Consider the following 55,518-nt stretch of genomic DNA (forward strand, 5'->3'; position numbering starts at 1 on the left):
TGCTGTGGGACTACAACTCCGACGTCCACAACATCCTGGTGCTGCCCAACCACGGCGAGAAAGTGATTGTGGTGGTCTGCGTCAATGCGGTGTACCGCAGCCTGGACGAGGGGCTGACCTGGACCGGCATCATCGGTCGCGAAGCCTTCGGCCTGTACTACATCCGCGCCATGAACGCGCCGTTGGGCACGCAGAACGAGCTGTACCTGAGTATTTCCGATGGCACCCCCGGCACCACCAGCAAGATCCTGGTGTCCCGTGATGCCGCACTCACTTGGAACGTGCTGCCGCTGCCACAGCAGCCCAACTCCTGTGTCTGGGCGATTGCCTTCAACCCGGCCAACCCACGACAGATCGTGGCGGGCACCAAGTACGGGCATTTGTTCACCTCCGACAATGGCGGTGACGGCTGGCAGAAGCATTGGCGGGAATTCAGCGAGATCGCTGATGTGCTCTGGACGCCTGCGGTTGCGCAGATCAAGTCCGGGCATCAATCCATCGTCAAAAAGCACTGAGGGATAACGCCATGAAGATCGAGATCCTGCGGACTCACTTATCGCTGTGGGTCAGTGACCCTGACGTGTCGGCACGCTGGTACGCCGACATCCTGGGCATGCACGAAAGTGCCCGGGGCGAGAGCTGGGTCATGATGGCATTTGGCGGCAAGCACCACGACATCGCCCTGATTCGCGCCGACCCCGGCGCCCATCAAGGCGGGTTGGGCCTGCAGCACTACGGCCTGGAAATCGCCGGGGACATGACCACCCTGCGCCAGCTCTACGGCATGTTGCTGGGCAAGGGCGTCGAGGTGGTGAAGATCACCGATCACGAGATCGGCCATGGCGTGTATTTCAACGACCCCGACGGCAATCGCATGGAGTTCTTCCTCGAGACCGAACACGACGATGCGCGCGGCAAGGCCCGGTTCAAGGCCGCCGGCGCGCCGAGCCGACATTTCAACCTGGATCCACTCGACCCACTTTGAGGCAACCCTGATGAAAACCGCGAATTTTGCTACGTATCACATCCGCAAATGGTACAGCTTTGTCGAAGAAACCCTGGCCAACGAAACCGGCCAGCTGGCCGATGGCGAGCCCCTGTTCAAGTACGCGATCGCCGCCGTGATCGCCAACCCCTATGCCGGTCGCTACAGCGAGTCGCTCGCCGAACTGGTCGACCCATCGCCGTTGCTGGGCGAAGAGTTTGGCCGGCGCATACAGGCACTGGCCGGTGCCCATGAGATTGTCAGCTATGGTAAGGCGATCCTGGTGGGCAGCGCGGGCGAATACGAGCACGGTAACGCGTTCCTGACCAACCCGGCCGCCGATCCGATTCGCGTCGCGCTGGGCGGTGGCAAGTCGTGGGTGCCTTCCACCGGCAAGCGCGGCGGCCCGGGTTCGACCATCGACGTACCCCTGGCGCACAAGGATGCGCTCTACGTACGTTCCCACTACGACAGCATGTCGCTGATGTTCGGCGACGGCCCCGCGCCGGACGAAGTCATCGTGATCTGGGCCTTCGCCACGCGCGGGCGCCTGCACGCACGGCTGGGTGGCCTGCGTGCCGAAGACATCCAGGGCGTTGACGGGCTGCACTGATGACACGCGTGCGGGCCTTGGCAACGCCGGTTTAAAACCACAACAAGAAAGCGGTGAACAGCGATGAAGCAGGAGAAGACCCAGGTTGTGATTGTCGGGGGCGGGCCCAATGGGATCACGGCCGCGCACTATATGGGGATGTACGGTATCGACTGCGTCGTCCTTGAGCTTGCCGACTGCATACTGCCTTACCCACGCGCGGTGGGCATGGATGATGAAGCGCTGCGCGTGTTGCAGGCCATCGGCATCGCCGAATTGGCAGTACGTGACATGATCTGCGATGTGCCGCTGCGTTATTACAACGCGCGGGGCGTGTGTTTTGCCGAGGTCAAGCCAAGTGCCGCGCAGTACGGCTGGCCGATGCGCAACATCTTCATGCAGCAGTTGCTCGAAGGCACGCTGCGCGAAACCCTGGGGCAGCGCAGCACTGTGGTGTTGCGCCAGGGCCATGAAATGCTGGAGCTGGAACAGGATGGGGAGGGCGTGACCTTGCAGGTCCGCGATGCCCAGGGCGAGGTCTATCAGCTGCGCGCCGATTACGTGATCGGCGCCGATGGCGGGCGCTCCACCGTACGCAAAAAGCTGGGCGTCGAACTGCTGGGGCTGACCCATGCGCGCAAATGGGTGGTGGTCGATACCGCCAATGACACCCTGGATGCGCCTTACACCGCCCTGCACGCCGACCCGCAGCGGCCCTTCGTGTGCATCTACCTGCCGTACCAGCAGCGGCGCTGGGAATTCATGCTGATGGAGGGCGAGGACGAGGCGAAGATGTGTGACGAGAACACCATTCGCGACCTGATCCGTGGGCATATCGGCGACGCCGTGGACGCGCTGAATATCATCCGCATCCGCGCCTACACCCACCATTCGCGTGTGGCGGCGCGGTTTGTCCAGGGGCGTGTGGCACTGGTCGGCGATGCCGCGCATATATCGCCACCCTGGGCCGGGCAGGGCCTTAATTCCGGGTTGCGCGACGTGGCCAACGTGGCCTGGAAACTGGCCGCGATCATCCAGGGGCGTGCGGCCCATGGGATCCTCGCCAGCTACGACCAGGAACGTCGCGGGCACGCCACCGAACTGGTGGCCCTGGCCGACAATATGGGCACGGTACTGGGGCTGACCAACCCGTTGATGGCCGGCGTGCGCGACTGGTTGTTCCAGGCGGTGAACAGCGTCGATAACCTGCGTTCGCACCTGCTGGAGTTCAAGTTCAAACCCAAGGCCACCGTCACCAAAGGACTGGTCTATCACGAACGTGCCGAACTGCGTGAAGACGACCTGGTGGGCCAGCTGTTTGTGCAGCCGTTTATCGAAGACGCCCAGGGCCAGCGTCGGCGCCTGGATGACGTGCTGGGCAATTCCTATGCGGTGCTGGGTTACCGGGTCAATCCCCGTGAGCCACTGAGCGAAGACATGGCAAGGTTCTGGGCGCGCTGGGACACGCGCTTTATCCAGGTCAATCGCTCGCGCAGCGGCCTGGGCCGCCACCAGCCCTTGACGGCCACGGACGCCATCAGCGTGGAGGATGTGGATAACCGCCTCGGCGAATGGTTCTCCAGGGTGCGTGACTGCGTCGTCGTGGTGCGTCCTGACCGGTTTGTCGCCGCCATTACCACGCCTGAGCGACTTGACGCGGTATTACGCAAGTTAGCGGGGCAGCTGTCATGAGCATCGATACGGGCGTATTGAATCAGTTAGACCAGGCCACGCGTGCGGTGCAAGCGATTGCGCCACTGGCCCCCGAAGCGTTGGACCTGCGCGGCGGCTACGCCCTGCAACGCCAGGCTCTGGATGCGCGCCTGGCGGCGGGCGAACAGTTCAGCGGTTGGAAGATCGCCTTCGCCGGCAGCGCCGCGCAACGGCGCTTCGGCATTGACGAACCGGTGTATGGCGGCCTGACCGACGCGATGTGCGTGCAGCCGAACACGGCGGTGGCGCTGTCGCGGTTGATCCAGCCCAAGCTGGAGATCGAAGTGGCGATTGTGCTGGGACGCAGCCTCGCGCCCGGTGACTACAGCGATGAACAGATCCTGGACGCGATTGCCGAAGTGGCGCCGGCGTTCGAGATTGCCGACTGCCGTTGGCAGGGCTGGGCGTTCGGGGTCGGAGCCTTTCTTGCCGACAATGCGGCGGCGGGGCTGTATTGCCTGGGGCCACGAAGCGCGTTCGATGCCGTCGCGCACACCCACGTCGCCTATCGCCTGGAATGTGCCGGCGCGCTGTGCGGCGAAGGCGATACCGAGGGCCGGGAGGACTCGCCGCTGACCAACCTGTGCTGGCTGGTTCGCCGTCTGCTGGCCGACGGTCAGCCGGTGGAGGCCGGGCAGGTGGTGCTGTCCGGTGCGTTGTTGGCGCCCATGGATATCCAGCCCGCCACCTACCGCCTACAGATGTTTGGCACGGAACTGGCTTTGCTTTTCACCGCGGACACCACCCCCGTGTAAGCGACAGCTGCCGTCATGGATGACTTGAGTCCCCTTCAGGCCGATGACAACAACGGGGCCCCCGAGGAACGACCACCATGCTTGCCGAAGTTCGAACCTTCAATGACCCTCAACTGCACGCCGGTTCCATCCAGGGCTGGCAGCAGGTGTATGACCAACTGGGGCGTGGCTGCCTGACCAGCGAGCTGCGCCAACTGTCGGCCGAGCGCTTTCAGATCTTCCAGGAAGTATTGGACAAACGCGTGGTGCAGCGCGGCCATGCGCCCAAGGGACGGCTGTGCGCGGCCATGTCATTGGGCGGCGAGCCTGTCGTGCAGGGCCAGCAGGTGGGCACCCACAGTGTGGTGCTGTTGCGCGCTTGCGAGGAGTTTGTGCTGCATGCGCCGGAAGGCACGCACTTCTTCGCTTTCAACGTCGACACGGTGCGTTTCGCCAAACTCGCCGCCTTCGAGTTGTCCAGCGACCAGCTCAAGCGCTTGAGCACCCGCTCCCAGCTGTGCGTGGATGACGCGTTACTGCTGCGGATACGCCAGCGCATCTACCCGCTGTTTCGTCACCTTTTGCAACAACCCGAGGCCATCAGTGCAACCGCCGAGAACATGCTCGAAGACGAGTTGCTCAATGCCTTTCTCGACCTGTTCAGCAATGCCACCGATGAGGTGCGCTGCCGTCGCGGCAACTTCGCCGTGAGTGCGTACCTGGTCAAGCGTTGCCAGGAGTTGATCGATGCCAGCGGCGATACCCCGCTGAGCATCCTCGACCTGTGCGAACACCTGCGGGTCAGCCGGCGCACCCTGCAGAACAGTTTCCAGGCGGTGACCGGCATGCGCCCGGTCGAGTACCTGCGCAACCTGCGCCTGAATGCGGTGCGTCGACGCCTGATCGCAACGCCGGCCTGCAGCCAGAACGTCGGTGATGTGGCGGTGGCGATGGGCTTTTTCCACCTGAGCCACTTTGCCGCCCATTACCGCGAGTTGTTTGGCGAGTCGCCTTCGCACACCCAGCGGGCGATCGGCTGAATAGACGATGGGTCAGGCTGGCGTGTCATCCAGTCCCGGGTCCACGCGTTTGCCGATGTCCTTGAGCCGGGCCAATTGGTCGACCACGCTGGGGGCTTCATCCAGGCAACTGACGAACGTCCACAGGTACGTCATCACCGCATAGATATGGCCGGCCTTCACCGCGGGCGCCAGCGCCAACTGGCTGATGGCGACCACGAACAGCAGGGCCGCAAGGATGCCGATGGTGAGGAAGGCAACCGCCTCACGGTCCGACAGCCCGATACGCAGCCGCGACAGCACCTGATAGTGGCGGCGCAGCGTGGGGGCGCCGACCTTTTCCACCAGGCTGATTTCCTTTTCCAGGCGGTTGTTCAGCCGCTCATGCAAGCGCTGGTTGCGCCGTGCAAAGCCAGGCACCACCACCAGGCACAGGCCCAGCGCCACCAGGCACGCCAGGCCGACCCAGGGTTCGATCACCAGCAACATGGCCGCCGCGCCGATGATCGAGACCAGCGCCGTCGCAATGGTGGGCACGTGTTTTTCGAAGAAATCGACGAACTCCCGTGCCAGCACCACCCGCGCGGCGGACGTTGAGGTGCTGTGGCGTTGCAGGCGCTGGTTAAGAATCACCGGCACGGCAAGATCGGCGTAGATACGCGTAAAGGTGCGGGTGTCCAGGGCCCGTCGGGCGGCGCCCACCACCCAGAACCCGAGGACCACGGCGGCGTAGAGCAGGGCATTGCCGGTGTCGCCACGGATAATCGCGTCGACGGCAAACCCCGCAAACAACGGGTAGGCCAGCAGCAGCGCGTTTTCCAGCGCCACCAGCGACAGGGTGCCGGACAACTTGCCGGGGTAGGCCTTGGCGATCGCCTTGAGTGTCTGGCTGGCGGATTGTTGACCGATTTTGCGGCTCTGCTCGATCAGTAGTGGAGGTGTGACGGAGGGCATGGGCCACCTGGTTTACGCAAAGTAGGGGGGCGGGAACTCAGGGTCCCGGTATAAAGACCGCGGGTGATGTCGAGCAGATAGCGCGTTTCCTCGGTCATCAGTAACAAGTCGATCTGCACTTCTTCGATCACGATTTCCAGGGTGATCAGCAGGCAAATCGCCGGCGCGGTAAATAACCAGTGGTAATAGGACTGGCTGAACAGCGATGCGACAACCCCCAGGACCCACAGTGACAACACCAGGCGTGGCGCCTGTTTCTGCAGGGGAATCCAGAAGCGCTGCAACCGCTTGAGCTTGGCGCTATAGAGCCGTACCGAGTCTTCAAGCAGTGCCACGTCAATCACGTTTCGATCACGATAGTTGAAAGGCATACAGGCAATTCCAGGCTGACTACACGAGGCGGGTGTGTGGCCTGGTCAAGGCGCGCGCAGGCAGCGCGCGGTTCAACCAGGCCAGGTTGACTTCGTTGACTTGCACCCATTCGCCGTTCTGTGGAATCCCTTCGCAGCTCTTGAAAGCAATGCAGCGTCCTTGTGCGTCGAGCAAGGCAAAGTGGCGGTACCGATTGACCCTGAAAATACAGAGGCGCATGCCTTCACCTGGGGGCGGTTGGGGTTAGATGGCGACCAACTGGTCGGGCCAGCTCAGCTCGAACAAGGTGCCGCCGTTGTCGAGGTTCCGGCAGGTCGCGCGACCTCCATGGGACAGGGCAATCGCGCGTACGACGGCGAGCCCCAGGCCGCTGCCGCCCTGGGCGCGGGAGCGCGAGCTTTCGCCGCGCTGGAACGGCTCAAAGATGTGCGTTGCAAACGCTTCTGCGATCCCCGGTCCTTCGTCCGCGACACTCAAGGTATTCAGGCCATCCTGGTTGCCCAGGCGCACCGTGACGTTGCCGGGGGTTGCATGGCGTTTCAGGTTGTCGAGCATGGCCAGCAAGGCTTGGCGAATCCGCGCCGGATCACACTGCACAGGCCGTTCGAGCAGGTCCAGGTGCAGCACGAACCCGTAGGCCTGCAGGCCCGGTTCGAACAGGCAGGCGTCGGCCTTGATCTCCTCGGCCAGGTTGGCACTCTGGATCTGCACTTCGAGGTAGCCGTTGTCCGCCAGGCCTACGACCCGCAGGTCCTCGATCAGGCGCGTCAGGCCTTCCACCTGGCTCAGCAGACTGTAGAACTGCGCCTGGTCCGGGGTGAACACGCCTTCCGCCAACCCTTGCAGGCGGCCGCGCAGGATGGTCAGCGGGGTGCGCAGTTCATGTGCAATCGCGGCGTTCCAGAACGACTGCTCTTGCGCCATGCGTTTCAAGCGTTGGGCCATGCTGTTGAAGTCATCCACCAGCAAGGTGGCCTCTGCCAGTGAGCGGTCGGACGCCGTCGCCCGGGCATCGAGGTCACCATCGGCGAGGCGGCGAAGGCTGGCCGCGACCGAGTTCAAGGGCATCAGAATGCGCCGGGACAGTTTGATCGCCACCACGGCGCCCACCGCCAGGCTGATGCAGGTGATCAGCGCCATCCAGGCCCACTCCATGCCGGTGGGCAGCCATTCGTCCACGTCCAGATCCGACGGCGGCCAGAACGTCCAGAGCAACGCGTAAAACACGTAGGAGCCGACCACGGCCAGGGCGATCACGCAGAGCACCACGGCGGACATCGACACGATGATCTGCCGGCTCAAACTGTTGGCGGTCTTCATGGCTGGCTCCCGAACCGGTAGCCGACCCCACGGATGCTGGCTGGTACGCCCTGGAGGCCGAGGTCTTCGATTTTGCGCCGCAACTTGCTGATATGGCTGTCGACGGTGCGCTCCAGGCTGTCGCTCTCGGGGGAACACAGGGCCAGCAACTCGGCGCGACTGAATACGCGCTTGGGGGCCTTGGCCAGTTGCGCCAACAATCTGAATTCGGTCACCGTCAGGTTGAGCCTGCGCGTGTGTGCACCGACCTGCACGCTGACTTCATGGCTGTCGATGTCGATTTCAAAGGCATTCACCCGCAGCACGCGCTGGCGGGCGCCGTAGCCATGATCGAGGGAGCGACGCAGCACCGCCTGGGTCCTGGCGACGACCTCGGCGGGGTTGAACGGCTTGACGATGTAGTCGTCGGCACCGATGCGCAGGCCCATGAGTTTGTCCATGTCCTGGTCCTGGGCGGTCAGCATGATCACCGGTGTGGTGCCCCGGTGGCGGATCTCGGCCAGGACCATCCAGCCATCCAGCTGCGGCATCAGCACGTCCAGCAGCACCAGGTCGGGCTTGAGCGATTGATGCAGTTCAAGGGCGCGGCGCCCATCCAGGGCATGGGCGGTCTGGAAGCCGCTGCGCTTGAGATAGGCCGCGAGGATGTCGGCGATTTCCGGCTCGTCTTCGGCGATCAGTACCAACGCCTGGCGTGGGGCCGCGAGGTCCGTCGGTGTCGATACAGGGTGTGATTCAGTCATGGTCGGCTCGGTCGTGCTGTTCGGTCATCGCAGTATGGCGAATTACCTTGGGGCGACGAAGATCACTGTGCACCACGAGCATGCGCTTTCATGGGAGGTTTTATGGAGAAACGATGGAGACGCGGGCTTATTGGCAAACAGCGTGATCAGGCGTAGCTGATCCTGTCGTTGTAGGCGTTTTGCGTCATGGTGCGCTGGTAGTCGCAGGGGGTGGTGCTGACCAGTTTCTTGAAGTCGCGCAGGAAGTGGGATTGGTCGGAAAACCCCAGGTCGAGGGCCAACTGCGAAAACGATACATCGTGCTGGGTATTGAGGGTGTCCAGGGCCGCCTGGCAGCGGATGATCCGGCAAAACGCCTTGGGTGACATGCCGGTGTCCTGGTTGAACTGGCGGTGCAGGGTCCGGCTGGTGTAGCCGCTGAGGTCTTCGAGTTGCTGGATGCGGATATCACCGCGATGGTGCAGCGCCTGCTGGATGATCATGGCGGTGAGTCGCGACGTCTTGCCCATCAGGCGCGGGGTCAGGTAGTCGTTGAACAGCCGCATCTGGTCGCCCAGCAACGGGGCCTGGACGATGCTTTCGAAGAGGCGTTGGGCGAACTCGGAGACTTCCAGCAGATCGAGCTCCCGCTCGGTCAATTCTTCGGCCAGTACATTGACGAAACCGGGGATCACACCCGGCGAAAAGCGCACGCCGAAATAGTGGTGGTGCTGGTGCAGTTCGACCGCCTGGGCCACCAGCGGGGTGCCGCAGATGCGCGCAGTCGGTCGCGTCGCATCACAGTCGAACAGGATATCCACGCAGCCATCCGGCACGGCCAGCAGGTTGGACGATTGCGCCACATCGAAGGCATAGAAATGCGAGATCGCCGGGTGCGCGGACGGCATCACTGAATAGCGTGAAGAGTTGAGCACGAACCAGGGTTGTTCGTTCGCGGTGTGGAGCCGGGGAGTCGGCACACTCGGTTTGATCATGGTTGTTCCTTGGGCAGGCAGCGCCAGGGGAAAATCAACGCATTAATCGCGCCAACTATCGTCATGCACGACTGAACGGTATGTCCGAAATTTACAATACCGCCGCCATCCCCCGCCCGATACTCGATCTCGACAGCGTGGAGCTGCGCCTACCGCAGCGATATCACCTTCAGCCCGAGAATAACTATGTCTGCAACTACAAAAATCGATTTTATCTACCTCTCCGAGCAGGACATGATCCGCGCGGGTGTGACCGACATGCTGGCCTGCGTGAACACCATGGAGGAAATGTTCGGCCTGCTGTATGCCGGTGACTACCGCATGGCCGGCCCGAACAATGATTCCCATGGCGCGATGGTGATTTTCCCGCAGGATTCGCCGTTCCCGAACATGCCCAAGCCCACGGCGGATCGGCGCATGATGGCCATGCCGGCCTACCTGGGCGGCAGCTTCTGCACCGCCGGGGTGAAATGGTACGGCTCCAATATCGCCAACCGCGAAAAAGGCCTGCCGCGTTCGATCCTGATGTTCACCCTGAACGACCCCGACACCGGCGCGCCGTTGGCCCATATGTCGGCCAACCTGCTGTCGGCGTACCGCACCGGTGCGATCCCCGGCGTGGGCGCACGCCACCTGGCGCGCAAGGACTCGAAAGTCGTCGGCCTGCTTGGCCCGGGCGTGATGGGCAAGACCACCCTGGCGGCCTTCATCGCGGTGTGCCCGCATATCGACACCCTGAAGATCAAGGGCCGTGGCCAGCAGAGCCTCGACAACTTTATCGCGTGGGTCGAACAGACGTATCCGCAGATCACCACGATAGACGTGGTCGACACCCTCGAAGCGGTGGTCCGCGACTCGGACCTTGTTACTTATTGTAGCTCCGGTGCCACGGGCGACCCCTCGATCTACCCAATTGTGCGGCGTGAGTGGGTCAAGCCAGGCGCTTTCCTCGCGATGCCGGCGTCTTGCTCCCTCGACGCGGGAATGGAGCAGCCCGACGTACGCAAGGTGCTCGACAACACCGGTCTGTACCAGGCCTGGTTCGAGGAATTGCCCAAGCCTGCGCATCACAACGTGCCGGTCATTGGCGTGCGCTTCATGGACATGATTGCCGAAGGCAAGATGCAGCTCGATGACGTCGAAGACATCGGCAAGATCATCGCCGGGGCCGCGCCTGGCCGCAGGAACGATGAGGAAATCATCATCATGTCGGTGGGCGGCATGCCCGTCGAAGACGTGGCCTGGGGCACGGTGGTGTACCGCAACGCCGTCAAGCACGGCATCGGCGTGACCTTGAACCTGTGGGAAACCCCGGAGCTGCGCTGAGCCGTAGCTTCATTCACTTTGACGAGGCATTCGACATGACAAAAATCACCAAGCTCAAGACCGGCTCACCGTTCGAAGACCAGGCCAGCTATTCGCGCCTGGTGTGCGTGGACAACTGGATCTACGTGTCCAACACCGCCGGCCGCAACCCCCAGACCAAGCTGATCCCGGAGGATGTCCTGGAACAGGCGCACCAGGTGTTCGCCAACATCGAATCGGCCCTCAAGGCTGTCGATTCGAGCCTGGCCGACGTGGTGTGTTCGCGGGTGTTCATCCAGGACCCCAAGGACGTGCCGGCGGTGATGGACCTGATCGGCGAGAAGTTTCGCGGCGTCGACCCGGCCAGCACCGTGACCTGCCCGCCACTGGGCTCGACGGTCTACAAGGTAGAGCTGGAAGTGACGGCGTATCGCAACGCGTCGAAGGCGCAGGTCGACCTCATTCGCCTGTCGCAATAATCGTCACGCGGCCATGCACAGGCCTGGCCGCCCTTATTCGTTTACCGAGTCCTGACCATGGCACCGACAATAGCGCCCGTGACAACCTCCACCGTGTTTCCCAGCGCGACCGCCGTCGTCATCATTGGCGGCGGGATCATCGGCCTCACGGCTGCGCTGACCTTGGCTGAGCGCAATATCGCCGTGGTGGTCCTGGAAAAAGGCCGGATCGCCGCCGAACAGTCATCCCGCAACCTGGGCTGGGTGCGCAAGACCAGCCGCCACGCGGCCGACATCCCGCTGGCCCTGGCCGCCGACCGCTTGTGGGCGCAGATGCCTGAGCGGGTAGGGGCGGATGTGGGGTATCGCCAGGAAGGCATCATGTTTGTCGGGCGCACCCCGGCGCAAATGGCAATGCACGAGGGCTGGCTCAAGTCGGTGGAGCATTTGTCGCTGGATTCACGCCTGCTCAGCAAGCGTGAGATCGACGCGCTGGTGCCAGGCGGCACGGGTGACTGGGCCGGTGGCATCTTTACCCCTTCCGATGCGCGTGCCGAACCGACGCTGGCCAGCAGCGCGATTGCCAGGGCCGCCATGGACAGGGGCGTGGTGATCATCGAGCAGTGCGCGGTGCGTACGCTGCAGATGTCCGGCGGCGCGGTCAGCGGTGTGGTCACGGAAAAGGGCGAAATCCGTTGTGATCATGTGCTGCTGGCGGGGGGCATGTGGTCGAGGCGCTTTCTGGGCAACCTCGGTGTGGCGTTGCCGACCCTGCCCCTGACCTGCTCGGTGCTGCGTACCCACCCCATGGAGGGGCCGACGCAGATCGCGGTCGGCGCGCCGGACTTTTCGTTTCGCAAGCACCAGGACGGCGGTTTCATCATTACCCAACGGGGCAAGTTGGATGCGTTCCTGACCCTCGACCATCTGCTGCTCGCCAAGCAATACATGCCGCAGTTCCGTGCGCAACGCAGTGTGCTGAACGTGTCGCTGGGCAAGCCGTTCATCAATGACCTGGCCCTGGCGCGGCGTTGGCGCGCCGACAGCGTCAGCCCGTTCGAGCGCGTCAGGGTGCAGGATCCGGCGGCCAACCCGCGCCTCAATAACGACGCGATGAACAACCTGATGGCCGCCTGGCCGGTGTTTGAACAGGCACGGATCGCCCAGGCCTGGGCCGGCACTATCGACGTGACACCCGATTCCAACCCGGTCATCGGCCCGGTCGCGCAGATTCCGGGGCTGACCGTGGCCACCGGTTTCTCGGGGCACGGCTTCGGTACATCGCCGGCGGCCGGTCATCTCGCCGCGGACCTGGTCAGTGGGCATGCGCCGATCATTGACCCAAGCCCTTATCGCTTCGACCGTTTCTAAAGGAGCAAGCCCATGCCTGCAGACAGCTGTTTCTTCACCAACCGTTCGGGCCTGCGCCTGCACTATTTGCGCTGGGGCGCATCGAGTGGCGTGCCCCTGGTGCTGTTGCACGGCCTGCGCGCCTATGCCCAGACCTGGGAGTCGCTGGTGCAATCCCTGGGGGAGGGCTACTGCATCTATGCCCTCGACCAGCGTGGTCGTGGGTTGAGCGACTGGGCCGAGCCCTCCACGTATCACACCCAATCCTATGTCGAGGACCTTGAGGATCTGATCGCCCATGTCGGCCTGCAGCGCTTCGTCCTGCTCGGGCATTCATTGGGCGGCGCCAACGCCCTCGAGTATGCGCGGCAACATCCGGGACGCTTGCTGGGGTTGCTGATCGAGGACATCGGCCCCGGCTCTTCAACCCAGGGCGATGGCGCCGCGCGTATCCGTCGCGAGATGGGCCAGACGCCGTTGCAGTTCGACAATTGGGACGCGGCCCGCACGTTCTGGAGGGCTTCGCGCCCGGGGTTGTCGGAGCAGGGCCTGGCGTCGAGGCTGGCGCATTCGATGCAGGAACGCGACGGTGTGATTGGCTGGCGCCATGATCAGCAGGGGATTGCCCAGGCCCGCCTGAGTATCGAGCCGACGGACCTGTGGCCAGCGGTGCGCGCGCTGGATTGCCCCAGCCTGTTCATTCGTGGTGGTCGCTCGGACTTCCTGCCGCCGGCGACGCTGCAGGCGATGAGGGCCAGCAACCCCCATGTGCGGACGGTGGAGGTCGCCGACGCGAGCCACTATGTGCACGACGATCAGGGCGCGGTGTTCAACGCGCTGATCGCAGGCTTTCTGGCGAACCTTGACCCGCCGAGGCAATGAGCGGCGGCCGCCCGCCAATGTCGATATCAGGCACCGGCGTGCCGCTATGAGGCTATTTTTGCGGCACGCAGGCCGCGTACTGTGACCCGTCATTAAGAAATGATGATCGCCTGACCTTCCAGTCAGTACGTCTTAACGTCGATCACAGAGAATAAAAAACAACGATGAATAGCCTGATTTCCAAGGATTCCAACGGCCAGCTGGCGCAGGGCTTCAAGCCGCGTCATGTCACCATGCTCTCCATTGCAGGCATTATCGGCGCGGGGCTGTTTGTCGGCTCCGGGCACGCCATCGCGGCGGCGGGGCCGGCCGTGATGCTGGCGTATCTGTTTTCCGGCCTGTTGGTGGTGCTGGTCATGCGCATGCTGGGGGAGATGGCGGTGGCCAACCCCGACACCGGCTCATTCTCGACCTACGCCGACCAGGCCATCGGCCGCTGGGCCGGGTTTACGATCGGCTGGTTGTACTGGTGGTTCTGGGTGCTGGTGATTCCCATCGAAGCCCTGGCCGCCGGGCATATCCTCAACCAGTGGTTGCCGCAGATCGACGCTTGGCTGTTCGCCTTGTTGTCGATCTTTTTGTTGGTGGTCACCAATTTGTTCAGCGTCTCCAAGTACGGTGAATTCGAGTTCTGGTTTGCCATGGCCAAGGTGGTGGCGATCATCGGCTTTATCGGCCTGGGAGGCGCGGTGCTGATGGGCTGGATTCCCGAGCGGGAGGCCAGCGGCCTGAGTCGCCTGATGGAAGAACACGGTGGTTTCGCGCCTAACGGCCTGTCGGCGGTGGTCGGGGCGTTCATCACCATCATGTTCAGCTTTATCGGCACGGAAGCCGTCACCATCGCGGCTGCCGAGTCCAATAACCCGGCGCAGAATATCGCCCGGGCTACGCGCTCGGTGATGTGGCGCATCGGCGTGTTCTACGTGTTGTCGATCTTCGTGGTGATTTCCGTGGTGCCGTGGAATGACCCGCTGTTGGCGTCGGTAGGCTCTTATCAGCGCGCCCTGGAACTGATGAACATTCCCCACGCCAAGTTACTGGTGGACGTGGTGGTGTTGATTGCCGTGGCGAGCTGCATGAACTCGTCCATCTACATTGCTTCACGCATGCTGTATTCCCTGGGCAAGCGTGGGGATGCGCCCACGCTGATGAAAAAGACCTCCGCCGCGAGTGTGCCGAGGGCCGCCGTGATCGCCAGCACGATCCTCGGGGCTGGCGTGACCTTGCTCAGTTACTTCATGCCGGCCGGATTGTTCCAGTTTCTGCTGGCCAGCTCGGGTGCCATCGCCTTGCTGGTGTACCTGGTGATCGCCGTGTCGCAACTGCGCATGCGCAAGGTCCTGCAGCGCCGCAATGTCACCCTGACGTTCAAGATGTGGCTGTTTCCCTGGCTGACCTGGGTGGTCATCGTGTTCATCTGTTGCGCATTGGCGGTGATGCTGCTGACGCCCGAGCACCGCTTCGAGGTGTCGTCGACCATCGGCCTGGCCTTGCTGATTTCCCTGGTCGGCGTGATCACGGCGCGGCAGCCCGACCGCACCCAAAAACCGATCCCCCTGGCTTCGCGCCCATGAACCCCCGGCCGGTCACCTGTTTGGTATTCGTGCTGCTGGATCAGTTCACCCTGATCTCGTTGGCGTCGGCGGTAGAGCCGCTGCGCATGGCCAACCAACTGGCAGGCCAGGAGCTGTATCGTTGGCAGACCGCCAGTGTCGACGGTCATCCTGTGTGGGCCAGCGACGGCATGCCCATCACGCCGGACTGTTCCATAGCCGCTGCGCCCTCTGCGGATATCGTCGTGGTGTGCGGCGGCACGGGTATTCAACACACCCTGAGCGATGAATTGATGAAGTGGCTGCGGACCCAGGCGCGTTATTCCAGGCGCCTGGGTGGTATTTGTACCGGCAGTTGGGTATTGGCCCGGGCGGGGCTGCTCGACGGGTTTGAATGCAGCGTGCATTGGGAGTGGCTGGCGGCCATGCAGGAAGCTTTTCCACGGGTGAGCCTCAGCGCCAGCGTGTTCACCCTCGACCGCGATCGCCTGACCAGCTCGGGCGGCACCGCGCCCATGGACATGATGCTGCACCTGATCGGGCGTGAGCATGGGCATGAGTTGTCGGCGGCCATCTCGGACATGTTCGTGTACGAGCGCATGCGCAACGAGCAGGATCATCAGCGCGTGCCGCTCAAGCATATGCTCGGCACCCAGCAACCGAAGCTGCAGGAAATCGTCGCACTGATGGAAGCCAACCTGGAAGAACCGATCGACCTGGATGAATTGGCCGAGTACGTGGCCCTGTCACGCCGGCAGCTTGAACGCATGTTCCAGAAGTACCTGCACTGTTCGCCCTCGCGTTACTACCTGCGGTTGCGGCTGATCCGCGCGCGTCAGTTGCTCAAGCAAACCCCCATTTCCATCGTGGAGCTGGCCTTGCTCTGCGGGTTTGTGTCCACGCCGCACTTCTCCAAATGCTACCGCGAGTACTTTGGCGTGCCGCCCAGTGACGAGCGCCTGGTGACGGCAGGCGAGCGAGCCGTCATGTTGAAGCCGATGATTCGCGCCGTACCGGTGCCGATGCCAATGAGTGCCCTGGAGCAGGCGCGGGGGGAGTCGACCTTTGCCAGTGTCCGGCTCAAGGCCAGGCGCTGAGAGTACGGTGAGTGGCGCTGATCAGCGACGCTTGCGTTTCAAATTTCAGGCCCCCCTCACGCCGGGTTCAAACCCGCATGAACGCCTTGATTCGCTCGCCGCACTGATCGGCACGAATCATCCCAGGCGCCGCATCCAGTGCAACCAGGCCGTCTTCCATGAAGATCACCCGGTCGGAAATGGACAGGGCGAAGTCCATCTCGTGGGTCACGATCAGCATGGTCATGCCTTCTTTGGCCAGGTCGCCGATGACCTTGAGCACGTCGCCCACCAGTTCCGGGTCAAGGGCTGACGTCGGCTCATCAAACAGCATGATATGTGGATCCATGGCCAGTGCGCGGGCGATTGCCACGCGTTGTTGCTGCCCCCCAGACAACTGATGCGGATACTTGTGCGCGTGAGCCAGCAGTCCGACCTTGTCCAGCAGGGCGTAGGCGCGCTGCTCGCTGATGAGCTTGTCGCGGCCGTGATAGCGCGGCGCGAGGGTGACGTTGTCGAGAATGGTGCGATGGGGAAACAGGTTGAAGCCCTGGAACACCATGCCGATGTGCTGTACCCCACGGCGTACTTGTTGGGTGTTGGTGTTGTCACCGGCGTGGATATAGCTTTCGCCGAACAGAATGATCTCGCCTTGGTCGATGCTTTCCAGGGCGTTGACGGTGCGAATCAGCGAGGTTTTCCCCGAGCCGGACGGGCCGATGATGGAAACCACCTGACCCACATTTACATCAAGGTTGATGCCTTTGAGCACAGCGTGCTGGCCGTAGCGCTTGTGAATGTCGACCAGTTGCAGGGCGGGTGCCGAGCCAGGCCCGGAGGCTTTCCGAGCGCTTGCCGAAGGAGGGGCGGGTTGTGATGCGCGTAGGCGCCCCATGCTGGTGTCATCCAGCGTCCGGGGTGTGCGGTTGTTGAGTTCCAGGTGGTGCTCCAGCCAATGAAACAGCCAGCCGAGCACGGTCACGATCAGCACGTAATACACCGCCACAGCCGACAGGGTTTCCATCACCAGGAAGTTTTGCGCGTAAAGGCGCTGGCCCACGGTCAACAGTTCGGTCAAGGAAATCACCGAGACCAGTGAGGTCAGTTTCACCACGGTGATGTATTCGTTGATCAGCGTCGGCAGGGAAATGCGGAACGCCTGGGGGATCACGATCAGGCGCTGCAAACCGATCAGGCCGATGCCCAGCGCGCGGCCGGCCTCTTTTTGACCTTTGGCCACGGATATCAAGCCACCACGGTGGATTTCCGCCATATAGGCCGCTTCGGTGACCACCAGGGCCAACAGGCCGGAATAGAACGGGTTGGACAGGACGCCACGGGTGACCGGGAACATCTGCGGCAGGTTATAGACGAACACCACGAGTACCAGCAGCGGCACGCTGCGAAAGAACCAGATATAAATCGACGCCGGCACGCTGATCCAACGCGCGGCCGAAAGCTTGGCCGAAGCCAGCAGGAAGCCCAGCAGCATGCCGATGAACCAGGCCAGCGTGCTGAGTTCCACCACCGTAATGCAGGCTTTCCAGAAGTCCGAGAGCGAAAACAGAGAAAAAAAGTAAGGCCATTCAAATTGCATGTGTCTCTCCAACTGCTGGCGTCGACACAGGCTTTACCTGGGCCGGGCAGTCAAGCGAAAGCCGCCGACTGTGGGAGCGGCTGCGCTCCCACAGGGCTGCACCGGGTCAGTTAGTCGGTTCTTCGAGGTTGTATTTCTTCAACAGGGCGGTGTATTCACCGGAGGCCTTGCTCGCCTCAAAGGCCTTGAGCAGTGCCTGATAGAGCGCGTCGTTGCCTTTCTTGACGTAAATCCCCAGCGTCTGCTGATAGATCGAGTGCTCGGTGCTCACCACGACGCGGCCCTTGGTGCGTTCTGCGATCATGCCGGCGGCGCCGTCGATCTCCACCTGAGCCTGCACATTGCCGGAGAGCAGCGCCTGGGTTACCTCCGGTGCGGACGGGAACTCGCTGACCATAATCGCGCCCTTGTTATTCGGGGTGCAGTAGTCGGTCGAGAGCGTGTTGAACTGCGTCACCCACGTGGTGCCTTTTTCCAGGCCGACTTTCAGGCCGCAGAGGTCTTCCGGTACCTTCGGTTTCAGCGGGCTGTCCTTCAGCACCATGATCGCTGCGCCGGTCTTGGCGTACGGGATGGTTTGCGCTTGCGTCTGCCGCTGGGGCGTGATGTACATGCCGGAGATGATCGCGTCGTAGTGGCCGGCGTTCAGGCTGAGGATCAGGTTGGAAAACTTGGTGTCGACGAAGTCGGCCTTGAGGTCCAGGTGCTTGGCGAGCAGGTGCGCCAGCTCGGGGTCGGAACCGACGACGTTTTTATGTTCGTCGTATGACTCGAAGGGCGGATAGGTGATTTCCATGCCGACCTTGAGTACGCCGGGTGTCACCGTCGTTGCTGCATGGGCGCCGGCCGCACCAAGGAGTGCGACGGCCAGCAGGGTCAAGCGGACAGCATGATTGATTGGATTGCGCATCATCGATGACTCCACGTCGGTAAAGTAGGGCTGGGCGGGTGGTTAAACAGGGCGGTGTGACCAGGCTGAGGGTTGCATCAGGACGCGTCCTGCGCCTGGCTCTTCAAGTGACCGAAGCTCGATGGCTTGCGTGCTTTCTCGTACAGCTTGAGTTCGCCCCGTTCGACTTTGCGGCGCAGGTACTGATAGGTCTGCAACGCTTGGCCGAACATGTGCTCACCGATGGTGATTTCCTCGTAATCCTTAGCGCCTTCAAGAAACTGTGGCAGTGGCTTGATCTGCGTATGGAAGTCGCACGCGTAGAAGAGTGGGAAGGCATAGCGCTCTTCGCTGACGGTTCGCACTCGGTGAGCCGTAGCGACGAACGTACCCGCGGTCATGACCTCCAGCATGTCGCCGATGTTGACCACAAAGGCACCGTTTACGGGCGGCGCATCAATCCATTGCCCTTGATCGTTCATCACCTCGAGGCCTGGCTTGTCGGCAAGCAAAATGGTGAAGCACTCGTAGTCGGTATGCGCACCAATGCCGGGTGCGTCTTGGGCGGCCAGGTCAAAGGGGTAGTGAATCAGGCGCAGTTTCGACGGTGGGCGGGTAACCATTGCCTCGAAATAGTCCTCTTCAAGGCCCAATGCGAGCGCAAAGCCCTTGAACAGGCGACGACCCAGCGCAAACACCGCAGCGTAGTACGCTTCGACGGCGGGACGGAAACCCGGCAGGTCCGGCCATTCATTGGCCCCGATCAAGGGGGTTCCGGCCCTGACCAGCGGGTCGTCTTCGCCCACTTCAAAACCGATATCGAACGCCTCCTTGTGGTCCGGTTTGCCTTTGGCATAGACCTCTTCGCCTTCAGGCACAAAACCCTTGTGGCTGCGGGAGGTGCCGATGTAATGCTGCATCTTGTACTCAAGAGATTGCGCAAACAGGTCCTTCGCCGCGTGACGCAAGCCGTCGATCAGCGACGACTCGATGCCGTGGTTCTTGATGTACAGAAAACCCACTGCGCGGGCGGCGTTACCGAGTTCTTCGGCCACTGCCTGGCGCTGTGCGATGTCGTCGCTGTACAGCCCGGCGATGTCCACCAGCGGAATGCGATTGAAGTTGGGGGCCTTTGGCGTTTGGTCAGGCATGAAATAACGCTCCTTATCGGGTTGAGGCACCGCTGAAACGCCGGAAATGCTCGCGCTCGGTATTTGCCATCCACACGTTCAGCGACCACAGGTCGGCCACCGGCACATTGGTGAAGGGCAGGTGATGCAGGTAGCCGTCGGCACCGAACTCCGGTGTCAGCGTGCTGACCTGATAGCCGCGACTTTCCTGGGATCGCCAGATGGCCTCCCAATGCTGCTGATGGAAGGCCAGCGCTTGGGTGTACTCGGGAGCGGCGGGGTGGGGAACCTGGGGCCCCTGGTCATAACCGACCCGGGCTTGAATGTGGTGAACGCGCTCGACGAAAGCGCTGAGGTCATCTTCCGGATCGTTGAGCAGACGCTCGCAGGTGACGACCCAATGACTGATGTCGCTGGTGAAGCGCAGGTCCGGCAGTTGACGAATCAGCTCGAGGGTGACCCAAGGGTTGAACAACGAGCGCGCACGATGGGTTTCAAAGGCGCACACCTGGCCGTGCTTGCGCGCGACGTCCATCGCGCGGCCAAAGAAGTCGACTTGCTGTGCCAGTGGCCAGCGGTCGTTGCCAGCCAGCAGGTTGATGAAGCGCGGCGACAACTCAGCCGCCCAAGCGAGTTTTTTATCGAGGTCCAGAAGGTGTTCGTCGACGCTCGCCGATTGTTGCGGCAGAACATCGTAGGCGCTGAAGACGGTACTGATATAGCTGACATGGTTGGCGCGTAGAAAGGCTGCGAACTCGGCGCGTTCGCTGGCGGTCATGGGCAGGCGGGCTTCCATGCCATCGAACCCGGCCTCAAGCAACTCTTCGAGCGCTTGTGCCTTGCTCGCGGTGTAGCCCCACAACGTCCGGAATACTTCCAACTTCATCGATCTGCTCCAAAGGTGCCTTCGCATGATTGACACAGCGGCGTTTCGGCGTGGACCGAAACGCACAAAAAACGGCAGTGACAATCAGAAAAGGCAATCTTCGGGCCGCATCTCTGTGGAAAGGCTCCTTTGTTGCCGCCAATAGTAGGGAGAGGCGCTTGGCGGAAAGAATAGGGAAGTGCAAATAGATAGTTCAGAGACTTCTAAACTATTGAGGGGCGACGGGTAACGCGCGGGTGACGGCGAATCTGAAGGCGACGGTAAAGCCGCCTCCTGCTTTATGGCTACTGGGCGTTCAGCCCGTCGAGAAACTCTGTGTGTTGCAACGTCCTGGAAAACATCGGCAGCGTGAAGCGTTCTGCGGCCTGTTGTTGTTCGTCGGTGAAGGTCGCTGTGCAATCGATCAGGGTCACCACGTTATAGCCCTTCTCATAACCCGATCGAACCGTGCCTTCGACACAGCAATTGGTCAGGAAGCCCGCCACCACCAGGGTCTGGATGCCGTTGTTGCGCAGCACCAGGTCCAGGCCTGTGGTAGCAAAACCGTCCAGCCCGCGCTTGCCCTCCACGAGGATGTCGCCGGCTTCCCGGGTAATCGCCTCGCTGATGTCGACGCCCCAACCGTTCATGTACGGGTTGAATCGAGCCAGACCGTGACACTCAGTCCGCGTTGTTGCGCGGTATCGGTAAACGACAATTGGACGCGTGCCCCGGTACGCTCGGTGATCGCCTTGACGATGGACAAACCGAGCCCCGAGCCCGCCTCATCGGTTCCCAGGCCGCGATAGAACGGATCGAATACCCGTGCCTGTTCCTCGAGGGGGATTCCAGGCCCTGAGTCCTGGATCAGCAGTTTGACCGCACCGGGCGCCGACGCCACCGACAGATCGACGCGGCCGCCCGCTGGGGTATAGCGGATCGCGTTATCCACCAGGTTCTTGACCAGGGTAAACAGGTCCATCCGGTTGAAGGTGAGGTGCACATCCTGGGTGCTTTCGACGCCAATATCGAGCTGTTTGCATTCAGCCAATGGCAACAGGTCTTCCAGGACCTGTCGGTAGATTTCATGCACTGACACCACGCTTTGATCCCGGGCTGCCTCCGATTGCGCCGCGGCCAGGCTCAGCAGTTGGTCGATCAATTGGCGTCCGCGCTCGATACCCCGTGAAAGAGGCAGCAAGCGCTCGCGGGTCTGGGATGACATGTGCGTGGCGGCCAGTCGTTCGGCCTGCAGGGACAGGGCGGTCATGGGCGAGCGCAATTCATGGGCCGCGTCGGCAACGAAACGGCGTTGGTTGTCCATGGACCGGGCAACCCGTGCCAGCAAGCGATTGATGGCCACCACAAACGGGCGGATTTCGGTGGGCAGATGCTGTTCATGTATCGGGTGCAGTTCCTGTTCGGCGCGCTGATCTATTTCCGCCGACAGGCTGGCGATGGGGCGAAACAGCTTGCGCACCAGGTCGCCGACGACCAGCAACAGCACGGGAAACAGCATCAGGAACGGCAGCAGGCTGCGCCAGGCGCTTTCTCGTGCATCGTTGTCGCGGGCGTCGGACTCCTGGGCCACCGCAATACGCTCGCCGTTGGCGGTGGTCCTGACCAGTACACGGAAAGCCTCGCCCGCCACCTCGACCGTGGACAACCCTTCGGCCAAGTTGGCCGGGAATGGCAGTGGAATGACCTCATCGGTGAGACCCGAGGGATCGATACCGTCGCCAAGGTGTTGAATGATCAACCGGGACTCTTCGTCGTCGCCGTCGATGGTGGTGCCTTGCGGGTACTGCAGGGTCATGTGCTGGCGATCAAACAGGATCGCCACCTGGCGCAGGGTGTCGTCCTGCTGTTCGTGGGCTTCTTCGAAGGCTGAGACGAATGCAAACCCGCTGGCAATCAAGGCGACCAGCAAAATGGCCAGCGACAGGGCCACCGAAAGCCGCAGTTGTACCGATTCACTCAAGCGTTTCTTGACACCATCCATCCCATGCCCCTGACGTTCTTGATCACATGACTGCCCAACTTGCGCCGCAAGGCGTGAATCAGGAACTCGATGGCGTTGCTTTCAACTTCATTGCCCCAACCATACAGGCGCTCTTCCAGTTCGCAGCGCGAGAGGATCGCACCGGGACGGATCAACAGGGCTTGCAGCAGCGCGAACTCGCGGCTGGATAGCGCTATATCGCTGAGTTCGACGGTTGTCGCTTGCTTGGACAGCAAGTCCAGCGAGACCACGCCATTACTGAGCACGGGTAATGCATTGCCGCCCTTGCGGCGCAGCACGGCACGCATGCGCGCGAGCAATTCCGCCATGTTGAACGGCTTGAGCAGGAAGTCGTCGGCGCCGCCATCCAGGCCGCGCAGGCGATCATCCAGGCTGTCTCGGGCGGTAATGATCAGCAAGGGCACCGGGTTGTTACGCTCGCGGATGGTCGCCAGCACGTCGAGGCCGTCCTTGCCGGGCAGGCCAAGGTCCAGCAGCACCAGGTCATAGTGATGGGTGTCGAGTGCGGCCAGGCCGCTGAGGCCGTTCTTGACCCAGTCCGCGGCATAGCTGGCGTCGCTGAGTGCGCGCTGGATAGCATCGCCAATCATCGAATCGTCTTCGACCAACAGTATCCGCATGTCCCTCTCCGCAAAAAAACAGGCGCGGCAGGGCTGACTGTCGCGCCTGTATTGAAGCACCTGCGCGGGTATTTGTCCGCACCGGACGGTATCAGCCTTTCATCGCGTCGAATGCCTTGAGCAGGTCGTCCATAGCAGCCTTGCAATCAGCCTGTTTCGGGCTGCTGTCACGCAGTGCCGACAGGGCACGGTCGATGGCTTTGTCCAGTACATGCCAGTCACTGGCCGCGCGCGGCTTGATGCCGGCTTCGGCCGAGTCCCAGGTGGACTCCAGGTCTTTGATCCGGGCTTTCGCGCCAGGCAGGTCGTTTTTGTCGACCAGGCCGGCCACTTCGACGGCGATGCTGCGGAACTCGGACAGGTCGCCCAGTTTCGAGGCGGCCTTGCCCTGGCTGTTGGTCGAACCTGGCGTGACGGGGGCCTGGGGTTTATCGGCAGGTTTCGAGCAGCCGGCAGCGATACCCAACAACAGGATCGAAGCGGCGATTGCGGCGCGGCGAATAAGGTTTTGAACAGGGCGCATGATGAGGTCCTTGAGGGTAATTGAGTTATGGGCGCAGGGTTCTGCGGTTGCCGACGCCGATTTGTGCGACGGCCACCAACAGGACAATCACGCAGAGGAAGATCGCGCTGGTCCAGCTGGCGCCCATGCCCAGGCCGCCGTAGGTCTTGGCCTGGGTCAGCAAGTCGCCGAGGGAGGCACCGAAGGGGCGAGTCAGGATGTAAGTGATCCAGAAGGTCAGGACCACATTGGCACCCAGGCGCCAGGCGAGCAGGGTTGCGCCGATCATCAGCGCAAAAATCACCGCGCCCAGGGTGAAGCCCAGGCCCAGCGCTTCGGTGGCCAGGTGGCCGGCGGCGGTGCCGAGCGCGAAGGTGCACAACACGGTGGCCCAGTAGAACACCTCGCGCCGTGGGGTCACGATGGCCCGGATCGACAGGCTGCGTTCGGTGCGGTACCAGACCAGGAAGTTGAGGGCGAGCAGGACCGAGAAGATCACCGTGCTGGTATACAGGCTGATGTCGAGTTTATCGGTGAGGATGTCGGTGATCTGCGTCCCGACAATGCTCACCAGCACCACGGTCAGCCAGTAGATCCAGGGGGTGTAGGCTTTGGTGCGCAGCTGGAAAAACAGCGCAATGGCCAACAGGGCGGCCATGCCGATGCTGGTCCAGCCGGCACCCAGGCCCGCATCGACGGCGAGATAGTCCGCGCCGGTTTCGCCCACGGTGGTGGACAGGATCTTGATCACCCAGAATGACAGGGTCACCTCGGGTACTTTGTTCAGCCAGCGGGCTGCTGTGGCATTCATCGGGTTTACCTCTCCTGTGCGCGGTGGTGGCGCAGGGGAGAAGGTACGGCACGAAACTTAGCCGGGACTGAGGGCCGGCGACCTATGCGGAAAATACATGCGCCACGCCGATTGTCGTCAGCTGCACCGTGCTGCCGGTCAAGGGCGCCTGCAGGCCCGAACTGCGTACCAGGATCGCGCGCCCCGGTGCGCCATCGTCAGGCTGCAGCGCCACGGTCAGGGTGCAGGTGTTCCCGCCAAAATCACGCTCGGTCACCACGCCCTGGCAGCCGGCGCCTGACCCCGTGCTGACCTGCAACTGCTCGGGGCGCAGCATGATCTGTGCAACGGGACAATTGTCCAGGCTGTTGACCGCGATACGGCCCAGTTCGCAATGGGCCCATCCGGCTTCGAGCCTGGCAGGCAGGATCACTGCATCGCCCAGGAACAAGGCGGTCTGTTGGTCGCCGGGGGACTGGTACAGGTCCATCGGATGGCCGGACTGCACCAGGCGTCCCTGACGCATCACGGCCAGTTGATCGGCAAACGACAGCGCCTCACTCTGGTCGTGCGTCACCAGAATCGTGGTAATACCGGCGTCGCTCAGCAGCCGTGCGACCATCTTGCGCATCGCCGCACGCAGGCCGGTGTCCAGCGCCGAAAAGGGTTCGTCCAGCAGCATCAGGCGTGGTTGTTGCGCCAGTGCACGGGCCAGGGCCACCCGTTGTTGCTGCCCGCCGGACAGTTCGTGGGGCCAGCGCCGCGCCATGCTGGCGTCAAGGGCCACGCTGTCCATCAGTTCGGCGATGCGTGATTCGCGTTGCGGGCCCTTGGCGGCCAGGCCAAAGGCGATATTGTCGGCCACGCTCATATGCGGGAACAGCGCACCGTCCTGCGGCACATAACCGATCTGGCGTTGATGGGCCGGGACGGCGTGCGTGGCGTCGACCAGCAGTTGGCCATTGAGCGCAAGGCTGCCGCTATCGGGAAACTCGAATCCGGCGATCATCCGCAGCAGCGTGGTCTTGCCTGAACCTGACGGCCCGACGATCACCGTTCGGCTGCCGGTGGGCACCGACAGGTTGACGTCGGCCAAGGCGCGCTGGCTGCCGAAGGACTTACAGATTGCATTGAGTTCGAGGGCGTTCATCGGCCAGCCGTGCGTTTGGATTGGTGATAGAGGAGGCCGGTCAACGGCAGGGACAACAGGATCATGATCAGCGCGTAGGGGGCTGCGGCGGCGTAGTCAATTTCACTGGTCATTGCCCAGAAGCCGGTGGCCAGGGTGCGGGTGCCGTTGGGGGCCAGCAGCAATGTGGCGGTCAGCTCATTGGTGATCGCCAGGAACACCAGTGCGGCACCGGCCGCTGCACCTGGTGCGGCCAGGCGCAGGGTGATCAGCCAGAGTGCACGGGCGGGCGAGCGGCCGAGGCTGCGTGCCATGTGTTCCAGCTCCACCGGCGCCTGGGCGATCCCGGCCCGCAAGCTCACCAGCGCCCTGGGCAAAAACATCAGCAGGTAGGCGAGCAGCACGGTGATCGTGGTCTGGTAGATCGGTCGCGCGAAGTGAATGGTCACGGTCACCAGTGCCAGGGCGACGACGATGCCGGGCAAAGAGCTGGTGATGTAGTTGCAGCTCTCCAGGATGCGCTGCAAGCGCCCTGGCGCACGTATCGACAGCCAGGCAATCGGCACCGCCGCGCAGGTGGTCAGCAGCGCTCCGGCAGCGCCGAGCAACAGGGTTTGCTCGAGGGCCGGCAGCAGTTCATTCATCTGCCACACGGCCACGCCGCCGGCGACCAACCATTTGCCCAGGGTAATCAGCGGCACACCCAGGGCCAGCGCGCAGGTGAACGCTTGCAGACCAAGGGCGGCGATGCGGATGGGAGTGCCCAGGCGCAGGGTGCGCTGGTCCCGGGCACTGCCCGAGCCGACCCGTGCATAACGCGCGGCACCGCGGGCCGCCGATTCGATCGTCAGCATCGCCAGGCAGCACAGTGCCAATACCGCCGCCAGCATGTTGGCGGCCGGGCCATTGAAGGTCGACTTGAACTGGTCGAAGATCGCCGTGGTGAAGGTGTCGAAGCGGATCATCGCGTACAGGCCGTATTCGGCCAGCAGGTGCAGGCCCACCAGCAGCGCGCCGCCGCAGATCGCCAGGCGCAACTGCGGCACCACCACCCTGAAGAACACCGCCCAGGGTTTGAGCCCCAGGGATTCGGCTACGTCTTCGATAGCAGGATCGAGTCGCCGCAACGTGGCCGCCACCGGGAGGTACAGAAACGGAAAGTAGGCGATGACCGAGACCAGCACGCCCGCCGGCAAGCCATGGATCGACGGCACCAGGCTGACCCAGGCATAGCTGTGCACAAAGGCCGGCACCGCGAGGGGAGCCACTGCCAGCAATGACCACAGACGGCGTCCCGGCAGGTCGGTGCGTTCGGTCAACCAGGCCAGCGCGACGCCCAGCGCCACGCACAAGGGCAGGGTGATGACCACCAGCAATACGGTGTTGACCAGCAACTCGGCAACCCGAGGCCGGAACACCAAGGCCTCGATCTGTGCCCAGCCGATTTGCCAGGACACACCGATCACGAAGGCGATGGGCAACAGGGCCAGCAGCGAAACCAGCACCGATAAACCGGTGACCCATGCGCCGCCACGCCTGAAAAAAAGCGCGTGGCTGCGCTGTGAAGGTCGCGCGGGTATCGACCGGGCGGCAGCCGCCTCCAGGGTTTCAGGCAACAATCAGAGGAGTCCGGCCTGGGTCATCAATGCGACGGCTTTTTTGCTGTCGAGTTTGGACGCATCAACCTTGGGAGCATCGAGCTGCGTCAGCGGTACCAGTTTGGGGTTCGACTCGGCGTTCCGGCCCACGGCGTACTCGAACGAATTGCCGCTCTTGAGAATCGCCTGGCCGTCCGGGCCGGTGATCCACGCCAGGAAAGCCTGGGCCTGCTCCTTGTGTGTGCTGGAGGCCAGCACGCCGGCACCGGAGATGCTGACGAACGCGCCCGGGTCCTGGTGCTTGAAGTAGTGCAGCGCGGTGTTCTTGCTGTTTTCGCCGGTCTTGGACTGATCGACGAAGCTGTAGTAGTGGTAGATCACGCCACTGTCGACCTGGCCGGCATTGACGGCCTTGAGTACCGCACTGTTGCCGCGGTAAATGCTCGCGTTGGCTTTCATTGCCTTGAGCCAGTCGAGGGTGGCGGCCTCGCCCTTGAGTTCGAGCACGGCAGCGACGATCGCCTGGAAGTCGGCCCCGGCCGGGGAGGCGGCCCAGCGGCCTTTCCAGTGGGGAGAGGCAAGGTCCATCAGGGATTTGGGCAGGTCGGCTTCCTTGAGCGCGCCCGGGTTATACACAAACACCGTCGAGCGCGCAGCGATACCCACCCATTTGCCGTGGGCCGGACGATAGGCTGCACCGACCTGTTCCAGGGTGGTCGGCGCCACGGGGGCAAACAGCCCGGCGTTATCGACCAGCACCATCGCCGGTGAGTTTTCGGTGAGGAACACATCGGCCGGGGAGGCAGCACCTTCCTGCACAATCTGGTTGCCCATCTCGGTGTCATCGCCATTGCGGATGGTCACCGGAATCCCGGTTTCCTGGGTAAACCCTTCGACCCACGCCTTGGTCAGGCTCTCGTGCTGGGCGTTGTACACCACGATGCCAACGCTGTCGCTCGCGGCATAGACGTGCCCGGCGGCGAGCAGCGCGCCGACCAGCAGGGCTTTTTCAAGGAACGACGGAAAACCGATAGTCATGAGAGGGCAAGCTCCTGATGGTGAGGGTGTGCTTGAGGAATATAGCTGGAGATTCCTGACCAATAGGAATCATTTGCATGCTGAGGCGCGGCGAATGTAGAGCCGGGAATGAAAAAAAAACGTGAAAAAAAGGTGAGTTTTACCGAGCGCGCCCCACGGTGTTTGCAGGCATGTGTCATTCACCCGAAATGGCGCGCTACGGCAATTACTAAGTTCTGAAGCGAAGCACCAGGTCGTTCAGGTTTACAGCCAACCGTGACAGCTCATTACTTGCCGTCAGCGTCTGGCGAGTGCCTTCGCTGCTTTGAACGGCAAGGTCGCGGATGCTTATCAGGCTGCGATCCACATCACGCGCTACGTGAGCCTGTTCCTCGGAGGCGGTTGCGATCTGGATATTGCGATCGTTGATTTCGAGTACGGAATCTATGATCTGGCGCAGCGACTGGCCGGCTTGCTCCGCCGTATCTCGCGTGCTGTAGACCTCAGACGTGCTCATCTGCATCGATTCGACGGCGGCTGAGGAGCCTGTTTGAATCGTCGAGATCATCTGTTCAATTTCCTGGGTAGAGGTTTGGGTGCGGTGCGCCAGTGCCCTGACTTCGTCGGCGACCACTGCAAAACCGCGGCCTTGTTCTCCTGCGCGGGCTGCTTCAATTGCAGCGTTCAACGCCAGCAGATTGGTTTGCTCGGCAATCGCCCGGATAACGCCGAGTACCTTGCTGATGTCTTGCGCCTGGCCTGCTAGCGCTTTTACCTGCTCCGAGGAAACTTCGACTAACCCCGTCAGGCCGCGCATGGCCGTGAGCGTTTCAGTGACCCTTTTATTGCCAAGATCGGCTGCCAGGCTGGACTGCATTGCGGCTTCCGAGGTGGAGTTGGCATTGCGGGCAACCTCTTCGACAGCAGCGCTCATCTCGGTGACGGCCGTGGCAGCCTGCTCTATCTCGCTGTTCTGCTGTTGCAAGGTGCGATCAGCACTTTCCGTGATCGAAATCATTTCGACGGCAGCGCTGCTGAGTTGAGCTGAGGCGCCTGATATTTCCAGTATCGTGCTCCGGAGGTTCTTCTGCATGATATTGAGCGCATGCATCAAGCGGGATGCTTCATCCGAACCGGTGACTTCCAGGTCATGGGTAAGGTCGCCGGCCGCGATATCTTCCGCCAGTTTCAGGGACGAACTGATGGGGTTCACAATACTGTTGGTGAACAACGTGGCCAGCAGGGTAGTGAGCGCAAAAGCCACCACCAGCACAGCTATCAGTACCCTGACGCTATGGGTATAAACCTCTGCTGCATCCTGCCCCGACAAAACCGCCTGGCGTGCATTTTGCTCACGTAGAAGTGTGAGCTGCTCTTGATAGGCACTGGCCCGCTGTGCCTGCTCGGTGTTGGCGAACGTGATCGCTTGTTCATGGTCAGGCTGATCGAGGGCGAGTACTTTTTTCAGGCCCTCAATGTAGGCATCCATTGTTTGGCTGGCCTTCTCAAACTGCAGTTGATCCTGTTCGCCGGAGATCAGGTTGTCACGATAAAACGCGCTCTTCGCTTCAAGCGTTCGCATGGCCTCTTCGACCTTTGACAGCGACGCATCATGCACGTCTTTGGAGGTACTCGAGAGCATGCGGATACTCTCAAGGCGCGCATGCAGAAGGGCGATCTGAATATCGTCAATCACCTGGATGCTCGGCAGGGAGTTTCGCTCGATGTTCTGCTCCGCCGTGCGCAAATGACCGATTTGTAAATAGGAGAAGCCTGCCAAACTGATCAGCAAGAGGGTGATCAGACCGAAGCAGACGAACGCTCTGCGCGCGATATTCAAGGATCTTAGTTTCATATAGGCCTCCGAAGGCCGAGGTGTCAGGGGAGGGGGCAGCCCCTGCGTCAGTTTTTGTTGATCACGAACAAGGGCTGCCTTTGCAGGCGGCACATTGGCGCTGACTGTCATCCTGGCGGCGATGCGTACAGTGAGGAATTCAAAAAAATGAATCGAGGTGATAGTTGCGATAAATTATTGCGCGCTAATCGTTAGTCTATTAAATATTTCCGTGGGCGCCTGATCCTTTGTCAAAGCGGCCGGAAATTCGTGCGAAGGAAACAAGGGCCTGCATGAGGTTAATCAGGCAAGCCCTTGATAGGTGGATGTTCAGGGTGGCGCTATGGGTCAAAACTCGGTTATGACGGTTACCCCTGCCGTCTCGAAGCGGTCCATGTTCGTCAACGCGTCGATGGACTGTTCCAGGCTGATGGTTTTGCCCACGAGTTTTTCAGGCGCCAGCTTGCCTGAGGTGATCATCTCGATCATGGCGCCATAGCGATGCGCCTGCATGCCGTGGCTACCGTAGATCTCAAGTTCATGGGCGATAACCTTGCCCATGGGGATGGCCGGCGTGGCGTGATCAGCGAGCATCAGCCCGACCTGGACGTGCTTGCCGCGACGGCGCAGGTTGTTGATGGAGTTGAAACAGGTGGTTGGGTGGCCCAAGGCGTCCAGCGAGACGTGGGCACCGCCCTGGGTGATTTCCAGCACGGCTTCGGTGACGTCCGCGACGCACTGGGCATTGATGGTGGCGACAGCGCCGAGGGCGCGTGCCATATCGAGTTTTTCCTGGGAAATATCGATGGCGATCACGTTCGCGCCAATGGTCTGGGCGATCATCACCGCAGACAGGCCGACACCTCCGCAGCCGTGAACCGCGACCCACTGACCGGCGCTGACGTTGCCTTGGTCGACGACTGCACGGAACGAGGTGGCGAAGCGACAACCCAGGCTTGCAGCGGTTGCGAAGTCCATGCTCTCGGGCAGCGCGACCAGGTTCAGATCGGCCTGGTGGATGCCGACGTACTCGGCAAAAGAGCCCCAATGAGTGAAGCCCGGCTGAAACTGCGTGTGGCACACCTGCTGATTGCCGCTGTTGCACTGCGCACAAGCACCACAGCCACCCACGAACGGCACGGTCACCCGGTCACCGACCTTCCACCGCGTGACGTCGTGGCCCACCTCGGCCACGATGCCGGCCAGCTCATGACCCGGTACATGGGGCAGTTCAATGTCGGGGTCATGGCCTTTCCAGCCATGCCAGTCGCTGCGGCACACTCCGGTGCCAAGCACCTGGATCACCACGCCATGGCGTTCCGGAGATGGATCGGCCACGTTCATCAGGCGCGGCGGTTTGGAAAAGGCTTCGTAGACGACTGCTTTCATTCAAATTACCTAGGCTTGGAGGGGCGATTCAGGCATTGCCATTATGAATGAGCGCCTTGAAATTACCCTTCAAGTTGCCATTGACCGAACGCAAGAATTGAAATTAGCCTTCATTTTTAAGTATGAATTTGAGGGGTTATTTCATGATTGAACAACTCGATAAAACGGACATTGCAATATCGGAGCGTTTGCAGCGGGACGGCAAGCTGTCGAATGTCAAGCTGGCCGAGCAGCTGTCCCTCAGCGAAGCGTCCTGTTGGCGCAAGCAAAGACGCCTGGAAGAATGCGGGGTTATCGAGGGATACCAGGCCGTTCTCAATCGAAAGAAACTCGGGCTGGGCCTGAAGGCGTTTGTCCAGATCTCCTGCACGGATCACAGCGAAGAAGCCACGGCAACGTTTGAAAAGATTATCCAGGCGGCCCCGCAGGTATTGAGTTGCCATAACACAACGGGGGAGGCGGACTTTCTCCTTGAGGTGGTTGCACGGGACCTGGACAGCTATAGCCGCTTTGTCGAAACAGTGCTGAGGAAGCTCCCTGGGGTTTCAAGTATTCGCTCGAACCTCTCCCTGCGAGAGATGAAGACCACTCATCGACTGCCCGTCAGCGAGCTCTTGAGCATCTGAAGGCTGTCGGGCACGTCGAGAGCCAGTGTTCGTCCGGACAATCGAGCATTTCGGCACTGTTATCGAGCATTTCGGCACAGTCTCCCGGTTTTGTTCAACCTAGACTCGAGCTTCACTTCAAGACTCAGCCGGAGCCGCAATGAACATCAGATCAATCCTGCCTGCACTCTCCATGGCCGTCACACTCAGTGGCTACGCTGCGGATTTCTCACTGACCAGCCGGGATATTGCTGACAACCGCCCGTTGACCCGTCGCGAAGTGTTCCAGGGCTTCGGTTGCGAAGGTGGCAACACGTCTCCTGAGCTTTCGTGGAAAAACGCCCCGGCAGGGACCAAAAGCTACGCGATCACCGTTTACGATCCCGATGCCCCCACCGGCAGCGGTTGGTGGCATTGGACGGTGGTCAACCTGCCAGCCTCCACCCATAGTTTGCCAAGCGGCGTGGGGGCGAACCTGCCTGCGGGTGCTGTGCAAGGGCGAACCGATTATGGCCAGCCGGGGTTCGGTGGCGCTTGCCCTCCTGTCGGCGATAAACCCCATCGCTATCAATTCACCGTGTGGGCCTTGAAAGCCGATAAGCTACCGCTCGACAACCAGGCCAGCGGAGCCTTGGTCGGTTACATGCTCAACGCCAACGTCCTGGCCAAAGCGACCATTACTTCCACTTACGGACGTTAAGAACCATGCGCCCTTGTGACGGCATACAGCACCGGGAAAATATTATCGATGCCTGTGTCATTCGGGCGCGACATGCCCTTACCTTGCCCAGGGTGCCGGTGTTCGTGACCACCTTGTGTCGAGTGCGGCAGGGGGAAAAACTGTTGCAATGGGATGACCGGGAAATGCGCGCAGGGCCTCGGCATCTGATTCTGATGCCGGCCGGGCGCGAGCTGGGTATCTCAAACTTCCCCGGCCCTCAGGGTCACTACATCGCCGATGCGGTGACCTTTCCCGTCTCGACATTGCGTCAATTCAGCAGCCGATATAGCCAGCAGATCAAGAGTGGTCGCGGGGCACTGAAGAGCGATCTATGCGTTCCCCTGGACAGGCACACCACCCAGGCATGGGAGCAGTTGCTGGTCGCCATCCATGCAAACGCCCCGCAGGCACTCTGCACACATTATGGGGAAGCGGTGCTGCTGAGCCTATGCCTTGGCGGCCAGGCCGGACCTTTGCTGATGGGGCGCAACGATCCCTTGTGCGAGCGGGTGCAGCAACTGGTAATGGCCAGCCCGGAGAGAGACTGGACGGTTGCGAGCATCGCACAGCACATGAACCTGGGGGAGTCGACCTTGCGTCGCCAACTGGCGAACGAGGGGAATAGTTTCAGGAACATTCTGGAGGGCGTTCGACTGTCGACAGCATTACAACGGCTGCAGACAACGTCTCGCCCGATCGGTGAAATTGCCAGCGCCTGCGGCTACGCCTCCGCCTCCCGTTTTGCCGTGCGCTTTCGCTCACACTATGGCCTGTCACCCCGTGAATTGCGGGCTGCGATTTGAACCGTTGCGGCAGGGCTTCCCCCAGTCTGCCGGCCGGCAGTGCGAGCCAGGTGTTGACGTTTATCGGTGGGTACCGGACCAGACTGTCTGGCGATAGTGCTACTGTCTACGCAGTCCCCCCGGAGCCTGCTGGATGCCCCATCAAACTTCAGTTCACCCCATCGCAACGCCTCCAGCCGCGCCAGGCGCTGAAAAACCGCGCGCTCACCCACCTATGTGGCATGGCAATCCGGACTTACCCACCTTCGGCAGCACTGGGGCGGCCATATTGGGTTTCTGTTTTGTGCTGCTTATGTTCCTGCCGGTCATAGGGGTGATGGTGCTGATCCTTTTCGGCCTCGAAGCGATGCAAGGCGCATCGTCCAGCGATGGGGCGAGTCTCACCACGTCGCCTCTCATCCTGTTCATGCTTGGTTTTGTTGTGCTCATGGGGCTGGTTTTCGCGTGGATGTTCTCTGCGTCCAGAGTGCTGGCCTTCACCTTTGACGAGAACCGGCAACTGCTTACTCTCACCGTCACCCGTCGCGGCCGTAAACCCGCCGAAGTGCAGGTGCCCTTCAGCGATATCATTTGTATCAGCCCTTACTTGCTCGCCAGTTATGACCGCCATGGCCATTTCAGCGTCGTGTGTCAGGGGCCGAGGGGCAAGGAGTTCGAATATCGATTGGCTGAGGGGACTTCTCTGGAAGACATGGAATTTCATGCCGCATGGCTGCGCGCAATAATAGGCGAACGGATGCATGAACCAATGAATCTGGACAAATGAACGAAGCACCTCCGAGCACTATCACCTTTCAATCGCATCGATAATTGCGCCGCCGTCAGCGCCATCCAGTAAATACCCACGGCGCCGAATGGATCGAAACATGCACCGGCAGTGCCACCTTGTGCCAGTTTGGGCGCGTCCATTCGTCTGTTGCCCGGCACTCTGGGGGGCATGGCGTTTCTCAACCTTAAGCACGGATATCCCGAGCCCAAGAACGGAGAGCCAGCATGGAAATCAATGAGAATGCCCCGGGCAACATTTCACAGCAGGCTGTAACGCGCGGCACGGACAACGAGACAGGGCACGACCCGAAGCGTGATGAGGATAAGATCCCGCTGCCGCCGGACGACGATGCACCCCTTGAGGAGGATATGTCTGATGTGGACGCTGCCGATTCAGTGGCGAGCGAACACCCTGACAACTGAGGTGTTTCAGATCAACGAACCCGGCCAGGGTGTCGCAGATGGCTGGGAATCCGAAGGCGGCTGTAAAGCCGCCTTCTGGGCGATGGCTACCGGGCGTTCAGCCCGTCGAGAAACTCGGTGTGTTGCAACGTCCTGGAAAACATCGGCAGCGTGAAGCGTTCGGCTGCCTGTTGTTGTTCGTCGGTAAAGGTCGCGGTGCAATCGATCAGGGTCACCACGTTGTAGCCCTTCTCATAACCTGATCGTACCGTGCCTTCGACACAGCAATTGGTCAGGAAGCCCGCCACCACCAGAGTCTGGATACCATTGTTGCGCAGCACCAGGTCCAGGCCCGTGGTGGCGAAACCGTCCAGCCCGCGCTTGCCCTCCACGAGAATGTCGCCGGCTTCCCGGGTAATCGCCTCGCTGATGTCGGCACCCCAGCTGCCGGCGCGGAAAGCGCTGCCATCGGCAACGCCCTTGAGAATCCCGTAGTCGCGGGTGGTCAGCTCCGGGTAGCCCTCGGCGAACTGGATCGGCAGGTGGATGATCTTCACGCCGAGCGTGCGCGCCTGTTCAACCGTGGTGGCGGTGTTCGCGAGCATATTGGACGTGTGCATGACGTCCTTGACGGCGTCATGGAACACGCCGCCTTGGGTGGTGAAGTCGTTCTGGTATTCGATCAGCACCAGGGCGGTGGTGTGTGGGTTCATGTCGGGTCTCCGATAAGTGGGTCGAGCAACAAGCGTAGAACAGCAGGCAGGGTTGGGTGGGGCGGCAGTCAAACACAAAACTATGGCTAAGAGCGCCGCATCCGTTTACAGACCGCAAGCAAAGCGGGCACTTTGATACTATGCTCATTGCCAATGCGAGCCATCTACGGGTTTCAATGTTCGGCCGCCAAGGGCTCCGACCCTGGCAAAGTCATTGACGTTGGCGACAGCCGGTGGGTGGTCTTCAGGCGTTTTCAACGGCTCACGCAACAACCCGCACGTGGCATACAGGGAAACGTTCAATGCCTGCCCCACACCTCACCTGCTTGAAAATCTCCAATGTGGGGGCCAACGGCTCCAACCAGAACACGCCGTCGATCCAGGCTGTAAGCCGGAGCGGGTGGATAACTGTTGGTAAATGCCAAGCACGATGGAGAACAGCATGAACACCCAGTCGATCCACACGATCTTGAGGCGCTTCGCCGGCTGCGTGGCGGGGCTGGCGATGGTTGCCGCCAATCCGGCCCAGGCTGCCGCCGAGGGCATCGCCAGCGGCCCTACCGCGAGCTACAGCATTGCCTTCAGCAATTCCTACGCAGGCAGCGATTTTCGCAAGGTGATGGTGCGCAACTGGCAGGAAATTGCGCTCCAGGCGCAAAAGGAGGGCTTGATCCGTGAGGCTCCCGTCGTCAGCGCCAATAACTCGGCTTCGGAACAGGCGGCCCATATCCAGGACATGATCGTCAAGGGCGTCGATGCCATCGTGATCCTCGCTGCCTCCGACACGGCGCTCAACGGGGTGATCCGCGATGCCTGCAACGCCGGCATCGTGGTGGTCGTCATGGCCAGCCTGATCACCGAGCCCTGTGTCTATACCGTGGATTACAACTGGTCCGCCATGGGCCGTGTGGAAATGGACTACATCGCCGAGCGCCTGAAGGGCAACGGGACATTACTGGAGATCCGCGGCATCGCTGGCGATGCCACGGATAAAAACATCAGCGATGGCATTCGCAAGGCCGCCAGCGACTATCCGGGCCTGAAATTCGTCAAGACCGTTTACGGGAACTGGACGGCTTCTGTCGCCCGCAGGGAAGTGACGTTGGCGCTGCCGTCGCTGCCCACCATTGATGCCGTGGCTACCCAGGGTGGCGACGGATATGGTGCGGCCATGGCGTTCAAGGCGGCGGGACGCCCTTTGCCGATCATTGTGATGGGGAACCGTCAGGACGAACTTGCCCTGTGGAAACAGGAACGCGATGCCAATGGCTACGAGACCGTCTCTGTCTCTGCCTCCCCGAGCGTCTCCCAGATGGGGTTCTGGGTGGCCCAGCAGATACTGGCGGGCAAGCAGGTGCCGAAGTTCGTCGAAGTGCCGCTGGTACGTATTGATGCCAAAGACCTGGACGCCTGGCTTGCCACTATGCCGGTGGGCGGTGCCGCCAATCCGTTCTACGGCCAGGCTTCCGTTGCGGCGATGATCGATGCGGCCATCAACCATACGGCGCCGCCGGCGCCTTTGCCGGAGGTGACGAAACAGTAGCGGCGGGCTAGGAGGCGAGGCCCCATGTTGACATTCAAATCAGCCACGGCCAGGCCCATTGCCGTCAGGATCGGCCTGGCGGTTGCCGCACTGGTGTTGCTGATGCTGGCGGTATCGCTCGTGAACCTCTACGGCCTGCGAGGCATGGTACGTGCGGTGGATTCCGCCAGCCATTCCGCGGAAATTCTGGCCTCGGTCAACGGGGCTACCGGGCGGGTGGAAAACTTCATTGCCACCCGCGACCAGGGCAGCGTGTCCCAGGCCGAGGGCTTGGTCGCGACCGCTATCAACGGCCTTAACGCCATCCCGGCGGCAGAGGCGCAATCGCTCAAGGGCAGCCTGGAGAGGCTCGCTGCGGCGATCGCGTCCTTGCGGGCGGCGACCCTGACCATGGATGGCGAAACCGAGAATATGACCGCCCATTACGCCCGGATGCGAGAGGCGACGGCCCTCGTTGAACTGGGTATCGCCGCTGGGCTGAAGGGCCTGGACTCCCGCGCCGCCGACCACCAGGCGCGGGTGAGCAACGCCCAGAGCGCCCATCGCATCCTGGATATCCTGCGCAACGGCGAACGCATCATTACCGCCAATGTGGCCCAGGTGCTGGTGAGCGGTGATGGTGCCGCCGCCACTGCGGCGCGCAACGCCTGTGCGGCGCTGCCGCCTGTGGTCGAGCAATTGCGTGAGTTGATGGGGGCGCCGCAACAGGTGGAGACCCTGGAGCAGTTGGCGACGGCGGTGGCTGCAGCCAGCCTGGCGCTCGAGCAGCTTGGCGAGGCTCCCAGGCTCCGGGGCGGCGAGGCTTTGCGGCATCTGGGAGCTGTTGGAGGCGTGGCAGAGCGCCTTGAAGTCATGTTGGCTGAAGTGGACGAGCACATTGCCCATGACGCCAGTGACATTCAGGCCGCCATCGGTTTGCTGCAAAACGCCGCCGCGTTGTCCAAGCGTTTCGCCGAACGTGTTGCCACCCTGGAAGCGCAGACCTTGTCGTTTCGCCTGGTGCCGTCGGCCGAGGTCGCCAGCTCTGTAGGCGTCATCCTCGATGAACTCTCCCGTCTCGCCCGGGTTCTGCCATCGTCTGTGGGGCAGCAGGCCAGCGCTACGCCCCTGACGGTCAGCGATCAGATTGCTGGCTACCGGGCGGCATTTGCCGGGTTCCATCAGGCGAGCAACGCCTTGGGCGACGCGCGCGACCAGGTTCGTATCGAGGCACGCAGCGCTGGCCTGTTGGTTGCGCGCTTCGCAGGCGAAGCGCGTTCAGACGCCTTGGTCCACAAGGATCGCGGCATGCTGGCGACAATAGTCGCTGGCGCCGTCGCCATCCTGCTGGCCGGAGCCATTGCCTGGAGCACCTCGCGGTTTGTCGCGCAGCCCATCGTCGCCCTGGCTTCGGCCATGCGCCGGCTCGCTGCCGGTGACTTGAGCGCCGAAATCGCCAGTGCTGGACGCGGCGATGAGATTGGGATCATGACTCGCGCCGTCCGGGTGTTCCAGGAGAATGCCTTGCGCATCCGGGTGCTGGAGGCCGAGGCCGAAGCCGAAAGACAGCAGGTGCAGGCCTCTCTGGAGAGAATGGTCGCCGAGCGGACCGACACGCTGCACCGGCAGACCGAGGTGCTGGAGGCGCAGGCGGTTGCACTTATTCAGGCGCGCAACCAGGCCGAGACGGCCAACCAGGCAAAGAGTGATTTCGTCGCCACGGTCAGCCACGAACTGCGCACCCCTTTGACCCTTATTCTCGCCCCGTTGGAGCAGCTCTCGGTGGCGATCACGCCGCCGGCGGACTGGCGCGTGCAAATCGAGCGCGCACAACGAAACGCACTGCGCCTGATGAACCGCGTGAACGATATCCTTGACTTCTCCAAGGCCGAAGCAGGCAAGTTTGAGCTGTGTCCGGCGCCCGTTGATTTGAACAAGGCGGTGGGTGTGCTGGCCGAGGACGCCGCCATGGTGGCCAAGGGCAAAGGCTGCACCTTGACCTGCAGCATCGATCCTGCCCTCGGCACCGTGTTCCTGGACCCCCGACACTTCGAGAAGATTCTGCTCAACCTGGTGAGTAATGCCATCAAGTTCACCCCTGCTGGCGGTACGGTGCATCTGGCAGTCACTGCGCTTGATGACGAGCGATTTGAGCTCGCGGTGCAAGACTCGGGCATTGGCATCGCGCCTGACAAATTACCCCTGCTGTTCCAGCGTTTTTCCCAGATCGACAATTCCGCCACGCGGCATTACAGCGGTACAGGCATCGGCCTGGCCCTGGTCAAGGATCTGGTCGAACTGATGGGGGGCGAAGTCAGTGTCAACAGTGAGCCTGGAAAGGGCTCGTGCTTCCTTGTTCGATTTCCTCGGGGAACCGAGCAAGACACGGTGCCGACCGAAGCCGGTCATCTGCATGAGGGATCGTCACCCACCGCAATGATCACAACCGAGCAGCGCCACTTGCTGTTCGACGACGGCCGCCGTGGCAGTAGCAACGACCAGGCGTCCATGGCCGATGCAGACAACGAACGGCACCCGGAACGCACCTCGCAGTCCAGGGTCCTGGTGGTCGATGACAGCCCGGAAATGCTTGGCTACCTCAGCGAGCTTTTGCGCGACGACTACAGCGTCGTCACCGCCGCTGATGGAGAACAGGCCTGGGCCATGCTGCAGCGTCAACCGATCAATGTCGTTCTCTCGGATGTGATGATGCCGGAGCTTGACGGCTTTGGCCTGACCGCCAGAATCAAGGCGAGCGCCGGTTTTGCCCATCTGCCCGTCATCCTGTTGACCGCCCGCGGCGGCAGCGAAGCTTGCATCTCCGGGCTGGAGAGTGGCGCCGATGACTATATCGCCAAACCTTTCTCGCCATTGGAGCTCAAGGCTCGCGTACGCGCGGCGCTACGCATGAGCCAGGTGCAATCCGAGCTGAATGCGAAATCCCGTCAGGCGGGCATGGCCGAGATCGCCACGACGGTGCTGCACAATGTCGGCAACGTTCTCAACAGCGTGAACGTTTCGGCCGAGTTGGTCAGCAGCCAGATGCGCACCTCCAAGGCCCAGGGCCTGGGCAAGGTGGCGCAGATGATGAACGAACACATCCATGAGCTGAGCGATTTCTTCACCCAGGACCAGCGGGGAAAGATGCTGCCCGACTACCTGCTCAAGCTGGCGCAGGCGGTGGCGGCAGAACAGCAGGGCATCATCGAAGAGCTCGAGCAACTCACCAAAGGCATTGACCACATCAAGACCATTGTCGCTGCCCAGCAGTCCTATGCCGTTGCCGTCAGTGTCGTCGAGACAATACCGGTCTCGGAATTAATCGATGATGCCTGGCGCATGAGTGCCGGCTCACGGATGAATCAGGAGGTGACGGTGGTCAAGGACATTGCCGACTTGCCCCTGCTGTCGCTGGACCGGCACCGGGTGCTGCTGATTCTGGTAAACCTGATCAGAAACGCCAGGCAGGCGTTGGACGGCGTGGTCGATCGCAGCCCGTGCATCACGTTCAGCGCCTCCCTCATCGCTGACGGGGCAGTCTTGCGTATCACGGTGGCCGACAATGGCAACGGGATTACGCCAGAGCACCTGACGCGTATCTTTTCCCATGGCTTCACGACTCGCAAAGACGGTCACGGTTTCGGCCTGCACAGCTGCGCGCTCGCCGCGCAGGAAATGGGTGGCAGCTTGACCGTGCACAGCGACGGGGAAGGGCAGGGCGCAACCTTCATTCTCGAGACCCCTCTTGATGCGCCGCAGAGTAAGCGATGAGCATCGAACAAGCGCCCTATGGGCTGGGCCGTGGATAAAGTTCTATCAGGTTCGATTTTCAAGTCAGCTGTGCGCTCCCACTCAGTTCGAATCTCGCGGGCCGGTCTTATCAGCAACCATCATTTTTCCGTACTGGTCGTTTTCGCATCATTTGACGCCTCTTTTTGAAAGCGCAGCAGGGTATCGTGATACGTTTTTCTTCGACGATGGTCCGTGTCATAGCCGCCGTTAGCGGCGACAGTGCCGGCTTGAATATGGTCCAGGTAACTGAACAATCTTCGTGCTGACAGAAAGCTGATCGCATAACCCAGCTTGACCATCTTGTCTTGTAGCGCGTATCCCGGTACCCGGTTATCCATCATGAAGCGCAAGTTATGTTGTTTAATTACATCGCAGTTCCATAAGGTGCAAAAACTTTTCAAGTGGGTTTCTCTGAAAGGCTTGGGGTTTTTAGAGGGTAGCCCCACGTAACGCATGAGTGTTCGGTAGTGGTACTTCATCAGTCGAGTGCCGAACCGCCAGGCAGTTCTTAAAAAATCGCGATTGATCTGTTCTGTACAACCGACTGCCACTGTACGCGGCGTTGCAGTGCTTTGGCTCATCATCATACTGAACACGTCGGTATCAAATACAAATGTGTCCGTATGAAGCAGGAATAAGTACGGAGTTTCAACATATCCCAAAATCAGATCAAGGGCTTTACCATGCGCGATATATCCGGCTTCTCGAGGGTGGGGGATCCTTTCTACCAAGTTGATCCAATCAAGTGTCCGCAAGTAGTGGATGCTTTCATCGGCGGAACCGTTATCCACTACCCAGACCGGAACTTGATGGTATATAGCGTAGTCGCGTAGCAATCCTAAGCAAAGGCGTGTCATGTGCAGCGTTTTATAATTAACCAGGGCAATACTGAACAAGGCATGTTTTGCCGAATGAGCGTTGTCGTCAGGCATTAGTGAAACACTCCAGAATGATATATCGGTCGTGCGCCGTTTGCGACCCGGCCGGCAGGCTCGATGGGTCGCCATCACCTCATGAGTTGTCGGGGCAGGAGAGGCGCATTAGCCAAGCTTAATAGGTTGTTCTGTTTGGTAGCGTTAATTTATGGTTAAGGTGGGTAAATAACAGAGTGGGAAGTAACTCGAAGCGCTCGTGGTATTTACCATAACCTTACCGACTTCTGACATTTTTCAGGCTGGGTATGTCGTAAGCTTGTTCGTGATAGTGCGCAGTAGTGCTGGCACTGCGTAACCGATAAAAGTGGAGGTGGTTATGTTGAGTAAGCAATTCGCCAATGGCCCATGTGTGTCTCGGCAGCTGGAAATATCTGGCTTGCACCAAGACAGTCTTCAGGATCAATTACGTAAGCTCCTCGGTCATGGTTTTAATTTGATGTTATTTTGCAGCGGCGGCCAATATGGTGGTCGATACTGCCATGTGCAAATACACCATGACAAAAGTGGGATTGAGCTTGAGTTGCATGGCGTATTCGACGAACGCTTCGTGCATGAGGCGTGCCTGGCCATAGAGGAAATAAAGAAGCAAGTGCGCTTGGCGATAGGACCACTTCGAGGTATACCAGCACCTGCTCGGAGAAAAGTACATACAGCCCATTATTGACGAATTACACGGGCTGGCGAAGTTACGCCGCACACGCCAACGGCGGAGCAATCAACGGTCCCAATAGCGCGCTGGTCATGGGCTGCCTGCACGTCAAGTCAATCATTGGTGCTTTCTTCATCCCTGAGTTGGCGGCTCATGGCATCGCAGCTCTGCGACCACGAGGCCAGCCATTCCGGCATCTCTGGCGACCGTTCGGGCAGTCCCAGTTCTCGAACAAACTCGCTTGGCGGAACAATACCTTTCGCTGAACGAAATAGACCTCGCATTACGACAACGCCGATCACTCTGCCTTTGCTCACAAATCGATGCTCCATGAAGCTCCACTTGTCGTCCCAGCCAAGCATCCTTGTGTGGATTTCAAACGCTTCAAACAGTCTAAGCTCACGACGAAATTTACCCCAAGTGTCTCCGACGATGGGCAGCGCCTTTGCTCTAATAGCTACTCGATAGGCGCCACTGCGCAAAACGAAATCCATGCGTCCGACATCGGCCAGGGTGAAATATCGGCCGTTGGTGACATGTCGATTGAAGTCGAGGTCCAGTGGCCAGACGCGCATTCGGATGACGGTTGATTCCAGCGCTTTTGCCGGTCTGCGCCAAGGTCGACGAAGCAGCATGAGGAGAAGTCGAAACCAGAGATTCATAAAGACGCCGATAGTTGAATGATTGGCGTACTTTAAAGTGCTGAGGGGTGAGCCAGGTAGGTCCCTAAATGACTTAATTCTGCGCAAAAGTACATTCCGATCACTCATTCTATGGTTTAAGTTTTTCTAGCGGGTTTCGCAGGCGTCTATCGCGCTATCTGCGGCCTGTGGGTTTCGCGACCTTTGTCCGCCCGTTCTCGGCGATTGCCCAAGGTGCACGGCGAGTCGCTGGGGGGCGTCCTCCCTCGACCCCCTCCAGCAAGCAAGCACCCGAAAAGCTGCAACTGGACGGCTTTTAATCAGTGCCATCTATCTCAGGTCCTCTGTTAGATTAAATATATATAGCTTGCCGAGTGCAAAGCTGTTGGAAGTCATAAGAGGGTTAAAAGGTCAGGCACTAAGCTGCCTTGTGCGAAAAAGTGTCATAAATAAAATTTCTTTTGATTCAATGGGTGAGAACAGGCAGTCAGTAACTTTAAGAAAGTCAATATGCGAAACCATGAAGTTTTATTCATGTTGGTGGCTGAGGAGCCCTGATTTGCGATGCTTGATATTGCTGCAACCCTTCAAGTACATTTCATTTAACTTCCAGTATCAACGCTCACCAACAGGAAGTTACCTTCTTCCCGCGCGCATCAAGATGGTATTGATGCGGTTACGGCGATAGGAGCAAACTGGGTAGGCATATTTTCTGGTATCAATGAAACGTCACATAAATATCGAATTAGAAAATCAAAAGCACAGATACAAGATCTCATTAACCGAGGTGTACTGTATGCAAAATCACTGGGCCTGAAAGTTCGCTACGCCGCCCGATTGTCGGCGAGTACAGCTTCGTACATACCGCAAAGCTTCATGTGACCGCCGGCTCCCGAAATAGAAACTGCTATCACTGGATAGACCCGGTTTACTTGAGCGAGTAAGCCGTGCCATGAATCTTATGCGAGCACCTCAACATGATGGGGCATGAGTGGTTGACAGGCGTCGGTCTGATTTTCCTTGGAATAATAACGGGATTCGTCGGGACCAACACCGGTGGCAGTGTGTTTTTGACCGTTCCGGTGATGATCTGGCTGGGGATTGCACCTCAGTCGTCGATCGCCACTGCGCGCCTGGCCTCGGTAGGCACCATGGTTGCCGGACTGCGGCACTTCCATAACCAGGGAAAGGTCGATTATGCGCTGGCCTTTCCAGCTGCGGTACTGGGGTTGGTTGGGGCTCTGGCAGGCGCGAGCCTGCTTCTTCAAATAGATCCCGCGCTGCTGCACAAGATAATTGGCGGGCTGACATTGCTGCTCGTCGCACTGTCTCTTATAAAAAAACCTCGTAGCGGCGAAACACCTCCCTCAGCGATCAGACGTCTGTTTGGCTATATCCTCTTTATCCCCGTGGGAATGATCGGCGGGCTATTTGGTGGGCAAGCCAAACTCTCGACGTATTTATTCATTATCTTTTTCAGAAAAACCATCAGCGAATCGGTGGGGACCCGCAAAGTCGGTGGGCTGGTTCTCTCCGTGGGTTCATTACTGATTTTCGGCGTCAGCCGCCTCATTGACTGGCAGTACGGATGTTGCCTGATTATTGGCACGCTATTGGGTGCAAATGCCGGCGCGAAGTTTGCCTTAAAGAAGGGCGACCAGTGGATGGAAGCAGTTTTCAATCTAGTCGTGGTCGCGTTGGCATTGAGGATGCTGTTCTGGTGACCAGATCGGATGGGGACTCGCAAATACGTAAATGGCCTCACCTGTTTGCCAAGCCTTCATCCACAAATGGTCATGTCCTGTCTTTCATATATTCGATCTCACAGGCTGTAGGCGTAAGCTTTGGGTTTTGCTTGCCTGGCGGCGGTATCAGGGAGTGCCAACTAGTACATCACCCAAAATCGAACTCAGGATGTACTAGAAAAATGTTGGGGTGAGTGAGTGTGGGGGACAAATGTTGGCAACAAAAAACCTGCACAAGGCAGGTTCTATGTGGGTTTCAGCGACTTCTTGGGAGGTCGTGGAACGTAATGATGGTGCCCGAACCCGGAATCATAAAAAAAATAAGCTTTTGATATGTATAGAGTATTTGCGTTTTGTGTGCTGCTTCTATCCCTAAAAATATCCTAATTTTCCAGGTCTGCTGCGTGTTCGGATCCTGGTCATTTTGTGAAGTGATTTTAGTGAGTTTTTTATTGGAAAGTCCGAAAAAAGTTTGGCTGTAAGCGTCCGCCCGACACCCTCTTGCTGATCAGACCTTTGCCTGCTTCAACCTCTGATTGATCCACTCGCAGTCAAACGCCGTCGGATCGAACCCATCATCCCCATACCACTCCGACATTGCCTCATGCTCAGGGTGATTCGGATCCGCCAACGCTGCCAGAAAATCGTCATGCCCAGGTGCACCACCAATGTCTTCCAGCGGGCGGCACGCGAACGCAAAAACACCGTTGTCATCGCTGAAAGCCATTTCGTTTCCTGCTCACTGTTTAGTGCCCGATCGTGGCACGTAAGGCCGTATGACGTAGCAGAGCGATGCCAGTTGCGATTAGGGTATTCTTCATAAGTGAGAGTCCTGCCTCAGATTCAATCTATGCGCTTAACGATACCGAACCGGCCGTTTTTAAAGTCGCTGGCACGGAGGACATCCGGGGCAGCTTGGTCGCAGCTGTAGGTCGAGTAGCTCACAGGGGGGATTACCAAATCGATCTGAGCTACGATTCGCGCAGCCTGAAGATGAGGCAACGATGTGTAGCGGCTTGGTTATCGCTTCATTTGAGACTTGGAGCCCCATGGAGAATCTGATATTCGCCTTGTGAGCAAAGTCATTCGCTTCGTCGTGGTAATTACCAGGAACGTCGCATAGCTGCTCCAGCTGACAAATCAATCCCCATGCTGACCGCAAATATAAGCGACACGCTGCGGCTGTGAACAACATATGGGCAAGTGAGCAGGCAAGTAAGCTAGGCTGTTCGCACGACAGTCCGTCGATATTCGATGGCCTGAAAATAAAGGCGCTATGAATGTCAAAGCATTTGCTGTTGGGCTGGACCCGTTCCTTGTGCGTGCTTGCTGCCTTGAGCGGCGCGGCCACCATGGCAGTTGCTGCCCCGCCTGAAAAAACCGCTACGGCGCCATCGGACATGCAATCGGTGTCCCTGGCAGGCGGCAAGCTGAAGTTCGTGCTGGAAGGCGTCGAGGCCCGTGCCTTGAACAGCGAGAACGGCGGCACGATGTACTTCGATCCGAAAAGCGAGCGGGCCATCATCGTTACCGAAGGTCCGGCGCCGACTGCGGGCACCACCCCGGACGCTGCGTTTCGCCTTGCCGTGGATACCTTGAAGGAAAAGCAGCAGGCCGCTTCACCCAACTTTCGCATGACCAGCGAGAAGACCATTCAGGTGAACGACTTGAAGATGTACCGCCTGGACGGCACCGACGATTTCAACGGCCTGAAACTACTGATGGCCTCGTTGATGGCGATGAACGATCAGACGATCACCATCATCGAAGTGATGTCCAGCGTAAACGACCCGGCCGGCCATACCGCTGCGTTGAAGAACATTCTGGGCAAGTAAACCGCAGGTTTCCGGATAGTAGGCTGTTGGCTTGCTACGGTCTGTCCATCACAAGGAACCCGTATGAGCTCGTGCGCAACGCTTGCCCAACTCGGTCGTTCCATAGCTTTAGCGCAATATAAAACTCAATAAATAGCTTTGCCTGCACGCGCTGATCGGATTTCTGGTTCTAAAGGGAAACGCCACGATTTGGCTGCAGCACACTTGCGCTATAGCTTCGATACGAAGCTGCCTTCTAAACTGCGGACAGACTCCTGATACTTCTTGTTGGGTTGCCGCAGTGTGTGATGAATAGAGTGCTTATCCAAGGTTTCAAGGGCACTACATCAGATGTTCGGTCTTGCCGACCACGTAACGCCAATCGGCGCCGCCCAGATCGACGTCTTCCCACCGCATCTGCACTAATTCGCCAGGGCGGACCGGCAACATGACCAGCAGGCGCAACGCTGCCGTCGTTGCAGTCATCCAGACGCAGCGGAAACCTGCCCAGGTCGACTGGCCTTTCGATTGCCGGATTGCTGGTGACGATATGGCGGATCTTCAGCTCCTCGATGTTGCTGAGCGCCACGTTGCGCTCCACCCAGCCGCGGCCCTCGGCAACCCCAGGATGGCGCGGATGATGGTGCGCACGCGCCGGGCCATGGCCAGGGTGCGTTGACGACGCAACTCGGTGATGATCGTAGTGATGTGCTCCAGCTTGATCTCGCTGACCGGTTTTTTGCCAATGGCAGGCAAGATGTGGTTGTTCAGCGCTCCGGTCGACCCGAGATGGATTTGGTCACCAGTTCGGCAGGCTTGAATGCCAACCCTTGCTTGGCCACGTACGCGAAGGTGCGCTCTTCATTGAGCAACTTCGCCTCGATCTTGGCGGTCTTGGCCTTGAGCGGGACGATGTGATTAGCCACATCGCGGCGTGCGCCGCGGGCAATGTCGCGCGCCTCCTTGAGACCAATGTCGGGGTAAGCGCCGATGGAGAAGCGGTTTTCCTTGCCATGCAGGCGATACTTCAATCGCCCAACCTTGGAAGGAGATTTGTCGACCTTGCTCGACGCCCTTACCTCCAAGTAGAGCCCAGGGACTTCGCCATCGGCGTGTTTACCCGGTTCGGCCAGCGAGCGGATCAAGGCATCGCTGAGTTTTCGTTTGAAAACAACCGCAATATCTGGGGGCATCGGTGGGGGCATCCTTTTTAAGGAACCGAAATTTGCCCCCCATTATGCCCCCAGTCACATGCGCTGCTCGAGCAATTGTGAATTCGCGCCCTAGCGGTGATCCACCGCAGTATTTGATCGGGCTCAGTGGTACAACCCCTTTGAAATTGGCAGGTTCGTCCACTTTGCAGATGCTTACTGACGGCCAGCCTGCTGCTATCTACTGATGCATCTCGGTCACGGACATAGTGAATACCAACTTGGATCTGCCAGCGTTGGAATAGGAATGGGGAACATCGGTTCTGGCCACTGCCGAACTCCCCGCAGGGATGACCAGCTCTGTTTCCCCTACCACGCATTTCAGCGTGCCTTTCTCCACATGAAACAGCTCAAGCGTGCCCTGAGGATGTCCCTGTGAAGCGAAAAATTCGCCTGGGTGCATTTCCCAACGCCACAGCTCGATCATATTAGGACCGGACGTTCCTGCCAGAAGCCGCGCCGTTCCTCCCAGGTCCCCGGTCCAGAGCGTGGGGATGTCTTGGCTGTCGATGATATGGGCGGATGGGGCTTCGGTCACGTTGACGATGTCTGCAACGGACAGGCCCAGCGCGGCGGCGATTTTGCAAAGGATGCCGATACTGGGGTTCGCCGTACATTTCTCTATTTCGACAACCATTCCTTTGCTCACCCCTGAGCGGCGAGAAAGCTCATCCAGCGTGATCTTCTGTGCTTTGCGCGCCTGTTTGAGCGTGCGCGCAACGGCCAGGCTGACGGCTTGAGCATCAGCGCCAGGGGTAATCGACAGGCTGGTATTCGTGGTCATTGATGAATGTCATGAAAAAAATGTAGTGGGATTCTCGGCCTTTACCAATTGCCCCGTCAATCTGCGCACGCGTTATAGTAGATGATATTGGTCATTATATTGACTTTATTGGTCGTCACTGACTAGCATGAAATGACATTTGGATTTCTGGAGGTTTTTGATGCTGTCCGTACTGCCGTTGATCGATCAAGCCGTTGCAGAATTGGCTCCGGAGTTCAGGGCCCTGAGCATTGTGGTGGACGCTGCGTCACTGACCCATCCTGAGGTTGCTCAGGCAGCCCTGGACCGTGCTTGCAAGGCTGTACAGGAAGGTGGGCCAAGCTGGGGAGAAGCTCACCTGGCCGCATGGGCGGAGACATTCCGAAAGTTCGGCGCCAAGCCGCAGCGTACGCCCTGTTCAGCTGAGGCGCTGCGTAAACGGGTTTTGCGTGACGGAAGCTTGCCTAGCCTGGATCCCATCGTCGATCTCTACAACGCAATCAGTATTGAGTACGCCATCCCTGTTGGCGGGGAAAACATTGAAGCCTATGTGGGCTCCCCTCGGCTCGTAGTCGCTGATGGCACTGAGCCTTTTGACACGATGAAAGAAGGTGCTCCTGCTTTCGAATATCCAGACCCCGGCGAGGTTGTCTGGCGCGATGACAAAGGCGTGACCTGCCGTCGCTGGAATTGGCGGCAAGGTGTCAGGACCCGTCTCGGTGCTGACGCGAAGAGCATGTGGTTCATTCTGGAGAGTCTGCCGGCGATGCCGCTTGAAGCCTTGACGGAAGCGGGGGACAAACTCATCGAAGGGTTGCAGCAAATGATGCCAGGCGTCCAGATCGAAAGCTCACTGATTGGTCCTGGGGCCAAATAGTCCATAGACCACTGCAAGGAGTGATGACGATGTTTACCGGCCTTAGTGCATTTCCTCTGACGCCTATGGATGAGCAGGGTGTGGACGAAAATGCTTTTACTCGTCTTGTGCAGCAATTGGTGGCAGCCAAAGTAGATTCCATCGGGGCTCTAGGATCCACTGGGGGCTATGCGTATCTTTCTCGAGCCGAACGTTCTCGAGTTGCTCAGTTGGCAGTGGAGGCCGCGGAGGGCGTGCCAGTGATGGTGAGCATCGGTGCGCTGCGTACACGCGACGTTTTGCTGCTGGCCGAGGATGCGCAAGCCGTGGGAGTCAAAGCCTTGCTGCTGCCACCCGTGTCGTATCAAAAACTGACTCAGGACGATGTGTTTTCGATGTACGAAATGGTCTCGGCCAACGTCTCAATCCCGCTATGTGTCTATGACAATCCTGGGACCACCCATTTCGAATTTACCGATGAATTACACGGGCGTATTGCAGAGCTACCCAATGTCAGCTCAATCAAAATCCCTGGCGTCCTCGAGGCGCCGCATCTGGCCAGGGAGCGCGTGGAGCGCCTGCGAAAATTGATTCCGAGTCACGTAACTATTGGAATAAGCGGCGATGCGTTTGCCGCTGTTGGAATGAACGCCGGCTGCGATGCCTGGTATTCGGTCATGGGCGGTTTGTTCCCCAATACGGCGCTCGCCATCACACGAGCAGCATTGTCAGGTGACGCCTTTGAGGCTACGCGCCTCTCCGAATCCTTGAAGCCGCTTTGGGCATTGTTCAGCCAATTTGGAGGTAGCTTTCGCGTGATAGCCACTGCCGCGGAGCTACGCGGCATGACTCACTCTCCGAGCCTGCCTTTGCCGCTTAGAACCATCGAAGGGGCAGGACGCAAGCAAATTGCAGCGGTGATAAACGTGCTTGAATTGAGCTGAGCACTGCGGTGAATACTCTGCCTCCTCATGGTTGAGGAGGCAGATATCCAACTGCCTACAGTTTCAAAAACGTTGTGAAATGATCTTGGTATCCCTCCAGGATTTCCCTGGGTAGGATCGTGCTAACACTTCCTCGATGCTGGAGCCCATGAGAAAGCACATGAGCAAGGATTTGCTCCTTGGTCATATTGCCCGGTTTGCCATCCTTGAAGAAAAATTCCACCGGTTCAGACAGCTCTTTTGCAGTGACTGATTTTGTGTAGTCAACAAACCATTGATTTGCCTTTGTGAATGCCTCTTCCAACTGACGAATGTCTTGCTGCTGCTCAGTGACGACGTCGTCAAACTTCTCCGGTTTTCCCTGCAGTCTGGCGATGAATAGCTGGTCCACAATATTGATGTGCCTGAGCCAATAACAGGCCTTCTCCATCTCCACAGGGAAGGACTGTGCAACGGGCGCTTTCAAGCACCTGAGTAACACATCCTCAGACCATGCCTTGTACTGATAAAGCGAGTGCAGCAGATTCTTGGCACACATAGTGTTCTCCCATTTTTCAAGCATTGTCGGCCGTGGCACATCCCATGAACTGGTGCAAAAGGGGGGCTCGTGTATCAGGAACGGAATACCGTTGGTGAGATATTATAGTCGATATATTGACTTTTTTGGTCGTTGGCTTGAAGCTGGATCAAAGGCGATTAACGCTACCGCATTGAATTCCGGCGAAGACCCAGCTTGCAGGTGGCCCGCTCGGGAATAGCTTGAGGGTGTCTTGGATCATGAAATACGTCAGCACACGGACCCCTGGTAGAACGTACGAATTCAGCGAGGTGCTGATGGGGGCGTACGCGCCTGACGGGGGCTTGTACGTGCCGCACAAGGTTCCCCGCTTCAAAAAGGAGGAGCTCTCAAAGCTCGAATGGTTGCCCTTCCATGAATTGGCTCGCTACGTAATCGAGCCCTTTCTGGGAGGTTGGATCGAGCGGGATCAGTTGTCTCGTATCCTTGAGAAGACTTTTGATTGTTTTAAAAGTAACGCAGTGACACCGCTTTACCAGACCGCGAGTAACGAGTGGATACTCGAATTGTTTCATGGGCCGTCAGGCGTCTATCAAGACGTCGGCCTTCAATTGATGGCTCGCTTTATCGATCATAATTTGCTGAGGTCTGGGAAGAAGGCGCTGGTTATAGGTTGTACCGGTGGAGATACTGGCGCTGCAGCAATAAAAGCATTTTCGGGAATGAAGGGCGTTACGCTGTTGGTATTGCATCCTTCCACGGGGTTGACGGCGGAGGACCGCCGACGCTTACTGAGTACGCACGAAGATAATGTTGTGAATGTTGAGATTGACGGAGACTATTCTGATTGTCATCGTTTGTGTGAGCAGTTCCTGAAAAAAAATAATGATGCGCAGCAGCATCTCATTTCGTTCAACTCAGTGCATTGGGTTCGCGTGCTTGCGCACCTGTCGTTCTATTTCTATTCTGCTCTTCAACTCGGTGCGCCTAAAAGAGAGATTGCTTTCAGTGTCCCGACTGGAAATTTTGGCGCCCTGTATGCTGGTTATATTGCCAAGCAAATGGGGCTGCCCATTCGACAGCTTATCGTTGCCACGAATGCTAACGCCGGACTGCATAATTTTCTCCAATCAAATTTTTACAGGCGAAATGAGATTCGTGCTACCAAAATCCCCACTATGAATGTTTCATTGGCCTCTAATTTTGAGCGCATACAGTGGAGCATCTTAAATCGATGCGGAGAAAAAGTAGCTCGTAATATGCAGCTGCTAGAAGGCGAGGGCACTATTCAGTTAGCGCAGGATGAATGGTTGGAGGCACGCAAACTGTTTGACTCATTGGCTGTGGACGATGCAGACGCATTCAGTTGTATTCATGAGGTCTTTGCAGAGAGTGGATATCTGGTCAGTCCCAATACCGCTATCGGCTTGCGCGCTGCACGTATAAGCAGACGCAGCTTGATGATCCCCATGATTTGCCTGGCAACCACACATCCGTCGAAAGTTGGCACTGCAACCCAAAAGTCAGAGATTGTTGGCCACCTAAATACAATTGGTGTTCCTGTAGTTGCTGAACAAGACTGTACTTCAATTCCCAACGACGTCAGGTCGCTGATCTCGCTGGTCAGGGCCTTATCCAAAGACACGGAGTCTCACTCGTTATAAGTCCGGAGCCAGAGATGAAACGTGTTTTAGATAAGGTTGATGAAAAGATTTTGGAGGAGCTAACTCGCAATGCACGGTTGGCCCACAACGATATTGCCCTAAAAGTCAATTTGTCCAGGAACGCAGTCAGGCTGCGAATTGAGCGATTGGAGCGCGATGGGTATGTCCGAGGCTACACAATTATTAAAGGTATGCCTTCAGCTGATGCAGGACCCATTAATGCATTAATCTTCGTTTATCGTAAGGATCGTATGCGAGATTCAGAAGTTGTTCGCTCCGTTGGTGCAATGCCTGAAGTTATTTCCTGCAATGTGATGAGTGGCGACCTCGATATTGTACTGACGGTTCAGGCGATGAATGCAGATCGTATCCACAGGGTATGGAGTGAGATCTCGACGCTGCCGGGAGTCCTGAATACCGTAACGTCTTTTGTTCTGTCGAGCACAAAATAGCAAGTTGCGCTGTTGCACGAGCATTTTGCTCGCAACAACGTTCTGTTTGCCATATTCGTAAAGTTAAGTTGGCGGCTTACTATCTCAGCACCACAACATAACAATGAGAACCCTGTCGTGACTGAATACAAAATTGCGTTGCTTGGATTTGGTGGCGTTAACCGCGCGCTGACCCAGCTTATTGCCGATAAGAATTCGCGTTGGGCCGATGAATTAGGTTTTACCTTGAAGATTGTCGGTGTCAGTGACCTTTACCTCGGTTCGATCATTAACAAAGACGGCCTGGACGCTCGTGAATTGGCAGCAGTGCCTGCTGCTAAAGGCAGTTTCAGGACCCTGGCCGGCGGGACTGCTGAGCCGGCAAACGAAACCGTTATCCGCTTCTCTGGCGCCGATATTGTCGCTGAGGCAACGTTCACCAATCCTGTGGATGGTGAACCGGCTACGACCTTCTGCCGCTGGGCTCTGGAAAAGGGCGTCAGTGTCGTGACCACCAACAAAGGGCCCGTGGCGCTGCATGCACAAAGCTTGAAGACGCTGGCCGATAGCACCGGCGCCCGCTTTGAATTTGAAGGTTCTGTCATGAGCGGGACCCCGGTTATCCGTTTGGCCAAGGAGTCACTGGCAGGCTCGGAAATCACCGGCTTCAAGGGGATCCTCAACGGCACGTCAAACTTTGTCCTCTCCAGCATGGAGACGGGGTTGGACTTCTCGAGTGCTGTCGCAAAAGCCCAGGAGTTGGGTTACGCCGAAGCCGATCCAACAGCGGATGTAGAAGGGCACGATGTGCGCTTGAAGGTTGTCATCCTCGCCAATGAACTACTGGGCGCAAAACTCAAACCAAGCAATGTCTTGTGCAAAGGGATCTCTGAAATCACGGCCAAGGATATTGCCGAGGCGACGAAAGCAAATGCCCGCTGGAAGCTGATTGGCAGCGCAGAGAAACGGAGCGATGGTTCGATTTCGGCATCGGTGAGTCCCCAGCTCTTACCGGCGAACGACGCGCTCTCAGCCGTGAGCGGAGCCACCAACGCAATTACCTTCAACACGGCCATTCTCGGTCCCGTCACTGTAGTGGGGGCGGGGGCAGGTCGTTTTGAAACCGCCTTCGCATTGCTCGCCGACATCGTAAGCATCCACAACCACAAAACTACGTCAGGTAAGTAATCATGAATAGCTTGAGTCTCTCGCTCGCTGCTGATTATAAGGCCATTACGGTGCTCAGCCCGTTTGACGGCAGCAAAGTGGGTGAAGTGGCAGACATACCCGCATCCTCCGCTACCACGATAGTTGACACCGCCATTTTAGGCGCCTTGATTGCCAAGGATCTGCCACGCCATGAGCGTGCGCGTATCTTGGAAAAGGCTGCAAGCTCAGTCGAGCGTGACAAAGACGCCTTTGCCAAACTGATCGTCGCGGAGTCGGGAAAAACGCTGAAGCAGGCGCGAAAGGAGGTGTTGCGCTGCGTCAACACCTTGAAGTTGTCTGCCGAAGAAGCCAAGCGCAACGCCGGTGAAGTCATTCCTTTTGACGCCTATGTCGGGTCTGAATCCCGTCAGGGCTGGTTCACCCGTGAACCGTTGGGCGTCATCGTCGCCATCACCCCTTACAACGACCCGCTTAATCTGGTCGCGCATAAATTAGGGCCTGCCATTGCAGGAGGAAATGCAGTTGTTCTCAAGCCGTCTGAGCTCACACCGCTATCAGCGATCAAGCTGGTGGAGTGCTTGATCGACGCGGGTCTGCCTCCGGTTGTTGTCACCGTCGCGACAGGCGGCGCCGCCCTGGGCAAGGCTCTTGTGGCCCACCGTGCAGTGCGCATGGTGTCTTTCACCGGCGGCTTTGTCACTGGTGAGCAGATCGCTCGTACAGCTGGCCTCAAGAAGCTGGCGATGGACCTTGGCGGTAATGCGCCGGTCATCGTGATGGCTGATTGTGATTTGGATGAAACCGTTGATTCATGCGTGTCGGGGGCTTTCTGGGCGGCCGGACAAAACTGCATCGGTACCCAACGGATCCTCATCGAAGCTTCACTCTATGAAGCCTTCAAAACGCGCTTTGTTGAACAGACCTCTAAGTTGATCGTCGGCAACCCTGCAGATGAGCAGACGGACGTAGGGCCGATGATTACCGAGGCGTCAGCCAAGCGTACCGAGGAAGTGGTCAATGACGCCATTGCCAAAGGCGCCACGTTGTTGGTTGGCAACACACGTAACGGCTCGCTCTATTCACCTACCGTGCTGGAAGGCGTCGACCGCCATTGCAAGTTGTGGTGCGAAGAAGTGTTCAGCCCGGTAGTCATCCTCCAGCGCGTCGGCTCCCTGGATGAAGCATTGGCGCTGGCTAACGAACCTGAATACAGCCTGCATGCCGGGATCTTCACCAGCAATCTGAAGGTTGCATTGACCGCCGCTAAACGACTGGAGGCGGGCGGGGTGATGATCAACGACTCTTCCGACTACCGCTTTGATGCAATGCCTTTCGGCGGTTTCAAGTACGGGAGCATGGGCCGTGAGGGCGTACGTTTCGCTTACGAAGACATGACCCAACCCAAGGTCGTTTGCATTAACGGTGTGAGTGGAAGCTAA

General features: G+C 59.4%; 55 protein-coding genes and 3 pseudogenes (1 of these 58 running past the window's edge). 29 read left to right on the forward strand and 29 right to left on the reverse strand.

Annotated elements, in window-relative coordinates; translation table 11 throughout:
- The 6 genes from J1N02_RS29015 to J1N02_RS29040 all read left to right on the forward strand — a co-directional run.
- Nucleotides 1-515 carry the end of a WD40/YVTN/BNR-like repeat-containing protein gene (locus J1N02_RS29015; RefSeq protein ID WP_027606678.1) on the forward strand. The gene continues 526 nt to the left of window position 1, outside the view, so only the last 515 of its 1,041 coding nucleotides appear in the window; its start codon lies beyond the left edge, outside the window; it ends in the stop codon at nt 513-515.
- An 11-nt stretch (nt 516-526) separates the two neighbouring features.
- Nucleotides 527-985: a VOC family protein gene (locus J1N02_RS29020; protein ID WP_012724261.1), complete on the forward strand. Its 459-nt coding sequence runs from the start codon at nt 527-529 to the stop codon at nt 983-985.
- 10 nt (nt 986-995) lie between these two features.
- Nucleotides 996-1,598 carry an amino acid synthesis family protein gene (locus J1N02_RS29025; protein ID WP_027606677.1) on the forward strand — a complete coding sequence of 201 codons (603 nt, stop codon included), beginning with the start codon at nt 996-998 and terminating at the stop codon, nt 1,596-1,598.
- A gap of 63 nt (nt 1,599-1,661) precedes the next feature.
- The gene (locus tag J1N02_RS29030; protein ID WP_421148140.1) at nt 1,662-3,269 is read left to right on the forward strand and encodes a bifunctional 3-(3-hydroxy-phenyl)propionate/3-hydroxycinnamic acid hydroxylase; all 1,608 of its coding nucleotides are present in this window, start codon (nt 1,662-1,664) and stop codon (nt 3,267-3,269) included.
- Nucleotides 3,266-4,045, forward strand: a complete 780-nt coding sequence (locus J1N02_RS29035; RefSeq protein ID WP_027606675.1) for a 2-keto-4-pentenoate hydratase — start codon at nt 3,266-3,268, stop codon at nt 4,043-4,045. Before J1N02_RS29030 ends, J1N02_RS29035 begins: the two co-directional genes overlap by 4 nt.
- A 77-nt stretch (nt 4,046-4,122) precedes the next feature.
- Nucleotides 4,123-5,064 (forward strand): helix-turn-helix domain-containing protein, encoded by a 942-nt coding sequence (locus J1N02_RS29040; protein WP_169899583.1) that lies wholly within the window; start codon nt 4,123-4,125, stop codon nt 5,062-5,064.
- Between the two features lie 12 nt (nt 5,065-5,076).
- Here the strand turns inward: J1N02_RS29040 and J1N02_RS29045 are convergent, their stop codons facing one another.
- The 6 genes from J1N02_RS29045 to J1N02_RS29070 form a co-directional block, all read right to left on the reverse strand.
- A complete protein-coding gene (locus J1N02_RS29045) occupies nt 5,077-5,997 on the reverse strand; it encodes an ABC transporter six-transmembrane domain-containing protein (protein ID WP_065941638.1) in 921 nt (306 codons plus the stop codon).
- Nucleotides 5,970-6,368: a hypothetical protein gene (locus J1N02_RS29050; RefSeq protein ID WP_065927440.1), complete on the reverse strand. Its 399-nt coding sequence runs from the start codon at nt 6,366-6,368 to the stop codon at nt 5,970-5,972. Before J1N02_RS29050 ends, J1N02_RS29045 begins: the two co-directional genes overlap by 28 nt.
- A gap of 19 nt (nt 6,369-6,387) precedes the next feature.
- A complete protein-coding gene (locus J1N02_RS29055) occupies nt 6,388-6,588 on the reverse strand; it encodes a hypothetical protein (protein WP_421148141.1) in 201 nt (66 codons plus the stop codon).
- Between the two features lie 24 nt (nt 6,589-6,612).
- Nucleotides 6,613-7,689: an ATP-binding protein gene (locus J1N02_RS29060; RefSeq protein WP_421148142.1), complete on the reverse strand. Its 1,077-nt coding sequence runs from the start codon at nt 7,687-7,689 to the stop codon at nt 6,613-6,615.
- The gene (locus J1N02_RS29065) at nt 7,686-8,432 is read right to left on the reverse strand and encodes a response regulator (protein WP_421148143.1); all 747 of its coding nucleotides are present in this window, start codon (nt 8,430-8,432) and stop codon (nt 7,686-7,688) included. The genes J1N02_RS29060 and J1N02_RS29065 overlap by 4 nt, the downstream gene beginning before the upstream one ends.
- A 146-nt stretch (nt 8,433-8,578) precedes the next feature.
- Nucleotides 8,579-9,406: a helix-turn-helix domain-containing protein gene (locus J1N02_RS29070; RefSeq protein WP_421148144.1), complete on the reverse strand. Its 828-nt coding sequence runs from the start codon at nt 9,404-9,406 to the stop codon at nt 8,579-8,581.
- A 186-nt stretch (nt 9,407-9,592) separates the two neighbouring features.
- Between J1N02_RS29070 and J1N02_RS29075 the strand changes: the two genes are divergently transcribed.
- The 6 genes from J1N02_RS29075 (at nt 9,593) to J1N02_RS29100 (ending at nt 16,051) form a co-directional block, all read left to right on the forward strand.
- Nucleotides 9,593-10,732, forward strand: a complete 1,140-nt coding sequence (locus J1N02_RS29075; RefSeq protein ID WP_027606669.1) for a tyramine oxidase subunit B — start codon at nt 9,593-9,595, stop codon at nt 10,730-10,732.
- 35 nt (nt 10,733-10,767) lie between these two features.
- Nucleotides 10,768-11,190, forward strand: coding sequence for a RidA family protein (locus J1N02_RS29080; protein ID WP_098479432.1), 423 nt, complete (start codon nt 10,768-10,770; stop codon nt 11,188-11,190).
- Between the two features lie 57 nt (nt 11,191-11,247).
- Nucleotides 11,248-12,540: an NAD(P)/FAD-dependent oxidoreductase gene (locus J1N02_RS29085; protein ID WP_421148145.1), complete on the forward strand. Its 1,293-nt coding sequence runs from the start codon at nt 11,248-11,250 to the stop codon at nt 12,538-12,540.
- A 12-nt stretch (nt 12,541-12,552) separates the two neighbouring features.
- Nucleotides 12,553-13,401 carry an alpha/beta fold hydrolase gene (locus tag J1N02_RS29090; RefSeq protein ID WP_027606666.1) on the forward strand — a complete coding sequence of 283 codons (849 nt, stop codon included), beginning with the start codon at nt 12,553-12,555 and terminating at the stop codon, nt 13,399-13,401.
- 164 nt (nt 13,402-13,565) lie between these two features.
- Nucleotides 13,566-14,975 carry a GABA permease gene (gene gabP / locus J1N02_RS29095; RefSeq protein ID WP_027606665.1) on the forward strand — a complete coding sequence of 470 codons (1,410 nt, stop codon included), beginning with the start codon at nt 13,566-13,568 and terminating at the stop codon, nt 14,973-14,975.
- Nucleotides 14,972-16,051, forward strand: a complete 1,080-nt coding sequence (locus J1N02_RS29100) for a GlxA family transcriptional regulator (RefSeq protein ID WP_027606664.1) — start codon at nt 14,972-14,974, stop codon at nt 16,049-16,051. Before gabP ends, J1N02_RS29100 begins: the two co-directional genes overlap by 4 nt.
- 67 nt (nt 16,052-16,118) lie before the next feature.
- Here J1N02_RS29100 and J1N02_RS29105 read toward each other — a convergent pair whose 3' ends face one another.
- From J1N02_RS29105 to J1N02_RS29170, 14 genes are all read right to left on the reverse strand, one after another.
- Nucleotides 16,119-17,627, reverse strand: coding sequence for an amino acid ABC transporter permease/ATP-binding protein (locus tag J1N02_RS29105; protein WP_027606663.1), 1,509 nt, complete (start codon nt 17,625-17,627; stop codon nt 16,119-16,121).
- A 106-nt stretch (nt 17,628-17,733) separates the two neighbouring features.
- Nucleotides 17,734-18,537, reverse strand: a complete 804-nt coding sequence (locus tag J1N02_RS29110; RefSeq protein WP_027606662.1) for an ABC transporter substrate-binding protein — start codon at nt 18,535-18,537, stop codon at nt 17,734-17,736.
- 77 nt (nt 18,538-18,614) lie between these two features.
- Nucleotides 18,615-19,667 (reverse strand): isopenicillin N synthase family dioxygenase, encoded by a 1,053-nt coding sequence (locus J1N02_RS29115; protein WP_421148146.1) that lies wholly within the window; start codon nt 19,665-19,667, stop codon nt 18,615-18,617.
- A 13-nt stretch (nt 19,668-19,680) separates the two neighbouring features.
- On the reverse strand, nt 19,681-20,532 hold the full coding sequence (locus J1N02_RS29120) for a sugar phosphate isomerase/epimerase family protein (protein WP_065927452.1): 852 nt from the start codon (nt 20,530-20,532) through the stop codon (nt 19,681-19,683).
- A 284-nt stretch (nt 20,533-20,816) separates the two neighbouring features.
- Nucleotides 20,817-21,161 (reverse strand): cysteine hydrolase family protein, encoded by a 345-nt coding sequence (locus tag J1N02_RS29125; RefSeq protein ID WP_223841593.1) that lies wholly within the window; start codon nt 21,159-21,161, stop codon nt 20,817-20,819.
- Nucleotides 21,158-22,513 (reverse strand): ATP-binding protein, encoded by a 1,356-nt coding sequence (locus tag J1N02_RS29130; protein WP_421148147.1) that lies wholly within the window; start codon nt 22,511-22,513, stop codon nt 21,158-21,160. The genes J1N02_RS29125 and J1N02_RS29130 overlap by 4 nt, the downstream gene beginning before the upstream one ends.
- Complete coding sequence (locus J1N02_RS29135; RefSeq protein WP_027606658.1) at nt 22,489-23,154, reverse strand: response regulator; 666 nt, start codon at nt 23,152-23,154, stop codon at nt 22,489-22,491. Before J1N02_RS29135 ends, J1N02_RS29130 begins: the two co-directional genes overlap by 25 nt.
- 91 nt (nt 23,155-23,245) lie before the next feature.
- Nucleotides 23,246-23,677, reverse strand: a complete 432-nt coding sequence (locus tag J1N02_RS29140; protein ID WP_027606657.1) for a hypothetical protein — start codon at nt 23,675-23,677, stop codon at nt 23,246-23,248.
- A 25-nt stretch (nt 23,678-23,702) separates the two neighbouring features.
- On the reverse strand, nt 23,703-24,467 hold the full coding sequence (locus J1N02_RS29145; RefSeq protein WP_421148148.1) for a hypothetical protein: 765 nt from the start codon (nt 24,465-24,467) through the stop codon (nt 23,703-23,705).
- A gap of 82 nt (nt 24,468-24,549) precedes the next feature.
- A complete protein-coding gene (locus J1N02_RS29150; protein WP_027606655.1) occupies nt 24,550-25,596 on the reverse strand; it encodes an ABC transporter ATP-binding protein in 1,047 nt (348 codons plus the stop codon).
- The gene (locus J1N02_RS29155; RefSeq protein WP_391564224.1) at nt 25,593-27,191 is read right to left on the reverse strand and encodes an ABC transporter permease; all 1,599 of its coding nucleotides are present in this window, start codon (nt 27,189-27,191) and stop codon (nt 25,593-25,595) included. Before J1N02_RS29155 ends, J1N02_RS29150 begins: the two co-directional genes overlap by 4 nt.
- Nucleotides 27,192-27,194: 3 nt before the next feature.
- A complete protein-coding gene (locus tag J1N02_RS29160) occupies nt 27,195-28,211 on the reverse strand; it encodes an iron ABC transporter substrate-binding protein (protein ID WP_027606653.1) in 1,017 nt (338 codons plus the stop codon).
- A gap of 208 nt (nt 28,212-28,419) precedes the next feature.
- Nucleotides 28,420-30,045: a methyl-accepting chemotaxis protein gene (locus tag J1N02_RS29165; RefSeq protein ID WP_092357184.1), complete on the reverse strand. Its 1,626-nt coding sequence runs from the start codon at nt 30,043-30,045 to the stop codon at nt 28,420-28,422.
- A 327-nt stretch (nt 30,046-30,372) separates the two neighbouring features.
- Complete coding sequence (locus J1N02_RS29170) at nt 30,373-31,413, reverse strand: zinc-dependent alcohol dehydrogenase family protein (protein ID WP_146476303.1); 1,041 nt, start codon at nt 31,411-31,413, stop codon at nt 30,373-30,375.
- A 143-nt stretch (nt 31,414-31,556) separates the two neighbouring features.
- On the opposite strand from J1N02_RS29170, the gene J1N02_RS29175 reads away from it, so the two are divergent.
- The 5 genes from J1N02_RS29175 (at nt 31,557) to J1N02_RS29195 (ending at nt 34,733) form a co-directional block, all read left to right on the forward strand.
- Nucleotides 31,557-32,039: an Lrp/AsnC family transcriptional regulator gene (locus J1N02_RS29175; protein ID WP_092357255.1), complete on the forward strand. Its 483-nt coding sequence runs from the start codon at nt 31,557-31,559 to the stop codon at nt 32,037-32,039.
- A 139-nt stretch (nt 32,040-32,178) separates the two neighbouring features.
- The gene (locus tag J1N02_RS29180) at nt 32,179-32,718 is read left to right on the forward strand and encodes a kinase inhibitor (RefSeq protein ID WP_421148149.1); all 540 of its coding nucleotides are present in this window, start codon (nt 32,179-32,181) and stop codon (nt 32,716-32,718) included.
- Between the two features lie 5 nt (nt 32,719-32,723).
- Complete coding sequence (locus J1N02_RS29185) at nt 32,724-33,542, forward strand: helix-turn-helix transcriptional regulator (RefSeq protein WP_092357188.1); 819 nt, start codon at nt 32,724-32,726, stop codon at nt 33,540-33,542.
- Nucleotides 33,543-33,675: 133 nt separating this feature from the next.
- Complete coding sequence (locus J1N02_RS29190; RefSeq protein WP_227432263.1) at nt 33,676-34,308, forward strand: hypothetical protein; 633 nt, start codon at nt 33,676-33,678, stop codon at nt 34,306-34,308.
- A gap of 227 nt (nt 34,309-34,535) precedes the next feature.
- Nucleotides 34,536-34,733: a hypothetical protein gene (locus J1N02_RS29195; RefSeq protein WP_027606646.1), complete on the forward strand. Its 198-nt coding sequence runs from the start codon at nt 34,536-34,538 to the stop codon at nt 34,731-34,733.
- An 86-nt stretch (nt 34,734-34,819) separates the two neighbouring features.
- Here J1N02_RS29195 and J1N02_RS29200 read toward each other — a convergent pair whose 3' ends face one another.
- Nucleotides 34,820-35,425, reverse strand: coding sequence for a cysteine hydrolase (locus J1N02_RS29200; protein WP_027606645.1), 606 nt, complete (start codon nt 35,423-35,425; stop codon nt 34,820-34,822).
- A 442-nt stretch (nt 35,426-35,867) separates the two neighbouring features.
- Between J1N02_RS29200 and J1N02_RS29205 the strand changes: the two genes are divergently transcribed.
- The 4 genes and pseudogenes from J1N02_RS29205 to J1N02_RS29220 form a co-directional block, all read left to right on the forward strand.
- Nucleotides 35,868-36,968, forward strand: coding sequence for an ABC transporter substrate-binding protein (locus J1N02_RS29205; protein ID WP_092357190.1), 1,101 nt, complete (start codon nt 35,868-35,870; stop codon nt 36,966-36,968).
- 1,287 nt (nt 36,969-38,255) lie between these two features.
- Nucleotides 38,256-39,305: pseudogene (locus tag J1N02_RS29210) on the forward strand (sensor histidine kinase); the annotation flags it as partial.
- Between the two features lie 213 nt (nt 39,306-39,518).
- Nucleotides 39,519-39,854 (forward strand): annotated as a pseudogene (locus tag J1N02_RS29215) (response regulator transcription factor); the annotation flags it as partial.
- A 519-nt stretch (nt 39,855-40,373) separates the two neighbouring features.
- Nucleotides 40,374-40,718 (forward strand): annotated as a pseudogene (locus tag J1N02_RS29220) (ATP-binding protein); the annotation flags it as partial.
- 119 nt (nt 40,719-40,837) lie between these two features.
- Here the strand turns inward: J1N02_RS29220 and J1N02_RS29225 are convergent.
- Nucleotides 40,838-41,671, reverse strand: a complete 834-nt coding sequence (locus J1N02_RS29225) for a glycosyltransferase family 2 protein (RefSeq protein ID WP_421148150.1) — start codon at nt 41,669-41,671, stop codon at nt 40,838-40,840.
- A 765-nt stretch (nt 41,672-42,436) separates the two neighbouring features.
- Entirely contained in the window at nt 42,437-42,985 is a 549-nt protein-coding gene (locus tag J1N02_RS29230; RefSeq protein WP_092484520.1) for a thioesterase family protein, read from the reverse strand.
- Nucleotides 42,986-43,941: 956 nt separating this feature from the next.
- Between J1N02_RS29230 and J1N02_RS29235 the strand changes: the two genes are divergently transcribed.
- On the forward strand, nt 43,942-44,688 hold the full coding sequence (locus tag J1N02_RS29235) for a sulfite exporter TauE/SafE family protein (RefSeq protein ID WP_421148151.1): 747 nt from the start codon (nt 43,942-43,944) through the stop codon (nt 44,686-44,688).
- A gap of 529 nt (nt 44,689-45,217) precedes the next feature.
- On the opposite strand, the gene J1N02_RS29240 is transcribed toward J1N02_RS29235, so the two are convergent.
- Complete coding sequence (locus J1N02_RS29240; RefSeq protein ID WP_027606637.1) at nt 45,218-45,436, reverse strand: IS1096 element passenger TnpR family protein; 219 nt, start codon at nt 45,434-45,436, stop codon at nt 45,218-45,220.
- A gap of 553 nt (nt 45,437-45,989) precedes the next feature.
- On the opposite strand from J1N02_RS29240, the gene J1N02_RS29245 reads away from it, so the two are divergent.
- Nucleotides 45,990-46,544 (forward strand): hypothetical protein, encoded by a 555-nt coding sequence (locus J1N02_RS29245; protein ID WP_027606636.1) that lies wholly within the window; start codon nt 45,990-45,992, stop codon nt 46,542-46,544.
- Nucleotides 46,545-46,865: 321 nt separating this feature from the next.
- Here the strand turns inward: J1N02_RS29245 and J1N02_RS29250 are convergent, their stop codons facing one another.
- The 4 genes from J1N02_RS29250 to J1N02_RS29265 form a co-directional block, all read right to left on the reverse strand.
- Nucleotides 46,866-47,009 (reverse strand): hypothetical protein, encoded by a 144-nt coding sequence (locus J1N02_RS29250; protein WP_155954380.1) that lies wholly within the window; start codon nt 47,007-47,009, stop codon nt 46,866-46,868.
- Nucleotides 47,010-47,084: 75 nt separating this feature from the next.
- Nucleotides 47,085-47,279 carry a phage integrase central domain-containing protein gene (locus J1N02_RS29255; RefSeq protein ID WP_158277068.1) on the reverse strand — a complete coding sequence of 65 codons (195 nt, stop codon included), beginning with the start codon at nt 47,277-47,279 and terminating at the stop codon, nt 47,085-47,087.
- A gap of 11 nt (nt 47,280-47,290) precedes the next feature.
- Nucleotides 47,291-47,716 carry an Arm DNA-binding domain-containing protein gene (locus J1N02_RS29260; RefSeq protein ID WP_092357196.1) on the reverse strand — a complete coding sequence of 142 codons (426 nt, stop codon included), beginning with the start codon at nt 47,714-47,716 and terminating at the stop codon, nt 47,291-47,293.
- Between the two features lie 199 nt (nt 47,717-47,915).
- Nucleotides 47,916-48,518, reverse strand: coding sequence for a helix-turn-helix domain-containing protein (locus J1N02_RS29265; RefSeq protein ID WP_027606634.1), 603 nt, complete (start codon nt 48,516-48,518; stop codon nt 47,916-47,918).
- A gap of 160 nt (nt 48,519-48,678) precedes the next feature.
- On the opposite strand from J1N02_RS29265, the gene J1N02_RS29270 reads away from it, so the two are divergent.
- On the forward strand, nt 48,679-49,374 hold the full coding sequence (locus J1N02_RS29270; RefSeq protein ID WP_092357200.1) for a B3/4 domain-containing protein: 696 nt from the start codon (nt 48,679-48,681) through the stop codon (nt 49,372-49,374).
- 29 nt (nt 49,375-49,403) lie between these two features.
- Complete coding sequence (locus J1N02_RS29275; RefSeq protein ID WP_421148152.1) at nt 49,404-50,297, forward strand: dihydrodipicolinate synthase family protein; 894 nt, start codon at nt 49,404-49,406, stop codon at nt 50,295-50,297.
- Nucleotides 50,298-50,352: 55 nt separating this feature from the next.
- Here J1N02_RS29275 and J1N02_RS29280 read toward each other — a convergent pair whose 3' ends face one another.
- Nucleotides 50,353-50,835 carry a DinB family protein gene (locus J1N02_RS29280; RefSeq protein ID WP_092357204.1) on the reverse strand — a complete coding sequence of 161 codons (483 nt, stop codon included), beginning with the start codon at nt 50,833-50,835 and terminating at the stop codon, nt 50,353-50,355.
- A 239-nt stretch (nt 50,836-51,074) separates the two neighbouring features.
- Here J1N02_RS29280 and thrC point away from each other — a divergent pair, with 239 nt between their 5' ends.
- From thrC to J1N02_RS29300, 4 genes are all read left to right on the forward strand, one after another.
- On the forward strand, nt 51,075-52,478 hold the full coding sequence (gene thrC / locus J1N02_RS29285) for a threonine synthase (RefSeq protein ID WP_421148153.1): 1,404 nt from the start codon (nt 51,075-51,077) through the stop codon (nt 52,476-52,478).
- A gap of 14 nt (nt 52,479-52,492) precedes the next feature.
- Nucleotides 52,493-52,930 carry an Lrp/AsnC family transcriptional regulator gene (locus J1N02_RS29290; protein WP_027606629.1) on the forward strand — a complete coding sequence of 146 codons (438 nt, stop codon included), beginning with the start codon at nt 52,493-52,495 and terminating at the stop codon, nt 52,928-52,930.
- Between the two features lie 117 nt (nt 52,931-53,047).
- Nucleotides 53,048-54,097 (forward strand): homoserine dehydrogenase, encoded by a 1,050-nt coding sequence (locus J1N02_RS29295; protein WP_421148154.1) that lies wholly within the window; start codon nt 53,048-53,050, stop codon nt 54,095-54,097.
- A gap of 2 nt (nt 54,098-54,099) precedes the next feature.
- Nucleotides 54,100-55,518, forward strand: coding sequence for an aldehyde dehydrogenase family protein (locus J1N02_RS29300; protein WP_421148155.1), 1,419 nt, complete (start codon nt 54,100-54,102; stop codon nt 55,516-55,518).

Origin of the sequence: Pseudomonas sp. NFX5, assembly GCF_049132125.1 — a bacterium.
In the GTDB taxonomy this organism is placed as follows: domain Bacteria; phylum Pseudomonadota; class Gammaproteobacteria; order Pseudomonadales; family Pseudomonadaceae; genus Aquipseudomonas; species Aquipseudomonas marginalis.

What these genes read in the sequence shown, in the direction of transcription:
- J1N02_RS29165 (WP_092357184.1), bottom strand. Translation starts at nt 30,045, where the DNA reads ATGAAACTAAGATCCTTGAATATCGCGCGCAGAGCGTTCGTCTGCTTC.
- J1N02_RS29190 (WP_227432263.1), top strand. Translation starts at nt 33,676, where the DNA reads ATGCCCCATCAAACTTCAGTTCACCCCATCGCAACGCCTCCAGCCGCG.
- J1N02_RS29225 (WP_421148150.1), bottom strand. Translation starts at nt 41,671, where the DNA reads ATGCCTGACGACAACGCTCATTCGGCAAAACATGCCTTGTTCAGTATT.
- J1N02_RS29195 (WP_027606646.1), top strand. Translation starts at nt 34,536, where the DNA reads ATGGAAATCAATGAGAATGCCCCGGGCAACATTTCACAGCAGGCTGTA.
- J1N02_RS29040 (WP_169899583.1), top strand. Translation starts at nt 4,123, where the DNA reads ATGCTTGCCGAAGTTCGAACCTTCAATGACCCTCAACTGCACGCCGGT.
- J1N02_RS29180 (WP_421148149.1), top strand. Translation starts at nt 32,179, where the DNA reads ATGAACATCAGATCAATCCTGCCTGCACTCTCCATGGCCGTCACACTC.
- J1N02_RS29050 (WP_065927440.1), bottom strand. Translation starts at nt 6,368, where the DNA reads ATGCCTTTCAACTATCGTGATCGAAACGTGATTGACGTGGCACTGCTT.
- J1N02_RS29185 (WP_092357188.1), top strand. Translation starts at nt 32,724, where the DNA reads ATGCGCCCTTGTGACGGCATACAGCACCGGGAAAATATTATCGATGCC.
- J1N02_RS29070 (WP_421148144.1), bottom strand. Translation starts at nt 9,406, where the DNA reads ATGATCAAACCGAGTGTGCCGACTCCCCGGCTCCACACCGCGAACGAA.
- J1N02_RS29030 (WP_421148140.1), top strand. Translation starts at nt 1,662, where the DNA reads ATGAAGCAGGAGAAGACCCAGGTTGTGATTGTCGGGGGCGGGCCCAAT.
- J1N02_RS29045 (WP_065941638.1), bottom strand. Translation starts at nt 5,997, where the DNA reads ATGCCCTCCGTCACACCTCCACTACTGATCGAGCAGAGCCGCAAAATC.
- J1N02_RS29275 (WP_421148152.1), top strand. Translation starts at nt 49,404, where the DNA reads ATGTTTACCGGCCTTAGTGCATTTCCTCTGACGCCTATGGATGAGCAG.
- J1N02_RS29230 (WP_092484520.1), bottom strand. Translation starts at nt 42,985, where the DNA reads ATGAATCTCTGGTTTCGACTTCTCCTCATGCTGCTTCGTCGACCTTGG.
- J1N02_RS29260 (WP_092357196.1), bottom strand. Translation starts at nt 47,716, where the DNA reads ATGCCCCCAGATATTGCGGTTGTTTTCAAACGAAAACTCAGCGATGCC.
- J1N02_RS29080 (WP_098479432.1), top strand. Translation starts at nt 10,768, where the DNA reads ATGACAAAAATCACCAAGCTCAAGACCGGCTCACCGTTCGAAGACCAG.
- J1N02_RS29170 (WP_146476303.1), bottom strand. Translation starts at nt 31,413, where the DNA reads ATGAAAGCAGTCGTCTACGAAGCCTTTTCCAAACCGCCGCGCCTGATG.
- J1N02_RS29110 (WP_027606662.1), bottom strand. Translation starts at nt 18,537, where the DNA reads ATGCGCAATCCAATCAATCATGCTGTCCGCTTGACCCTGCTGGCCGTC.
- J1N02_RS29075 (WP_027606669.1), top strand. Translation starts at nt 9,593, where the DNA reads ATGTCTGCAACTACAAAAATCGATTTTATCTACCTCTCCGAGCAGGAC.
- J1N02_RS29270 (WP_092357200.1), top strand. Translation starts at nt 48,679, where the DNA reads ATGCTGTCCGTACTGCCGTTGATCGATCAAGCCGTTGCAGAATTGGCT.
- gabP (WP_027606665.1), top strand. Translation starts at nt 13,566, where the DNA reads ATGAATAGCCTGATTTCCAAGGATTCCAACGGCCAGCTGGCGCAGGGC.
- J1N02_RS29035 (WP_027606675.1), top strand. Translation starts at nt 3,266, where the DNA reads ATGAGCATCGATACGGGCGTATTGAATCAGTTAGACCAGGCCACGCGT.
- J1N02_RS29145 (WP_421148148.1), bottom strand. Translation starts at nt 24,467, where the DNA reads ATGAATGCCACAGCAGCCCGCTGGCTGAACAAAGTACCCGAGGTGACC.
- J1N02_RS29135 (WP_027606658.1), bottom strand. Translation starts at nt 23,154, where the DNA reads ATGCGGATACTGTTGGTCGAAGACGATTCGATGATTGGCGATGCTATC.
- J1N02_RS29120 (WP_065927452.1), bottom strand. Translation starts at nt 20,532, where the DNA reads ATGAAGTTGGAAGTATTCCGGACGTTGTGGGGCTACACCGCGAGCAAG.
- J1N02_RS29125 (WP_223841593.1), bottom strand. Translation starts at nt 21,161, where the DNA reads ATGAACGGTTGGGGCGTCGACATCAGCGAGGCGATTACCCGGGAAGCC.
- J1N02_RS29245 (WP_027606636.1), top strand. Translation starts at nt 45,990, where the DNA reads ATGTCAAAGCATTTGCTGTTGGGCTGGACCCGTTCCTTGTGCGTGCTT.
- J1N02_RS29150 (WP_027606655.1), bottom strand. Translation starts at nt 25,596, where the DNA reads ATGAACGCCCTCGAACTCAATGCAATCTGTAAGTCCTTCGGCAGCCAG.
- J1N02_RS29055 (WP_421148141.1), bottom strand. Translation starts at nt 6,588, where the DNA reads ATGCGCCTCTGTATTTTCAGGGTCAATCGGTACCGCCACTTTGCCTTG.
- J1N02_RS29265 (WP_027606634.1), bottom strand. Translation starts at nt 48,518, where the DNA reads ATGACCACGAATACCAGCCTGTCGATTACCCCTGGCGCTGATGCTCAA.
- J1N02_RS29060 (WP_421148142.1), bottom strand. Translation starts at nt 7,689, where the DNA reads ATGAAGACCGCCAACAGTTTGAGCCGGCAGATCATCGTGTCGATGTCC.
- J1N02_RS29130 (WP_421148147.1), bottom strand. Translation starts at nt 22,513, where the DNA reads ATGGATGGTGTCAAGAAACGCTTGAGTGAATCGGTACAACTGCGGCTT.
- J1N02_RS29300 (WP_421148155.1), top strand. Translation starts at nt 54,100, where the DNA reads ATGAATAGCTTGAGTCTCTCGCTCGCTGCTGATTATAAGGCCATTACG.
- J1N02_RS29090 (WP_027606666.1), top strand. Translation starts at nt 12,553, where the DNA reads ATGCCTGCAGACAGCTGTTTCTTCACCAACCGTTCGGGCCTGCGCCTG.
- J1N02_RS29250 (WP_155954380.1), bottom strand. Translation starts at nt 47,009, where the DNA reads ATGACTGCAACGACGGCAGCGTTGCGCCTGCTGGTCATGTTGCCGGTC.
- J1N02_RS29065 (WP_421148143.1), bottom strand. Translation starts at nt 8,432, where the DNA reads ATGACTGAATCACACCCTGTATCGACACCGACGGACCTCGCGGCCCCA.
- J1N02_RS29105 (WP_027606663.1), bottom strand. Translation starts at nt 17,627, where the DNA reads ATGCAATTTGAATGGCCTTACTTTTTTTCTCTGTTTTCGCTCTCGGAC.
- J1N02_RS29100 (WP_027606664.1), top strand. Translation starts at nt 14,972, where the DNA reads ATGAACCCCCGGCCGGTCACCTGTTTGGTATTCGTGCTGCTGGATCAG.
- J1N02_RS29290 (WP_027606629.1), top strand. Translation starts at nt 52,493, where the DNA reads ATGAAACGTGTTTTAGATAAGGTTGATGAAAAGATTTTGGAGGAGCTA.
- J1N02_RS29240 (WP_027606637.1), bottom strand. Translation starts at nt 45,436, where the DNA reads ATGGCTTTCAGCGATGACAACGGTGTTTTTGCGTTCGCGTGCCGCCCG.
- J1N02_RS29175 (WP_092357255.1), top strand. Translation starts at nt 31,557, where the DNA reads ATGATTGAACAACTCGATAAAACGGACATTGCAATATCGGAGCGTTTG.
- J1N02_RS29205 (WP_092357190.1), top strand. Translation starts at nt 35,868, where the DNA reads ATGAACACCCAGTCGATCCACACGATCTTGAGGCGCTTCGCCGGCTGC.
- J1N02_RS29200 (WP_027606645.1), bottom strand. Translation starts at nt 35,425, where the DNA reads ATGAACCCACACACCACCGCCCTGGTGCTGATCGAATACCAGAACGAC.
- J1N02_RS29160 (WP_027606653.1), bottom strand. Translation starts at nt 28,211, where the DNA reads ATGACTATCGGTTTTCCGTCGTTCCTTGAAAAAGCCCTGCTGGTCGGC.
- J1N02_RS29140 (WP_027606657.1), bottom strand. Translation starts at nt 23,677, where the DNA reads ATGCGCCCTGTTCAAAACCTTATTCGCCGCGCCGCAATCGCCGCTTCG.
- thrC (WP_421148153.1), top strand. Translation starts at nt 51,075, where the DNA reads ATGAAATACGTCAGCACACGGACCCCTGGTAGAACGTACGAATTCAGC.
- J1N02_RS29115 (WP_421148146.1), bottom strand. Translation starts at nt 19,667, where the DNA reads ATGCCTGACCAAACGCCAAAGGCCCCCAACTTCAATCGCATTCCGCTG.
- J1N02_RS29025 (WP_027606677.1), top strand. Translation starts at nt 996, where the DNA reads ATGAAAACCGCGAATTTTGCTACGTATCACATCCGCAAATGGTACAGC.
- J1N02_RS29235 (WP_421148151.1), top strand. Translation starts at nt 43,942, where the DNA reads ATGATGGGGCATGAGTGGTTGACAGGCGTCGGTCTGATTTTCCTTGGA.
- J1N02_RS29020 (WP_012724261.1), top strand. Translation starts at nt 527, where the DNA reads ATGAAGATCGAGATCCTGCGGACTCACTTATCGCTGTGGGTCAGTGAC.
- J1N02_RS29280 (WP_092357204.1), bottom strand. Translation starts at nt 50,835, where the DNA reads ATGTGTGCCAAGAATCTGCTGCACTCGCTTTATCAGTACAAGGCATGG.
- J1N02_RS29085 (WP_421148145.1), top strand. Translation starts at nt 11,248, where the DNA reads ATGGCACCGACAATAGCGCCCGTGACAACCTCCACCGTGTTTCCCAGC.